General features: G+C 69.4%; 49 protein-coding genes and 1 tRNA gene (2 of these 50 cut by a window edge). 22 read left to right on the forward strand and 28 right to left on the reverse strand.

Going from position 1 to position 57671, the window contains the following annotated elements; translation table 11 throughout:
• Positions 1–2593: the 5' portion of a transcription-repair coupling factor gene (gene mfd, locus NGH83_RS11975; protein WP_251856475.1), read on the reverse strand. The gene continues 977 nt to the left of window position 1, outside the view; 2593 of the gene's 3570 nt are visible here — the first part of the coding sequence; the start codon lies at positions 2591–2593; its stop codon lies beyond the left edge, outside the window.
• A gap of 123 nt (positions 2594–2716) precedes the next feature.
• Here mfd and NGH83_RS11980 point away from each other — a divergent pair, with 123 nt between their 5' ends.
• Positions 2717–3739 carry an NADPH:quinone reductase gene (locus NGH83_RS11980; protein ID WP_251856476.1) on the forward strand — a complete coding sequence of 341 codons (1023 nt, stop codon included), beginning with the start codon at positions 2717–2719 and terminating at the stop codon, positions 3737–3739.
• A gap of 465 nt (positions 3740–4204) precedes the next feature.
• On the opposite strand, the gene pth is transcribed toward NGH83_RS11980, so the two are convergent.
• The 5 genes from pth to NGH83_RS12005 form a co-directional block, all read right to left on the reverse strand.
• On the reverse strand, positions 4205–4789 hold the full coding sequence (gene pth, locus NGH83_RS11985; protein WP_251856477.1) for an aminoacyl-tRNA hydrolase: 585 nt from the start codon (positions 4787–4789) through the stop codon (positions 4205–4207).
• Between the two features lie 94 nt (positions 4790–4883).
• A complete protein-coding gene (locus NGH83_RS11990; protein WP_251856478.1) occupies positions 4884–5504 on the reverse strand; it encodes a 50S ribosomal protein L25/general stress protein Ctc in 621 nt (206 codons plus the stop codon).
• Between the two features lie 297 nt (positions 5505–5801).
• A complete protein-coding gene (locus NGH83_RS11995) occupies positions 5802–6362 on the reverse strand; it encodes a hypothetical protein (RefSeq protein WP_251856479.1) in 561 nt (186 codons plus the stop codon).
• 9 nt (positions 6363–6371) lie between these two features.
• Complete coding sequence (locus NGH83_RS12000) at positions 6372–7523, reverse strand: zinc-dependent alcohol dehydrogenase (protein ID WP_251856480.1); 1152 nt, start codon at positions 7521–7523, stop codon at positions 6372–6374.
• A gap of 128 nt (positions 7524–7651) precedes the next feature.
• Positions 7652–8164 (reverse strand): gluconokinase, encoded by a 513-nt coding sequence (locus NGH83_RS12005; RefSeq protein WP_251856482.1) that lies wholly within the window; start codon positions 8162–8164, stop codon positions 7652–7654.
• A 90-nt stretch (positions 8165–8254) separates the two neighbouring features.
• Between NGH83_RS12005 and gndA the strand changes: the two genes are divergently transcribed.
• Both gndA and NGH83_RS12015 read left to right on the forward strand, forming a co-directional pair.
• Complete coding sequence (gene gndA, locus NGH83_RS12010) at positions 8255–9709, forward strand: NADP-dependent phosphogluconate dehydrogenase (protein ID WP_251856484.1); 1455 nt, start codon at positions 8255–8257, stop codon at positions 9707–9709.
• 116 nt (positions 9710–9825) lie between these two features.
• Positions 9826–10839, forward strand: a complete 1014-nt coding sequence (locus tag NGH83_RS12015) for an SDR family oxidoreductase (protein ID WP_251856485.1) — start codon at positions 9826–9828, stop codon at positions 10837–10839.
• Between the two features lie 90 nt (positions 10840–10929).
• Here the strand turns inward: NGH83_RS12015 and NGH83_RS12020 are convergent, their stop codons facing one another.
• From NGH83_RS12020 to mmsA, 3 genes are all read right to left on the reverse strand, one after another.
• The gene (locus NGH83_RS12020; RefSeq protein WP_371872673.1) at positions 10930–12021 is read right to left on the reverse strand and encodes a substrate-binding domain-containing protein; all 1092 of its coding nucleotides are present in this window, start codon (positions 12019–12021) and stop codon (positions 10930–10932) included.
• 80 nt (positions 12022–12101) lie between these two features.
• Complete coding sequence (locus NGH83_RS12025) at positions 12102–13499, reverse strand: sugar ABC transporter permease (protein WP_371872674.1); 1398 nt, start codon at positions 13497–13499, stop codon at positions 12102–12104.
• Positions 13499–15067, reverse strand: coding sequence for a multiple monosaccharide ABC transporter ATP-binding protein (gene mmsA / locus NGH83_RS12030; RefSeq protein ID WP_251856487.1), 1569 nt, complete (start codon positions 15065–15067; stop codon positions 13499–13501). Before mmsA ends, NGH83_RS12025 begins: the two co-directional genes overlap by 1 nt.
• A gap of 253 nt (positions 15068–15320) precedes the next feature.
• Here mmsA and NGH83_RS12035 point away from each other — a divergent pair, with 253 nt between their 5' ends.
• Genes NGH83_RS12035 through NGH83_RS12050 form a run of 4 tightly spaced genes read left to right on the forward strand, consistent with a single transcriptional unit; the run spans position 15321 to position 19606 of the window.
• A complete protein-coding gene (locus NGH83_RS12035; protein WP_251856488.1) occupies positions 15321–16511 on the forward strand; it encodes an ROK family transcriptional regulator in 1191 nt (396 codons plus the stop codon).
• Positions 16512–16515: 4 nt separating this feature from the next.
• Positions 16516–17559: a substrate-binding domain-containing protein gene (locus tag NGH83_RS12040; RefSeq protein WP_251856489.1), complete on the forward strand. Its 1044-nt coding sequence runs from the start codon at positions 16516–16518 to the stop codon at positions 17557–17559.
• Positions 17556–18371 carry an ATP-binding cassette domain-containing protein gene (locus NGH83_RS12045; RefSeq protein ID WP_251856490.1) on the forward strand — a complete coding sequence of 272 codons (816 nt, stop codon included), beginning with the start codon at positions 17556–17558 and terminating at the stop codon, positions 18369–18371. Before NGH83_RS12040 ends, NGH83_RS12045 begins: the two co-directional genes overlap by 4 nt.
• Positions 18368–19606, forward strand: a complete 1239-nt coding sequence (locus NGH83_RS12050; protein WP_371872675.1) for a sugar ABC transporter permease — start codon at positions 18368–18370, stop codon at positions 19604–19606. The genes NGH83_RS12045 and NGH83_RS12050 overlap by 4 nt, the downstream gene beginning before the upstream one ends.
• A gap of 490 nt (positions 19607–20096) precedes the next feature.
• Here the strand turns inward: NGH83_RS12050 and NGH83_RS12055 are convergent, their stop codons facing one another.
• Together NGH83_RS12055 and glmU are read right to left on the reverse strand one after the other, a co-directional pair.
• Positions 20097–21077 carry a ribose-phosphate diphosphokinase gene (locus tag NGH83_RS12055; protein ID WP_251856491.1) on the reverse strand — a complete coding sequence of 327 codons (981 nt, stop codon included), beginning with the start codon at positions 21075–21077 and terminating at the stop codon, positions 20097–20099.
• Positions 21074–22501, reverse strand: coding sequence for a bifunctional UDP-N-acetylglucosamine diphosphorylase/glucosamine-1-phosphate N-acetyltransferase GlmU (glmU, locus tag NGH83_RS12060; protein ID WP_251856492.1), 1428 nt, complete (start codon positions 22499–22501; stop codon positions 21074–21076). Before glmU ends, NGH83_RS12055 begins: the two co-directional genes overlap by 4 nt.
• A gap of 136 nt (positions 22502–22637) precedes the next feature.
• On the opposite strand from glmU, the gene NGH83_RS12065 reads away from it, so the two are divergent.
• The 8 genes from NGH83_RS12065 (at position 22638) to NGH83_RS12100 (ending at position 30335) form a co-directional block, all read left to right on the forward strand.
• On the forward strand, positions 22638–23429 hold the full coding sequence (locus tag NGH83_RS12065; RefSeq protein ID WP_251856493.1) for an alpha/beta fold hydrolase: 792 nt from the start codon (positions 22638–22640) through the stop codon (positions 23427–23429).
• A 140-nt stretch (positions 23430–23569) separates the two neighbouring features.
• The gene (locus NGH83_RS12070; RefSeq protein ID WP_251856494.1) at positions 23570–24232 is read left to right on the forward strand and encodes a GntR family transcriptional regulator; all 663 of its coding nucleotides are present in this window, start codon (positions 23570–23572) and stop codon (positions 24230–24232) included.
• 104 nt (positions 24233–24336) lie between these two features.
• Entirely contained in the window at positions 24337–25332 is a 996-nt protein-coding gene (locus tag NGH83_RS12075; RefSeq protein WP_251856495.1) for a phosphoglycerate dehydrogenase, read from the forward strand.
• 9 nt (positions 25333–25341) lie between these two features.
• Entirely contained in the window at positions 25342–26643 is a 1302-nt protein-coding gene (locus NGH83_RS12080; protein ID WP_251856496.1) for an ABC transporter substrate-binding protein, read from the forward strand.
• 80 nt (positions 26644–26723) lie between these two features.
• Positions 26724–27662, forward strand: coding sequence for a carbohydrate ABC transporter permease (locus NGH83_RS12085; protein WP_251856497.1), 939 nt, complete (start codon positions 26724–26726; stop codon positions 27660–27662).
• Positions 27659–28570, forward strand: a complete 912-nt coding sequence (locus NGH83_RS12090; RefSeq protein ID WP_251856499.1) for a carbohydrate ABC transporter permease — start codon at positions 27659–27661, stop codon at positions 28568–28570. The genes NGH83_RS12085 and NGH83_RS12090 overlap by 4 nt, the downstream gene beginning before the upstream one ends.
• Before the next feature lie 5 nt (positions 28571–28575).
• Entirely contained in the window at positions 28576–29496 is a 921-nt protein-coding gene (locus NGH83_RS12095; RefSeq protein ID WP_251856500.1) for a dihydrodipicolinate synthase family protein, read from the forward strand.
• Between the two features lie 83 nt (positions 29497–29579).
• Positions 29580–30335 carry a ZIP family metal transporter gene (locus tag NGH83_RS12100; protein WP_251856502.1) on the forward strand — a complete coding sequence of 252 codons (756 nt, stop codon included), beginning with the start codon at positions 29580–29582 and terminating at the stop codon, positions 30333–30335.
• Between the two features lie 170 nt (positions 30336–30505).
• On the opposite strand, the gene NGH83_RS12105 is transcribed toward NGH83_RS12100, so the two are convergent.
• Together NGH83_RS12105 and NGH83_RS12110 are read right to left on the reverse strand one after the other, a co-directional pair.
• Positions 30506–30883: a hypothetical protein gene (locus NGH83_RS12105; RefSeq protein WP_251856503.1), complete on the reverse strand. Its 378-nt coding sequence runs from the start codon at positions 30881–30883 to the stop codon at positions 30506–30508.
• A gap of 226 nt (positions 30884–31109) precedes the next feature.
• A tRNA-Gln gene (locus tag NGH83_RS12110) sits at positions 31110–31184 on the reverse strand.
• A gap of 73 nt (positions 31185–31257) precedes the next feature.
• Here NGH83_RS12110 and NGH83_RS12115 point away from each other — a divergent pair.
• A complete protein-coding gene (locus tag NGH83_RS12115) occupies positions 31258–31755 on the forward strand; it encodes a MarR family winged helix-turn-helix transcriptional regulator (protein WP_251856504.1) in 498 nt (165 codons plus the stop codon).
• 822 nt (positions 31756–32577) lie between these two features.
• On the opposite strand, the gene NGH83_RS12120 is transcribed toward NGH83_RS12115, so the two are convergent.
• On the reverse strand, positions 32578–34383 hold the full coding sequence (locus tag NGH83_RS12120) for an ABC-F family ATP-binding cassette domain-containing protein (protein ID WP_251856505.1): 1806 nt from the start codon (positions 34381–34383) through the stop codon (positions 32578–32580).
• 83 nt (positions 34384–34466) lie between these two features.
• Here NGH83_RS12120 and NGH83_RS12125 point away from each other — a divergent pair, with 83 nt between their 5' ends.
• Positions 34467–34991: a molybdenum cofactor biosysynthesis protein gene (locus NGH83_RS12125; RefSeq protein ID WP_251856506.1), complete on the forward strand. Its 525-nt coding sequence runs from the start codon at positions 34467–34469 to the stop codon at positions 34989–34991.
• Between the two features lie 6 nt (positions 34992–34997).
• Here NGH83_RS12125 and NGH83_RS12130 read toward each other — a convergent pair whose 3' ends face one another.
• Both NGH83_RS12130 and NGH83_RS12135 read right to left on the reverse strand, forming a co-directional pair.
• Positions 34998–35927 carry a 4-(cytidine 5'-diphospho)-2-C-methyl-D-erythritol kinase gene (locus NGH83_RS12130; RefSeq protein ID WP_251856507.1) on the reverse strand — a complete coding sequence of 310 codons (930 nt, stop codon included), beginning with the start codon at positions 35925–35927 and terminating at the stop codon, positions 34998–35000.
• 90 nt (positions 35928–36017) lie between these two features.
• Complete coding sequence (locus NGH83_RS12135) at positions 36018–36509, reverse strand: MarR family winged helix-turn-helix transcriptional regulator (protein ID WP_251856508.1); 492 nt, start codon at positions 36507–36509, stop codon at positions 36018–36020.
• A gap of 107 nt (positions 36510–36616) precedes the next feature.
• Between NGH83_RS12135 and NGH83_RS12140 the strand changes: the two genes are divergently transcribed.
• Complete coding sequence (locus tag NGH83_RS12140; protein WP_251856509.1) at positions 36617–37408, forward strand: SDR family NAD(P)-dependent oxidoreductase; 792 nt, start codon at positions 36617–36619, stop codon at positions 37406–37408.
• A 15-nt stretch (positions 37409–37423) separates the two neighbouring features.
• On the opposite strand, the gene rsmA is transcribed toward NGH83_RS12140, so the two are convergent.
• The 5 genes from rsmA to rsmI all read right to left on the reverse strand — a co-directional run bounded on the left by rsmA (position 37424) and on the right by rsmI (position 42848).
• Positions 37424–38287: a 16S rRNA (adenine(1518)-N(6)/adenine(1519)-N(6))-dimethyltransferase RsmA gene (gene rsmA, locus NGH83_RS12145; protein WP_251856510.1), complete on the reverse strand. Its 864-nt coding sequence runs from the start codon at positions 38285–38287 to the stop codon at positions 37424–37426.
• Complete coding sequence (locus NGH83_RS12150; RefSeq protein WP_251856511.1) at positions 38284–39243, reverse strand: TatD family hydrolase; 960 nt, start codon at positions 39241–39243, stop codon at positions 38284–38286. Before NGH83_RS12150 ends, rsmA begins: the two co-directional genes overlap by 4 nt.
• A gap of 4 nt (positions 39244–39247) precedes the next feature.
• Positions 39248–40855 (reverse strand): methionine--tRNA ligase, encoded by a 1608-nt coding sequence (gene metG / locus NGH83_RS12155; RefSeq protein WP_251856512.1) that lies wholly within the window; start codon positions 40853–40855, stop codon positions 39248–39250.
• A gap of 42 nt (positions 40856–40897) precedes the next feature.
• Positions 40898–41845, reverse strand: coding sequence for an NADP-dependent oxidoreductase (locus tag NGH83_RS12160; protein WP_251856513.1), 948 nt, complete (start codon positions 41843–41845; stop codon positions 40898–40900).
• A gap of 184 nt (positions 41846–42029) precedes the next feature.
• The gene (gene rsmI / locus NGH83_RS12165; protein WP_251856514.1) at positions 42030–42848 is read right to left on the reverse strand and encodes a 16S rRNA (cytidine(1402)-2'-O)-methyltransferase; all 819 of its coding nucleotides are present in this window, start codon (positions 42846–42848) and stop codon (positions 42030–42032) included.
• A gap of 51 nt (positions 42849–42899) precedes the next feature.
• Between rsmI and NGH83_RS12170 the strand changes: the two genes are divergently transcribed.
• Positions 42900–44570 carry a dolichyl-phosphate-mannose--protein mannosyltransferase gene (locus NGH83_RS12170; RefSeq protein WP_251856515.1) on the forward strand — a complete coding sequence of 557 codons (1671 nt, stop codon included), beginning with the start codon at positions 42900–42902 and terminating at the stop codon, positions 44568–44570.
• 6 nt (positions 44571–44576) lie between these two features.
• Here NGH83_RS12170 and NGH83_RS12175 read toward each other — a convergent pair whose 3' ends face one another.
• The 6 genes from NGH83_RS12175 to NGH83_RS12200 form a co-directional block, all read right to left on the reverse strand.
• Positions 44577–45107: a DUF3060 domain-containing protein gene (locus NGH83_RS12175; RefSeq protein WP_251856516.1), complete on the reverse strand. Its 531-nt coding sequence runs from the start codon at positions 45105–45107 to the stop codon at positions 44577–44579.
• 34 nt (positions 45108–45141) lie between these two features.
• On the reverse strand, positions 45142–45534 hold the full coding sequence (locus NGH83_RS12180) for a hypothetical protein (protein WP_251856517.1): 393 nt from the start codon (positions 45532–45534) through the stop codon (positions 45142–45144).
• A gap of 112 nt (positions 45535–45646) precedes the next feature.
• On the reverse strand, positions 45647–45985 hold the full coding sequence (locus NGH83_RS12185; protein ID WP_251856518.1) for a DUF3140 domain-containing protein: 339 nt from the start codon (positions 45983–45985) through the stop codon (positions 45647–45649).
• Between the two features lie 3 nt (positions 45986–45988).
• On the reverse strand, positions 45989–47869 hold the full coding sequence (locus NGH83_RS12190) for a thioredoxin domain-containing protein (RefSeq protein WP_251856519.1): 1881 nt from the start codon (positions 47867–47869) through the stop codon (positions 45989–45991).
• Positions 47866–48690, reverse strand: coding sequence for a sulfite exporter TauE/SafE family protein (locus NGH83_RS12195; RefSeq protein ID WP_251856520.1), 825 nt, complete (start codon positions 48688–48690; stop codon positions 47866–47868). The genes NGH83_RS12190 and NGH83_RS12195 overlap by 4 nt, the downstream gene beginning before the upstream one ends.
• 309 nt (positions 48691–48999) lie before the next feature.
• Positions 49000–49845 carry an aldo/keto reductase gene (locus tag NGH83_RS12200; RefSeq protein WP_251856521.1) on the reverse strand — a complete coding sequence of 282 codons (846 nt, stop codon included), beginning with the start codon at positions 49843–49845 and terminating at the stop codon, positions 49000–49002.
• Between the two features lie 205 nt (positions 49846–50050).
• Between NGH83_RS12200 and hrpA the strand changes: the two genes are divergently transcribed.
• Together hrpA and nagA are read left to right on the forward strand one after the other, a co-directional pair.
• Positions 50051–53932, forward strand: coding sequence for an ATP-dependent RNA helicase HrpA (gene hrpA, locus NGH83_RS12205; protein WP_251856523.1), 3882 nt, complete (start codon positions 50051–50053; stop codon positions 53930–53932).
• 20 nt (positions 53933–53952) lie between these two features.
• Positions 53953–55098, forward strand: coding sequence for an N-acetylglucosamine-6-phosphate deacetylase (gene nagA / locus NGH83_RS12210; RefSeq protein ID WP_251856525.1), 1146 nt, complete (start codon positions 53953–53955; stop codon positions 55096–55098).
• 98 nt (positions 55099–55196) lie between these two features.
• On the opposite strand, the gene NGH83_RS12215 is transcribed toward nagA, so the two are convergent.
• Positions 55197–56696 (reverse strand): MDR family MFS transporter, encoded by a 1500-nt coding sequence (locus tag NGH83_RS12215; protein ID WP_251856526.1) that lies wholly within the window; start codon positions 56694–56696, stop codon positions 55197–55199.
• A gap of 531 nt (positions 56697–57227) precedes the next feature.
• On the opposite strand from NGH83_RS12215, the gene NGH83_RS12220 reads away from it, so the two are divergent.
• On the forward strand, positions 57228–57671 hold the beginning of the coding sequence (locus NGH83_RS12220; RefSeq protein WP_251856528.1) for an MFS transporter. 765 nt of this gene lie beyond the right edge of the window; the window shows 444 of its 1209 coding nt (coding positions 1–444); it begins with the start codon at positions 57228–57230; the stop codon falls past the right edge of the window.

Raw genomic sequence — 57671 nt, forward strand, 5'->3', positions numbered from 1 at the left:
CGGCGATCTGCGCTGCGATGCGGTTGATGCTCGACACCCGGTTGTGCACGTAGAAGACCTGGCCTTCGCGCAGCAGCTCGCGGCGGATCGCAGCCCCCACCTGCTTGTCGGAGTAGGGGCCCACGAAGGTGAGGATGGGGTGCCGGTCCTCGGGCGGGGTCGCGAGGGTCGACATCTCGCGGATGCCGGTGACCGCCATCTCGAGGGTGCGCGGGATCGGCGTCGCGCTCATCGCGAGCAGGTCGACGTTGGTCTTGAGCTTCTTGAGGGCGTCCTTATGCTCGACGCCGAAACGCTGCTCCTCGTCGATGATGACGAGGCCGACGTCCTTGAACGAGATCGCATCGGTGAGGATGCGATGCGTGCCGATCACCATGTCGATGGTGCCGTCTTCTAGGCCCTTCGCGATCTCCTTCGCCTCCTTCGCGCTCTGGAACCGGCTGAGGGCGCGGACCTTCACCGGGAACCCGGCGAAGCGTTCGGTGAAGGTCTCGAGGTGCTGGCGCACCAGCAGGGTCGTGGGGACGAGCATCGCGACCTGCTTGCCGTCCTGGATCGCCTTGAACGCGGCGCGGACAGCGACCTCGGTCTTGCCGAAACCGACGTCGCCCGCGAGCAGGCGGTCCATCGGGATGGGCCGCTCCATGTCGGCCTTGACCTCGTCGATCGTCGTCAGCTGGTCGGGGGTCTCGGCGTAGGGGAACGCCTCTTCGAGTTCGCGCTGCCACGGGGTGTCGGGTGGGAACGAATGCCCCTTCGACGCCATGCGCGCCGAGTAGAGCTTGACGAGCTCGACGGCGATGTCACGGACCGCCTTGCGGGCGCGTCCCTTCGCGGCGGCCCAATCGCTGCCGCCCATCTTCGACAGCTGCGGCGCCTCGCCGCCGACGTACCTCGTGAGCAGGTCGAGCTGGTCGGTGGGCACGTAGAGCTTGTCGCCCGGGTAGCCGCGCTTACTGGGCGCGTACTCGATGAGGAGGAACTCGCGGCTCGACTTCACCGCGTTGCGGCCGCCAGAGCTCACCTCGCGTGAGACGAGCTCGACGAACCGGCCGATGCCGTGGGTCTGGTGCACGACGTAGTCGCCGGCCTTCAGTTGCAGCGGGTCGACGACGTTCTTGCGGCGGCTCGCCAGCTTCTTGACCTGGCGACCGTCGTATCCGGCGCTGCGGCCGAAGAACTCGCGTTCGCTGATGAGGGCGAGCTTCGCCTCGGGCTGCTCGAAGCCGACGTCGATCGCGCCCTTCACGAGGTAGGCGACGCCCGGCTCGGGGTCGGCGGGGAACTCGTCGACCATGCGCCCCGCGAGTTCGCGGTCGGAGAGCAGATCGCGGCTGCGTTCGACGAGGCCCTGCCCGCCCGCGGCGATCGCGAGGCTCCATCCCTGCGACAGCAGCGAAGCGACGTGCTCGAGCGCTCCGCCCTGGACGGCGGGCACCGCGTCGCCGCGCACCCGCTGGTACTCGGCCATCTCGACGGCCGACGCGTCGTCGTCGGGCATCGCCTCGAAGGTCGACAGAGTCCACCAGGCCCGGTCGCCTGCGGCGGCGCGCAGCTGGTTGACGGTCATGTAGTCGCCGCTGGCGAGGTCGATGGGGGCCGCGGCTCCGGCGGTGGCCGCACTCCACGCGGCGTCGAGGAACTCGCGGTTCGTCTCGGCGAGATCGACGGCACGGCTGGCGACCCGCTCGGGCTGCACGATCGCGACCGCGGATCCCGGCGGCAGATACGAGGTGACCGGCACGAGCCGGTCGACGAGCGCGGGGCTGAGCGACTCCATGCCCTCGACAGGGATGCCCTCGGCGATCTTCGCCAGCATGCCGGCGAGCGAGGGGAACTCGTGCTGCATCTCGGCGGCGCGCTGGCGCACCTGCTCGTCGAGCAGCAGCTCTCGGCTCGGCGGCAGCTCGACCTCGGCGACCTCGCCCTCGATGGAGCGCTGATCGGCGACCGAGAACTGCCGGATGCTGTCGACCTCGTCGCCGAAGAAGTCGACGCGCACCGGGTGCTCGGCGACGGGCGGGAAGACGTCGAGGATGCCGCCGCGCACCGCGAACTCGCCGCGGCGGGTCACCATGTCGACGCGGGCGTAGGCGAGCTTCGGCAGGGTCGAGGAGACCTCGGTCAGCGAGATCCCGCGCACACCGCTCGCCAGCACGATGGGGTCGTGGTCGACGAGACCCTGCGCGATCGGCTGCAGGGCGGCGCGGACGGAGCTCGAGACGATGAGGGGCCGCTCGCCGTTCCAGTCGCGCAGGCGTCGGAGGGCGTGGATGCGATGTCCGACGGTCTCGGCCGACGGGCTGAGACGCTCGTGCGGCAGCGTCTCCCAGGCCGGGAAGTCGAGGATCTCGGCGTCCGGCAGCAGGCAGCCGAGCGCCACTCGGAGCGCTTCGGACTCGCGTCCGGTGGGCGACACGGTGAACAGCACGGCGGGCTTGCCCGCGGCGACGCGCGCCTGGAGGAGGGCGGCCAGCAGTGGCGGTTGCAGCCCCGGCGTCGCCGAGAAGTCGGCGTCGCGCCCGATGGCGCGGGCAGCGGTGGCGAACGATTCTGCGCGCGTCAGGGCGCGCGTCATCCCCTGCAAACTCACTCGCACGAGTCTAGGCAGCACAGCCGACAGAGCCCCGCGAGTTCGCCCACAGCGGCCCGACGAGCTGCCCCTGCATCGCCTGGGAGCGGGAATGCCGCCCGCACCCGCCCGGTTCGAGCCAGCATGCGATCGATCGTCTACTCGGAACGCGGCAGTTCATCAGTCCTCGGGCTCGTGGAACGGGACATCCCCGATCCCGGCCCCGGCGAGATCCGTGTGCGCGTCGCGGTGTCGGGCGTGAACCCGACCGACTGGAAGGCGCGCGCGGGCACCACACCGATGGGGTTCCCCGAGATCACCCCGAACCAGGACGGCGCCGGCGTGGTCGACGCGGTCGGCGAGGGTGTCGACGACTTCGCTCCCGGCGACCGGGTGTGGCTCTGGCTCGCAGCGCACGAACGCCCGACGGGCACCGCGCAGGAGTACACGGTCGTTCCCGTGACCCGCGCCGCGAAGCTTCCCGAGGGCATCTCGTTCGAGACGGGCGCCTCGCTCGGCGTGCCGGCGATGACGGCGCACCGAGCACTGACCGTCCACGAGAACGGGCCCGCGCATCTCTCGCCCGGATCCCTCGACGGGCGGGTCGTGCTCGTCGCCGGAGGTGCGGGAGCGGTCGGGCACGCCGCGATCCAGCTCGCCGCGTGGGCGGGCGCCACCGTCATCGCGACGGTCAGCAGCGACGAGAAGGCGGCGCTCGCCGCGGCGGCCGGCGCCCACCACACGGTCAACTACCGCGACGCCGATGCCGCTGACCAAATCCGGCGGATCGCCCCGAACGGCGTCGACCAGATCGTGGAGGTGTCGATCGCGGCGAACGCCGAGCTCGATGCGGCCGTCGTCGCCAACCACGCCTCGATCGGGTACTACGCCGATGACGGCGGCGACACCTTCTCGATGCCGATCCGGCCCGCCTTCGCGAACAACGTCCGCGTGCAGGGCCTGCTGCTCTACACCGTCGGCGCGGCACCGCTGCGTGCGGCGGCGGAGGACATCACGGCGGCGCTCCGGGACGGCGCGCTCCCGGTGGGCGAGAGCGCAGGTCTGCCCCTGGTGTGGTTCGACCTCGAGGACACGGCGGCCGCCCACGACGCGGTCGAGCAGTCGACGGTCGGCAAGGTCCTGATCCGCGTCGCCGACCTCGGCTGACTCCGCTCCGCCGACTGGCCCCGGCGCTGACTGACCGAATCAAGGAAAAACCGGGGTCGAGTCACACGTTCACGCGGATCCGGGCCCGTTGACGCCGAAATCTCCTTGATTTCGTCAGTCGCCCGTGCCTCCCAGCCCGGGTGCCTGACCAAATGCAGGAGAAACTGCATGCGACGCCTCGAAAACGGCCCTCTGACCGCCTCTGCGGCCAGAATCTCCTGCATTCGGTCAGCAGCGCGCGGGTGGACTGACCGAATCAAGGAGAAAGCAGGGTCGAGTCACACGTTCATGCGGATCCGAGCCCGTTGACCTCGAGATCTCCTTGATTTGGGAAGGACGGACCGGCTCACCGCCGGTGGCTCCGACCGAATGCAGGAAAAACTGACACGCGCGCGTCGAATGACGGCGTTTCGGGACTGTTCCGGCCGAAATCTCCTGCATTCGGTGAGGAAGGCGGAGGGAGGGTCAGTCCTTCGGGGAGTGGAAGCGCTGTTGGGCGGCTTCGAGGCCTTGGGTGATCACCAGTTCGACCGCGTCGGCGGAGTCTTCGAGGAGGTTCGGCAGCGCCTCGCGCTCCGTCGAAGCGAAGTCGCGGAGCACGAAATCGGCGGCCTGCATCCGGCCCGGCGGGCGGCCGATGCCCACCCGCACGCGCACGAAGTCGCCGCTCCCAGCCGCGGCGGCGATGTCCCGGATGCCGTTGTGTCCGCCATGCCCGCCCCCGCGTTTCAGCTTCACGGTGTCGAACGGGATGTCGAGTTCGTCGTGCACCACGATCAGCCGGTCGACATCGAGTCCGTAGAACGCGAGCAGCTGCGAGGTCGGGCCGCCGGAGAGGTTCATGAACGAGTTCGGCTTCGCGAGCACGAGCCTCGGCCCGCCCGGCGCGGTGCGTCCTTCGGCGACGCTCGAGTTCGTCTTGTGGCTCTTGAACCGTGCACCGATGCGGTCCGCGAGCACGTCGAGGGCCATCTGCCCGACGTTGTGCCGGTTGCCCGCGTACTGCTGCCCGGGGTTGCCGAGCCCGACGACGAGCCACGGATCATCCATTGCCACGTTTCGTTCCTCTTTCCGCCGAGCGCTCTCAGCATGCACGAACGGCCGCGCTCCCAGCGGGATGCGCGGCCGTCCGTGTGACGCGGTCTTACTCGGCCGACTCGTCGGTGGCCTCGGCCTCGGCCTCGGCGGGCGTCTCGCCCTCGGCGGCCTCTTCGGCCTCCTCGGACTCTTCGGCCGGGGTCGTCATGACGCCGACGATGAGCAGCTCCGGGTCGCTCGCGAGAGCGGCGCCCTCGGGCAGGGTGACGTCGGCGGCGGTGATCTGCGCGCCTTCCTCGAGGCCCTCGACGCTGACGACGACGCTCTGCGGGATGTGCGTCGCCTCGACGAGCAGCGAGATGGTGGTCGCGTCGAGGTTCGCGATGGTGCCGGCGGCGGGCTCGCCCTCGACGTGCACGGGCACCTCGACGGCGACCTTCTCACCGCGGCGGATGATGACGAGGTCGATGTGCTCGATGATCTGGCGCACCGGGTCCTTCTGCACGTCCTTGACGAGCACCAGCTGCGACTTGCCGGCGATGTCGAGGTCGAGCACCGCGTTCGCGCGGCGCAGGATCAGGGCGACCTCGTGGCCGGGCAGCGTGACGTGCTGCGGCTCGGTGCCGTGGCCGTAGATGACGGCGGGGATCTTATTCGCGGCGCGGATCTTGCGCGCCGCGCCCTTGCCGAACGATTCGCGCAGTTCTGCGGTGATCTTGTCAGCCATGTCGGCCTCTTCCCGCGGGACGACCCAAAGGCGTCCCGACTTGTCTGGCGGACCGTGCGGCCCGACGTGTTCTGTTCAACTCGAACGGCGGTGCCGGTGGGCACCCGCGCGTGAGGAAGAGCCGTAGCCATCCACCGCGTCGATCACGGACGCACCGGAGCGCGTCCCTCGCCGAAGTTCAGTGCAACAGCCTACTCGACGCCGAGCGCCTCCGCGACTTCCCGCCCGAGTGCGCTCACCCCGGAACGCGCTCGACGGACGGCCCGACGGACGGACGGACGGCCGACCGTGGCGACCCTAGCCGCGGGCGCGGACTGCGCGCACGATCCGGACGAGGCCCCATCCGGCGAGCACGTACGGCGCCACGAAGAGCACCGGGTCGAGCCACGAGTGCCGCACGTCGACACGGCCGGCGCGCGAGCGGATGCCGTGACGTCTGCCTTCGCTCAGCACACCGGTCTCGGTCAGCGGGTTGTCCGGACGTCCACGCAGCAGCGCGAGGGAGTGCGACTCCACCACGTCGACGCGGTCGGCGGCGATCAGGAGCAGCCAATGCGCCGCGCGGCCCTCGCTGAAGCGCGCGTAGGCGAAGCGCCGGATCGCACCCGACGCTCCGCGCAGGGGTTGCGCGGTTCCGAAGACCGGAGTGAGCTCGGCGTGCTCGTTGCTGCGCTCTCGGCCGGCACGATTCGGCTGGTCGGGCGGCAGCTCCCAGTGCGCGCCGGACTCGAGGTCGCGGCGCTCACGCGGGAACGACGGGCGGTCTTCGGGATCGAGGTCGGCACCCCACCCGGGGATGCGCGCCCGGAGCTCGTCGGCGCTCGGCGCCGGTGTCTGCTTCTCTGCGGGATAGGCCATCTGCGTCTCCTAAGCGGCGCTCTCGGGGATGACGACGGTCTTGATGCAGCCGTCGAGCTTGGACGAGAACATGTGGTACCCCTCGGCGATGTGCTCGAGAGGGATGCGGTGGGTGATCATGTCACTCGGTTTGATGTAGCCGTTCCTGATGTGCTCGAACAGGCGCGGCCACTGGCGCTTCACCGGCGCCTGATTCATCCGCAGCGTGAGCCCCTTGTTCACGGCGTCGCCGAACTTGACGAGGCTGAAGATGGGCCCGTATGCGCCCATGACGGACACGGTGCCGCCCTTGCGGACACCGTCGATCGCCCAGTTCAGCGCGATCGGGGATCCGCCCTGCAGCTTCAGCTTCGCGCCGGTGATGTGCTGCAGCAGGTTGCCGTCGGCCTCGGCGCCGACCGCATCGATCGCCACGTCGGCGCCGAGGTTGTCGGTCTGCTTCTTCAGCTCGACGATGATGTCGTCGTACTCGGTGAAGTTCAGCGTCTCGGCGTGCGCCATGGTGCGCGCCTTCTCGAGCCGGTAGTCCAGGTGGTCGACGACGATGACGCGGCCCGCGCCCATCAACCATGCCGACGAGGCGGCGGCGAGACCGACGGGTCCGGCACCGAACACGACGACGGTGTCCCCCTCGACGATGTCGCCGAGCTGCGCACCGAAGTACCCGGTCGAGAACGCGTCGGTGAGCATCAACGCGTCCTCGTCATCGAGCCAGTCGGGGATGATCGAGGGCCCGACGTCGGCGAACGGCACCCGGACGTACTCGGCCTGGCCGCCGTCGAACCCGCCCGCGGTGTGGGAGTAGCCGTAGATGCCGCCGACCGCCGTCGCGTTCGCGTTGACGTTGTGGCAGTTCGAGTAGAGGCCGCGGGCGCAGAAGAAGCAGGAGCCGCAGTAGATGTTGAACGGCACCATCACCTTGTCGCCGCGCTTCAGGTTCTGCACGCTGCTGCCGACCTGCTCGACCACTCCGATGAACTCGTGTCCGAACGTGTGGCCGACGCGGAGGTCGGTCATCAGCCCGTGATAGAGGTGCAGGTCGGAGCCGCAGATCGCCGCCCGGGTGACCCTGACGATGGCATCGTTCGGATGCTCGATGCGCGGCATGTCCTTCTCTTCGACTCGCACCCGGAAGGGGCCTCGATAGGTCATCGCTCGCACAGGTCGCTCCGTTCCCGCCGACGTCCGGCGACCGCATCAGAGTGCGACGCCCGACTGGGCGTAACCTGCCGTCGACGTGGGCGGCGGCTGGCGTGGCGCTGGGAAAGATCGGTGCGGACGACGCGGGGTCAGCCGGCCGGATGCAGAGCGGCCGCAGCGGAGGCGGCGAGCGCCGCCGCGTCGTCGGCGATGTCGAGCGTGATGCCGTCCTCGCCCTCCTGGAGGCGCTCGAGGGTGCCGAGCTGCGAGTCGAGCAGCGACGACGGCATGAAGTGGCCCGTGCGGTCGGCGAGCCGTCGTTCGAGCAGTTCGCGCTCGCCGTCGAGGTGCACGAAGAAGACCGGCCCGTCGGCCGCCGAGCGCAGGGCGTCGCGGTACGCGCGCCGCAGCGCCGAGCAGGCCACGACGACGCCGCGCCCCGCCTCCGTCTCGGCCTTCATCGCCTCGCCCACGCGCGCGAGCCACGGCCAGCGGTCGTCGTCGGTCAAAGGGATTCCGGATCCCATCTTCGTCTTGCTCGCGTCGCTGTGCAGGTCGTCGGCGTCGATGAAGTCGACCTGCAGGTCACGGGCCAGCAGCTCGCCGACCGTCGACTTGCCGCTGCCGGAGACACCCATCACTACCACCGCGCCAGCACTCATCGCTCCAGGCTATCGATCCCGCCGATGGAAGCGTCGGGGCGGGCGGCGCTAGATTCCTTGGAGGACCGACTGCGAGTGAGGACGAACGGCATGGCTGAAGAAGCGGCGAAGGCGAACATCGGCGTGGTGGGACTGGCGGTGATGGGATCGAATCTCGCCCGCAACCTCGCCAGCCGGGAGGGCAACACGGTCGCCGTGTTCAACCGCTCGCCCGAGAAGACGGACACTCTTCTCGAGGAGCACCCCGAGGCGGAGTTCATCGGCACCAAGAGCTACGAGGAGTTCGCGGCGTCGCTCAGCACGCCGCGCACCGCGATCATCATGGTGAAGGCGGGGCGCGGTACCGACGCGGTCATCGACGAGCTGGTGAGCGTCTTCGAGCCGGGCGACATCATCGTCGACGGCGGCAACGCGCTCTTCACCGACACCATCCGCCGCGAGAAGGCGGTGCGCGAGACGGGCATCAACTTCGTCGGCGCCGGCATCTCGGGCGGCGAGGAGGGCGCCCTCAAGGGGCCGTCGATCATGCCCGGCGGCTCCGCCGAGGCGTGGGAGACGCTGGGCCCGATCCTCAAGTCGATCGCCGCGGTCGCCGAGGGCGAGCCCTGCGTCACCCACGTGGGCACCGACGGCGCCGGCCACTTCGTCAAGATGATCCACAACGGCATCGAGTACGCCGACATGCAGCTCATCGCCGAGGCGTACGACCTGATCCGCCGCGGCACCGGCAAGACGCCCGCCGAGATCGCCGACATCTTCGCCGAGTGGAACACGGGCGAGCTCGAGAGCTACCTCATCGAGATCACCGCCGAGGTGCTGCGCCAGGTGGATGCCGAGACGGGCAAGCCCCTCGTCGACGTGATCGTCGACCAGGCCGGAGCCAAGGGCACGGGAGCGTGGACGGTGCAGACCGCACTCGACCTCGGCATCCCCGTCTCGGGCATCGCCGAGGCGGTCTTCGCCCGGTCGCTGTCGTCGAAGCCCGCCCAGCGCGCCGCGTCGTCCGACCTGCCGGGTCCCGCCGAGGCGTGGACCGTCGACGACACCGACGGCTTCATCGAGGATGTCCGCCTCGCCCTCTACGCGTCGAAGATCATCGCCTACTCGCAGGGCTTCGACGAGATCGTCGCCGGCGCCGAGCAGTACGGCTGGGACATCCAGAAGGGCGAGATCGCGAAGATCTGGCGCGGCGGCTGCATCATCCGCGCCCAGTTCCTCAACCGCATCACCGAGGCGTACGCCGACCAGCCGGGCCTCGTCGCCCTGCTGACGGCGCCGTACTTCCGGGACGCGCTCACGCAGGCCGAGCAGGCTTGGCGCCGCGTCGTCATCGCCGCGGTGCAGGGCGGAATCCCCTCCCCCGCGTTCTCGTCCTCGCTCGCCTACTACGACGGCCTCCGCGCCGACCGGCTGCCGGCCGCGCTCGTGCAGGGACAGCGCGACTTCTTCGGCGCGCACACCTACAAGCGCATCGACAAGGAGGGCACCTTCCACACGCTGTGGAGCGGTGACCGCACCGAGATCGAGGCCGTCGACACCCACTGACGCCTGACTCGCCCACTTCACCCCGTATCCGGCCGCCGGGACGGGGTGAAGTGGGCGAGTCGGTCTCCCAGTCGTAGGACAGGATTCGCGCAGACCGCGTCGATAGCGTTCCCGGAATGAGCGCAGCGCGAGTAGCAGTCGTCACAGGAGGCAGCGCGGGTCTCGGCCGCGCGATCGTGCGGGAGTTCGCCGACCGCGGCTGGGATGTCGCCGTCCTCGCCCGCGGCGAGGACGGGCTCGCCGCCACTGTCGCTGAAGTGAAGGCGAAGGGCCGCCGCACCATCGGGATCCCCACCGACGTCGCCGACCCGGCCGCGGTCGAGGCGGCCGCCGCCGAGATCGAAGCCGAGCTCGGCCCCATCGACGCCTGGGTGAACAACGCCATGACGTCGGTCTTCGCCGAGTTCCTCGACGTCGAGCCCGCCGACTTCGAGCGGGCGGTGCAGGTCGACTTCTTCGGGTACGTGAACGGCACCCGCGCCGCCCTGAAGCGCATGAAGCCGCGGGATGCGGGAACGATCGTGCAGATCGGATCCGCGCTCGCCCACCGAGGGATCCCGCTGCAGTCGGCGTATTGCGCCTCAAAGCACGCGATCACCGGCTTCAGCGAGAGCGTCGTCACCGAGCTGCTGCACGCGAAGTCCAAGGTCACCGTCTCGCAGGTGGACATGCCGGCCATGAACACACCGCAGTTCGGCTGGGTGAAGACGGACCTCGGCGACCACCCTCAGCCGGTGCCGCCCATCTACCAGCCGGAGCTCTGCGCCGCGGTCGTCGTCGACGTCGCCGAGAAGCCCCGCCGTCGCACCTGGGTCGGCGAGTCGAGCGTCTTCACCATCCTCGGCAACCGTTTCGGCAGCCGCATCGCCGACTGGCGTCTCGGCAACACGGGAGTCGACGGGCAGCAGGCGCCCGATGTGGATGCGCCGATGGATCCGCCGAACCTGCACTCCCCCGTGGCCGGTGACCACGGTGCGCACGGCGTCTTCGACGACCGGGCCCGCACCTGGTCGCCGCAGATCTGGGCGATCCGCAATCGCCCGATCGCCTACGCGGGAGCCGCCGTGACCGCCGTCGCCGGTATCGCCGCGACGGTCGCGCACTTCGCGTACCACTCGAAGCGGCGCTGACCGCGGTCCTGCGCGCGCGTACGCGGCGCGCAGACATGCAGAAGGGCCCGGCCGCCGAAGCGACCGGGCCCTTCCGTCGAGCTGCTCGGATTACTTGGTGAGCGGCGCGAGCTTGTCGTTGTCCGCGTAGACCTCGACGGCGTTCGCGGCGGTGACGACCACCGGGTCGAGGTAGAACGTGGGGACCTCGGTGGAGCCGTTGTCCTCGTCCGCGTTCGTCTCGGGCGTCTCGCCGGCGGCGAGGGCCTTGATCATGTCGACCGTCTGCGCGATGAGCTTGCGCGTGTCCTTGTAGATGGTCATGTACTGCTCACCCGACATGATGAGCGGGATCGACGCGGCCTCGGAGTCCTGACCGGTGACGACGATCGGGCCCTTCTTCGCGTCGGTGACCGACTGCAGCGCCGCGCGGGCGAGGGTGTCGTTCGGGGAGAGCACGCCGTTGATGTTCGTGTCGCCCTGGTAGAAGCCCTGGAGCACGGTGTCCATGCGGGACTGGGCGTTCGCCGGGTCCCACTTGTCGGTCTGGACCTGCTCGAAGGTGGTCTGACCCGAGACGACGTTCAGGGTGCCGTCGTCGATCTTCGGCTGCAGGATGTCCATCGCGCCGTCGAAGAAGACGGTGGCGTTGGGGTCGGTCGCGGCACCGGCGATCAGCTCGATGTTCCACGAGGTCTGGTCGGGGTAGCGCTCGGCGAGGCCGTCGAGCAGCGCCTGGCCCTGGTCCTGGCCCACCTTGAAGTTGTTGAACGCGACGTAGTAGTCGACGTTGTCCGTGTCCGAGATGAGGCGGTCGTAGGCGATGATCGTGACGCCCTGCTCGCGCGCCTCGGCGACCTGCGCGCCGAGCTGCTTGGCGTCGTTGGCACCGATGACGATGACCTTCGCGCCGTCCTGGATCATGGTGCTGATCTGCGACTGCTGGTCGGGCACCGGCGAGGTGGAGCCCGCGTACTGCACGTTGGGCTCGTAGCCGGCCTCGGTCAGCGAGTCGGTGAAGATCTCACCGGCGATGGTCCAGTTCTCACTGGTCTTGTCGGGCAGGGCGACACCGATGACGGAGCCTTCCTCGAATCCGGCTGCGGCGTCGCCTCCGGCGTCGCCTCCACGGCCACCGCTGTCGCTGGAGCAGCCGGCGAGGGCGAACACGGCGGCGGCGGCGATCGCCGTTCCCGTGATCATGAATTTGCGCATCGTTGCATCTCTTTCGTTATCTCTGGTGAGGGATAGGTGGGACTTAGCGCCCCAGGGCCAAGCCGGACTCAGGGAGTCGGCTCGGTGCTCGCGGGCCGAGACGACGCCTCGGCGGAGTTGCCGGCGGGCGCCACATCGGGGCGATCGTCGACGGACGGGGCCAGGTCGCCGCCGGGACGGCGGAACCGGGCGATGAGGGAGAGACCGCCGGAGCGCTTGCTCAGCACGTCGAGGGCGACGGCGATCAGCAGGACGAGGCCCTTGATGATCTGCACCTGGTCGCTCGACACGCTCATCAGCTGCAGACCGTTGTTGAGGACCGCGATGACGAGACCACCGATGATCGACCCGATGACGGTTCCGATACCGCCCGAGACCGCGGCGCCACCGATGAACACGGCCGCGATCGCGTCGAGCTCCCACCCGGTTCCGTCACCGGGGCCGGTGGCCAGGGAGCGGGAGACGAAGATGACACCGGCGAGAGCGGCCAGCACCGACATGTTCATCATGACGAAGAAGTTGGTGCGGCGGATGTTCACGCCGGACAGCTCGGCCGCGTGCCAGTTGCCACCCACGGAGTAGATGTGGCGACCGGTGACGGTGTTGTTCGTGATGAACGAGTACAGCAGCACCAGGATCACCAGGATGATGCCGGGAATCGGGAAGCTGGTGCCCGGACGGCCGGTGCCGAACAGGTAGGTGGCGTAGGCGATGACGGCGACGAGCAGCACGATCTTCGTGATGCTGACCCACTGCGGCGCCATGACGGCGTTCATCTCGCGCTGACGGCGGCGCAGGCGCAGCTCGTTCCAGATGACCGCGACGGCGGCGATGATGCCGAGGATGACGGTGCCGTTGCTGAAGGGCAGGTATGGCGGGAAGTCGGGGATGTAGCCGCCACCGATGTAGTTCAGGTAATCGGGCACGGTCTGCGGGGTCGAGCGGCCGACGAACTGGTTCGCTCCGCGGAAGATGAGCATGCCGGCCAGGGTCACGATGAACGCCGGTACCCCGACGTAGGCGACCCAGAACCCTTGCCACGCACCGACCAGCGCTCCGATCGCGAGGGCGATGACGATCGCGAGCAGCGACATGATCACGCCCTTGGTGATCTCCTCGCCTTCGCCTGCGACCACCCATCCGGCGTCGATCTGCTTGATCGCCATCACGGTGACGATGTTCGAGAACGCGGCCACCGATCCGACGGAGAGGTCGATGTGACCGGCGACGATCACCATGACCATGCCGATGGCGAGGATCAGGACGTACGCGTTGGCGCGCACGATGTTGATCACGTTGCCGGGGTCGAGCGTCTTGCCGCCCGTGAGGATCTGGAAGATCACGATGATCAGCACCAGGGCGCCGAGGATGCCGAACTGGCGCAGCCCGGAGGTGCTGCCTCCGAACATCTTGCCGAGGTCGCGGATGCCCCCCGACTTCTTCTCGGTGGTGGTCGTGTCGGTCATCAGGCGACGTCCTTCTTCCGGTTCGAGGTCATGCTCTTCATGAGGGTTTCGGGATCGGCCTGGCCGACCGGCAGTTCATCGGTGATCTGCCCCTCGAAGATCGTGTAGATGCGGTCGGCGACGCCGAGCAGCTCGGGCAGCTCGGATGAGATGAGGATCACGCCGGCGCCGCTCTCGGCGAGCTTGCGGATGATCTGGTAGATCTCGGTCTTCGCACCGACGTCGATGCCGCGGGTGGGCTCGTCGAGGATCAGCAGGCGCGGGTCGGTGAACATCCACTTCGCCAGCACGACCTTCTGCTGGTTGCCGCCCGAGAGCTTGCCGACGCCCTCGTCGACGGTCGGGGTCTTGATGCGCAGCGACTGCCGGTACTCGTCGGCGACCGCGTGCTCCTTGAAGGGGTTGATGCTGCCGAGGCGCTTGGTGGCGATCTTCGACAGCTTCGCCGAGACGATGCTCGTCTTGATGTCGTCGAGGAGGTTCAGGCCGAGCGCCTTGCGGTCCTCGCTGACGTACGCGATGCGGTTCTTGATCGCGTCCTGGACGTTCTTGATGTCGACCACCTGGCCGTCGATCAGGATCTCGCCCGACACCTTCGTGCCGTAGGACTGGCCGAAGATGCTCATCGCGAGCTCGGTGCGCCCGGCACCCATGAGTCCGGCGAACCCGACGACCTCGCCGGCGCGGACGGTGAAGTTGGAGTGCTTGGCGACGAGACGCTCGGCGACGAGCGGGTGGCGCACGGTCCAGTCGCGGACCTCGAAGAACACGTCTCCGATCGAGGAGCCGTCGTGCTCGGGGAAGCGGTTCTCGAGCACGCGACCGACCATGCCGCGGATGATGCGGTCCTCGTCGACGCCGCCGCCCGCCACGTCGAGCGTCTCGATGGTGTGCCCGTCGCGGATAATCGTGATCGAGTCGGCGATCGCCTCAATCTCGTTGAGCTTGTGGCTGATCATGATCGAGGTGATGCCGCGACCCTTGAGTCCGCGCAGCAGGTCGAGCAGGTGCTGCGAGTCGCCCTCGTTGAGCGCGGCGGTCGGCTCATCGAGGATGAGCAGCTTCACGTTCTTGTTGAGGGCCTTGGCAATCTCGACGAGCTGCTGCTTGCCGACGCCGATGCTCTTGATCTTCGTGTCGGGGTCGTCGGTGAGGCCGACACGGGCGAGGAGCTCGACGGCGCGTTCGTGCGCGGTGCGCCAATCGATCGATCCGCGGCCGTTCCGACCCTTGCGCGGCTCGTTGCCGAGGAAGATGTTCTCGGTGATCGACAGCTCGGGGATGAGCGCGAGCTCCTGGTGGATGATCACGATGCCGTCGGCTTCGCTCTGCTTGATGCCGCTGAACTGCACGGTGTCGCCGTTGTAGACGATGTCGCCCTCGTAGGTGCCGAACGGGTAGACCCCGGAGAGCACCTTCATCAGCGTCGACTTGCCCGCACCGTTCTCGCCGCAGATCGCGTGGATCTCGCCCCGCTTGACGACGAGGTTGACCTGGTCGAGCGCGATGACGCCGGGGAAGCGCTTGGTGATGTCTCGCATCTCGAGGATTGCGGGCGCGTCTGCCATCGAGACCTCCTTGTCGCGGGTGTTACGGGCGGTGCGAGTCGTGAATCCACGACCGATGAGACGGTAGTTGGCCGACCCCTTGGCGTCAAGTCTTGAACTCAAGGGGGTGCGTTGAGTGACGTTACGCCCTCTTAGGCCCCATTTTGGCGTCAACTAATCAATCCAGAATAACGATCCGATCACGCCCCCGACAGACGGGCCGGATCGCCCCTCCGACGGGCGCGGAAGGGGCCCGCGACGGTATGCTCCTCGCGTGACGAGTCGACGGCCGACCCCCGGGTCTCAGACGTCACTGCGCGAAGCGAACCGCGCGCGCATCGTCGACTCGCTGAAGCTGCACGGCCGACTAACCCAGGTCGAACTCGCCGGCGTCACCGGCCTCTCCCCCGCCACGGTGTCGAACATCGTGAAGGAGCTCTCGGGTTCCGGGGTGCTCGCGACCTCGGCCGCATCGCGCAGCGGTCGGCGGGCCGTCGAGGTCTCGCTCGCCCGTCAGCTCGGCCTCGTCGTCGGACTGCACTTCTCCTCCCGTCATCTGCGGATCGCGGTCGCCGACGTCGCCCGCACGGTCGTCGCCGAGAACACGGTGCCGCTGGCGCTCGAGCACCGCTACGACCGCGAGCTCGACCGGTCGGCGCTGCTCCTCAGCGACATGCTCGACACCGTCGGCGCGTCGACCTCCGACATCCTCGCCGTCGGCCTCGCGCTGCCCGCCCCCATCGACCAGGAGACCGGCACCGTCTCGGCGCCTGGAACCCTCCGCGGCTGGGAGAACGCCCGCATCCGCGAAGAGCTCGAATCACGTCTGCAGCGGCCCGTGCACGTCGACAGCGACGCGAACACCGGGGCACTCGCCGAGTACCGCTTCGGTGCCGGCGTCGGTGCGCGCGGTATGGCGTACCTGCGCGTCGGCCACACCATCAGCGGCGCCCTCGTCATCGGCGGCGAGATCTTCCGCGGCACCACCGGCAAGGCCGGTCAGATCGGCCACGTCAGCATCGACGAGAACGGCCCCATCTGCCGATGCGGCTCGCGCGGCTGCCTCGAGACCCTCGCGGGCGGCCCGGCTCTGCTCGAACTGTTCCGGGGCGACCCCGGCATGCAGCGCCTCCGCGACCTGCTCGCGCGCGCCGAGGCCGGCGATGCGAGCTCGCGTCGCGTGATCGCCGATGCCGGCCGACACATCGGCATCGCCGCCGCCAACCTCGCGAACCTCGTCGACCCCGACGTCATCGTCATCGGAGGCGAGCTCGCGGGGGCGGGCGAGACCCTGATCGCGCCGCTGCGGCACGCCCTCGAGCGCTCGGCGCTCACCGGCCTCGACGAGGGGCCCAACATCGTCCAAGGCACGCTCGGTGAGAGGGCGGAGCTGCTCGGCGCGCTCGCGCTCGCCATCGACAACGTCGGCGTCGGAGAGCCCCTGGTCTCGACCCTGGGTGCGTGATCCGATGTCGACTCCCCTGGGGCGCACGGCGCTCGTACTCGTCCTCGCCCTTCTCGCGACCCTCACCGGCTGCGCGCCGGCCGACACGCGCACGACCATCGCGCTGCTGCTGCCCGAGTCGAAGACGACGAGATACGAGGCCGTCGACCGACCGGTGTTCGAGTCGCGGCTGCAGGAGCTCGGCGACTACAAGGTGCTGTACTCCAACGCCGACCAGGACGCCGCGAAGCAGCAGTCGCAGGCCGAGGCGGCGCTCGCGTCCGGCGCGGCGGTCCTGGTGCTCGACCCCGTCGACGCCGAGGCGGCGCGCAGCATCGTCGCAGCCGCGAACGCGCAGGATGTTCCGGTGATCGCCTACGACCGACTGCCCTCCGGCGGCGGCCTCGCCTACTACGTCTCGTTCGACAACGAACGCATCGGCGAGCTGCAGGGGTCCGCCTTCGCCGACGTCGTCGGATCCACTCCGGGCGACAGCGGCATCCTGATGGTCAACGGCTCCCCCACCGACCCCAACGCGCGCGAGTTCGAGACGGGTGCGCTGCGCGAGATCGAGGAGGCCGGCCTCACGGTGCTCGCCTCCTTCGACACCCCCGATTGGAGTCCCGATCAGGCGCAGAACTGGACCGCAGGTCAGATCACCCGCTTCGGTTCGCGCATCGTCGGCGTCTACGCGGCGAACGACGGCACCGCCGGTGGCGCGATCGCCGCGCTGCGGGCCGCGAACGTGTCCCCGATGCCGGTGGTCTCGGGGCAGGACGCCGAACTGGCCGGCCTGCAGCGCATCGTGACCGGCGACCAGTACCTCACCATCTACAAGGCGATGCGCACGCAGGCGCGGCTCGCCGCCGAGGCCGCCGTCGCGTTGGCGAACGGCGAGGAGGTGGACGCCGAGACGACCGTCGACGGCACTCCGGCCACGATCCTGCCCGCGAGCGTCGTGACGGTCGACACGATCATGAGCACCGTCGTCGAGGACGGCGTGTACACGATCGACCAGATCTGCACGAGCGACTACGCGGCCGCCTGCGCCGCCGCGGGGCTCCAATGACCCGGGGCGGCGAGACCTCGGCGCGGCCGTTCACGGTCGCGGAGCCGGGCCAGCATCCCGATCGCATCCTGTCGCTGCGGGGCATCACGAAGCGCTTCGGCGCCGTCCGCGCGCTCGCGGGCGTCGACCTCGACGTGCACGCCGGCGAAGTCGTCGCCATCGTCGGTGACAACGGCGCCGGCAAGTCGACCCTCGTCAAGATCCTCGCGGGCGTCTACCCACCCGATGCGGGCACCATCCGCTTCTTCGGATCGCTCACCGACATCGCCTCCCCCACCGAGTCGCTCGACCTCGGCATCGCGACCGTCTTCCAGGACCTCGCCCTGAGCGACAGCCTCGACGTCGTCTCGAACCTGTGGCTCGGACGCGAGCTGACCCGCGGCGTCGGGCTCGACGAGGTCGAGATGGAGAAGCGGTCGTGGGAGCTGCTGCGCGAGCTGCACGCCCGCATCACCGACGTGCGGATGCCGGTCGCCTCCCTATCGGGCGGTCAGCGGCAGACCGTCGCCATCGCCCGGGCCCTCATCGGCGACCCGCACGTCGTCGTGCTCGACGAGCCCACCGCGGCGCTCGGCGTCTCGCAGACCGCCGAGGTGCTGAACCTGATCGAGCGACTGCGTGACCGGGGGCTCGGAATCATCCTCGTCAGTCACAACATCACCGACGTGCTCGCGGTCGCCGACCGCGTCGCCGTGCTGCGGCTCGGGCGCAACAACGGCGACTTCCGCGCCGCATCGACCACGAGCGACCTGCTGATCGCCGCGATCACGGGCGCCGTCGACCACTCCCGACGGTCCGGAGACGACGAGTGAGCATCGGACCCCACCGTCTCGTCGACGCCGCGGAGCCGCCCCGTCGCACCGTCCGCGAATTCGTCGACTCCGGCGTGCAACGCGTTCGCGCCGGCGACCTCGGCTTCGCCCCCGTCCTGCTGGGACTGGCGATCATCTGGGCCGTCTTCGCGATCCTGAACCCGGTGTTCCTCAGCCCGACGAACCTGGTGAACCTCACCATGCAGGCCGCCCCCACCGGCGTCATCGCGATCGGCATCGTGCTCCTGCTCCTCATCGGCGAGATCGACCTGTCCGTCGGATCGGTCAGCGGACTGGCCGGAGCGATCCTCGCGGTGGGCAGTGTGCAACTGGCTTTGCCACTGCCGCTGGTGATCCTCGCGGCGCTCGCCTGCGGACCGATCGTCGGCCTCGTCTACGGGTTCATCTACACCCGCTTCGGCGTGCCCGGATTCGTGCTCACCCTGGCGGGGCTGCTCGCCGCGCTCGGAGTTCAGTTGCGGGTGCTCGGCACCGCCGGCTCGGTCACCATCCCGTTCGACTCGGTCATCGTGCAGTTCGGGCAGCAGATGTTCGTGCCCGCGCCGGTCATGTACGCGCTCGACGCGGTCGTGATCGCCGCGGTCGCGTGGCGGCTGATCTCCGAGTCGCGCCGCCGCGCCCAGGCGGGCCTGTCGACGCGGTCGCCGCTGTCGATCGGGCTGCGGGTGGGCGCGCTCGCCGCGATCCTGCTGCTGTGCACCTGGTATCTCGGTTCCGGGGCGGGGCGCGGTGTCGGCGCGATGGTGCTGCTGTTCGTCGCCCTGGTCGCGGGTACCCACGTCCTGCTCACCCGGACCCGTTTCGGTCGGGCAGTGTACGCGGTCGGCGGCAGCGTCGAGGGGGCCCGTCGGGCGGGCATCCGCGTCGCTCGGGTGCAGATCACCCTGTTCGTGATGTGTTCGACGTTCGCGGCGCTCGGCGGCATCCTCGCGGCCGCCCGGCTCGCGGGGGCGAATCAGTCGAGTGGCGGCGGCGACGTGTTCTTGAACGCGATCGCGGCGGCGGTCATCGGCGGCACCAGCCTGTTCGGCGGTCGCGGTTCCGCGTTCGCGGCGCTGCTCGGGGTGCTGGTGCTGACGTCGATCTCGGTGGGGTTGACGCTGCTCTCGCTCGACTCGTCGGTGCGGTACATGGTGACGGGCGCGGTGCTGGTGCTCGCGGTGGTGATCGACTCGATCTCGCGCCGCTCCCGCGCCGCCGCCGGCAAGGCCTAGCGTCGCCGGTCGCTGAGGAGGCCCGCCAGGGCCGTCGCGATGCGACACGAGCCCCGGGTTCGCCGCTGTGAGCGCGTCATTTCGCGACGAACTTCGTCCTCCTCAATGACCAGGAGAGCCGGCCGCTCGTTGAGCGAAGCGATACGAAGGCGACGCGCAGAACCCCTGCGTGTCGCTGCGCTCAACGGGCGGACCCGGTCGCTGAGGAGGCCCGCCAGGGCCGTCGCGATGCGACACGGGCCGCAGATTCGCCGCTGTGAGCGCGTCATATCGCGACGGACTTCGTCCTCCTCAATGACCAGGAGAGCCGGCCGCTCGTTGAGCGAAGCGATACGAAGGCACCTCGGAGAACCCCCTTCGTATCGCTTCGCTCAACGGGCGGGCCTGGTCGCTGAGGAGGCCCGCCAGGGCCGTCGCGATGCGACACGAGTCCCAGATTCGCCGCTGCCAGCGACGCGGGAGTCACGTCATGTCGCGACGGACTTCGTCCTCAGGCGGCGCCGTCGAACATCGAGGTCACCGAGCCGTCGCCGAAGACCTCCTTGATGGCCCGGCCGATCAGCGGGGCGATCGGCAGGATCGTCAGCTTGTCCCACCGCTTCTCCGCCGGCAGCGGAAGCGTGTCGGTGACGATCACCCGGTCGATATCGGGCGACTGCAGCAACTCCACGGCCGGGTCGGAGAACACGGCGTGCGTCGCGGCGACGATCACGCCGATGGCGCCGTTCGCCTTCAACGCGGCGGCCGCCTTGGCGATCGTGCGTCCGGTGTCGATCAGGTCGTCGACGAGCAGACACACGCGCCCGTCGACCTCGCCGACGATCTCGTGCACCGAAACCTGATTCGCGACCTTCGGGTCGCGGCGCTTGTGGATGATCGCGAGCGGAGCACCGAGCTTGTCGCTCCAGATGTCCGCCACCCGCACGCGACCCATGTCGGGCGAGACGACGGTGAGCTTGTCCCGGTTCTCGGTGGTCTTCGCGATGTGGTCGAGCAGCACCGGCATGGCGAACAGGTGGTCGACGGGGCCGTCGAAGAAACCCTGGATCTGCGCGGCGTGCAGGTCGACCGACATGATGCGGTCGGCGCCCGCCGCGGCGTACAGGTCGGCGACGAGACGGGCCGAGATCGGCTCGCGTCCGCGCCCCTTCTTGTCCTGACGGCCGTACGGGTAGAACGGCGAGACCACGGTGATGCGCTTCGCGGACGCCCGCTTCAGCGCGTCGACCATGATGAGCTGCTCCATGAGCCACTCGTTGATGGGCGCCGTGTGCGACTGGATGACGAACGCGTCAGCACCGCGGACGCTCTCGTCGTACCGGGCGTACAGCTCACCGTTCGCGAAGGTGCGCGCGTCGGTGGGCACGACCGTCGTGTCGAGTTCGGCGGCGATCTGTGCGGCGAGCTCCGGATGCGCGCGCCCGCTCACGATGACGAGGCGCTTCTCTCCGGTGGTCTTGATGCCGGTCAACTGCTCCCGCTCTCCGCCGCGGCTCTGGCGGCATCGGTGCCAGGCCGATTGACGGCGACCCAACCTTCGATATTGCGTTGTGGGGCGACGTTGAGGGCGAGGGCCCCCGATGGCACGTCCTTGCGGACGACGGTTCCGGCCCCTGTATACGCTCCGTCTCCGATTGTAACCGGGGCGACGAACACGTTGTGCGAGCCGGTGCGCACGAACGATCCGACGGTGGTGCGGTGCTTGTTCACGCCGTCGTAGTTCGCGGTGATGGTGCCGGCGCCGACGTTCGCCCCCTCACCCACCTCGGTGTCGCCGATGTAGGAGAGGTGCGGCACCTTCGAACCGGCGCCGATCGTGGCGTTCTTCGTCTCGACGAAGGTGCCGATCTTGCCGTCGGCGGCGAGGACGGTGCCGGGACGCAGATACGAGAACGGTCCGACGCTCGCTCCGGCGCCGATGACCGCGAGGGTGCCGTCGGTGCGCTTCACGGTCGCTCCCTCGCCGATCTCGCAGTCGACCAGGGTGGTGTCGGGTCCGACGATCGCGCCGGTGGCGACGGTGGTCGCGCCCTTCAGCTGCGTGCCGGGCAGGATGGTGACATCGGGCGCGAGCGTGACCTTGATGTCGATCCACGTGGTCGCGGGGTCCTGCACGGTGACACCGGCGAGCTGCCATCCGCGCACGATCAGCGCGTTCAGGCGGGCGGCCGCGGCGGAGAGCTGGGCGCGGTCGTTGATGCCCTCGACGATCCACGACTCGTTGACGGGAACGGCGCTGACCTCGCTTCCCGCGGATCGCAGCACCGCGACCATGTCGGTGAGGTACTTCTCGCCCTGCGCGTTGTCGAGCGACAGGGAGGCGAGGTGGTCGCGGAGCTCGTTCACGCCGAAGACGTAGACGCCGGCGTTGATCTCGGGGATGGCGAGGACGTCGTCGTCGGCGTCCTTCTGCTCGACGATGCGGTCGACTCCCCCGTCGGCGGTGCGCACGATGCGGCCGTACCCGGTCGGGTCGGGCAGGACCGCGGTGAGGATGGTGGTCGTCGCGGTGTGGTCGCGGTGGCGGGCGAGCAGCGACGCGAGGGTGCCCGCGTTGAGCAGCGGCACATCGCCGTTGAGGATGAGGACGTCGCCGTCGAAGTCGGCGGGCAACGCGGCGACCGCCTGCTCCACCGCGCGGCCGGTGCCGGGCACCTCGTCCTGGTCGACGATGATCGCCTCGGGCAGTTCGGCCGAGATCACCTCGACGAGCCGGTCCCGCTCGTGCCGCACCACGGCGACGATGTGCTCGGCGCCGAGCGCGCGGGCGGTGGCGAGGACGTGTCCGACGATCGGCGCCCCGGCGAGCGGGTGCAGCAACTTGGGCGTCGCGGACTTCATCCGCGTGCCCTGCCCTGCGGCGAGGATGACGACGGCGAGACGGGGATCGGTCACGAACGGCTCCCTGAGAACGAGAAGAGGACGGCACCGGTCCGATGCCCTCCTCAGCGTAGCGAAGCGTGCGTCCGCGCTCCCGAGACTGCGCATTCCCGAGACTGCGCCGTCGCCGAAGCGACTAGCGTCGACGGCGATGGATCTTCTGCCGCCGCGCCCCGAGCCGGTGTTCGTTGTGTCGGGCGACCGCCTCAAGCTGGCGAGCTACGACCACGGCGGCGACCCCGATGCTCCCGTCGTGCTCGCGGTCCACGGGTTCGCTTCCAACGCGTACTCGAACTGGGTGGTCACCGGATGGGTGCGCGAGCTGCAGCGCGCCGGGTACCGGGTGATCTCGTTCGACCAGCGCGGACACGGCAGCAGCGACAAGCCGCACGACCCGCGCTCCTACTCGATGCCTCTCCTCGTCGCCGACGCCCTGTCGGTGATCGACACCTACCTCCTCGACGAGGTGATCTGGGTCGGCTACTCGCTCGGCGCCCGCGTCGGCTGGCACGCCGCCCTCGAGCTCCCCCACCTCGTGAGCGCTGGAGTGCTCGGCGGCATCCCGGACGGCGATCCGCTCACGCGGTTCGATGTGGCGCAGGCGAAGGACAACATCGAGAACGGCGCCGAGGTGACGGATCGTCTGACCGCCGGCTATCTCACGATGGCGAGCGGCTTCAAGGGCAACGACCTCCGCGCGCTCGTGGCACTCGTCGAGGGCATGCGCGGGGGCCCGCAGCCCGACCGCGCGAATCCGCCCGCTCAGCCGCTGCTGTTCGCGACCGGTTCGAAGGACCGCATCCTCGATGCGTCGCGCGAACTCGCGGAAGCGACTCCACGCGGAGAGTTCTTCGAGATCCCCGGCCGCAACCACTTCAACGCGCCCACCGCGTCCGCGTTCCGGTCCAACGCTCTCGAGTTCCTCGGCCGCCTCCCGCGGTGACCCGCGCCCCACTTTCACCGATTCGGTCGGGTGGGGGTTGACTCCGTCGGATCGCTCGCTATGTTTTCTGTTAACAGTTTTCAGTCGACATCGACAGTGAGCGGAACAACGTGGTTTCTCCCATTCCCCCCGTACGTGCAGTGGCCCTCGGCGAGCAGGTCGCCCGCCAGCTCCGCGTCGCCATCATCACGGGCCAGCTGACGAGCGGGCAGCACCTCGCCGAGGAAGAGCTCGCCGCCCAGTACCAGGTCAGCCGTGGCCCGGTGCGCGATGCGCTCAAGATCCTCGTCAAAGAAGGCCTCGTCGAGCAGCAGCGCACCCGCCTCTACGCCCGCGGGTTCACCCTGCAGGACATCGACGAGCTCTACGGCATCCGCGAGCTGATCGAGGTCGCCGCCGCCAAGGCTGCTTTGCAGCGCGCGGGCACCCGCGATTGGGAGAGCGGCTTCGCGATCATCGACGAGATGCGCGCCGCCGCCGACGCCGGCGACGAGGCGCGGTTCACCGCCGCGGACACGGCGTTCCACCAGCTGTTCTACACACTGTCCGGCAACCGCCGGCTCGCCGAGGTCTGGCATCAGTTCGAGGGCACCTTCGAGGTGCTCTTCGAACTGTCGAACACCTTCGATCTCGGTGCCGCCGTCGACGACCACCGGCACATCCTCGAGCTGTTCGCCTCCGGCGACGGCGATGCCGCTCTCAAAGAGGTGCACAACCACCTCCAGCGAGCCAGGGCTCACATCCGCGACGTGGTCAGATCGGCCGCCAGCGATGAGGCGCTCGCCGTCGACGACGTCGGCTGACCCGCTCTCCTCCTTCCTCTTTCTCCCTCTTTCTTGACTCTTCGAGCCGAACGCGAGCTACTGCTATGCCCATTTCTTCCGGAAACACTGTCGCTGGAAGGACCGTGCTCATCGGTCCCGCCGACTACGCCGCCTACTGCCCTCAGGGGCGGGCGATGCTGCTCGAGGCGGGTTGCCGGCTCATCGAGAACCCCCACGACCGCCCCTACACACCCGAGGAACTGCTCGCCCTCGTCCCCGAGATCGACGCGGCCGTGGTCGGCGTCGAGGTGTGGGATGACGAGCTCATCTCGGCGGCGCCGGGTCTGAAGGTGCTGACCAAGCTCGGCGTCGGTGTCGACAACATCGATCAGGCCGCTGCGACTGCGAACGGAGTGGCCGTCTGCAACGCCCCCGGCGGCAACGCCAACGCGGTCGCAGAACTCACCATCGGCCTCATCATCTCGGGCTTCCGCCGCATCCCCACCATGGACGCCGTCGTGCGGTCCGGCAGCTGGATGCGCGTCGTCGGCCCCGAGATCCGCGGCAAGCGGGTCGGCGTGATCGGCTTCGGCATGATCGGCCAGCTCGTCGCCTCGAAGCTGCGCGGGTTCGACTGCGAGGTCGTCGCGTACGATCCGTTCCCGCTCGAGGGCCGCGACGCGCAGTTCGGAGCCCGATACATCGGCCTCGACGAACTGCTCGCCACCTCCGACGTGCTGAGCCTGCACCTGCCGAGCCTCCCGTCGACGCGGCACTTCGTGAACGACGACCTCCTCGGTCGCGTGAAGCCCGGAGCGTTCTTCGTCAACACCGCCCGCGGCGCCCTCGTCGACGAGACCGCGCTCGTACGGGCGCTGCAGTCCGGCCGCCTCTCGGCCGCCGCGCTCGACGTGTTCGAGCAGGAGCCCGTCGACCCGGCGAACCCGCTCCTCACCCTTCCCAACGTCGTGGTCACCACCCATGCCGCCGCCGACACCTTCGAGGCCTACGAGGCCATCGGAGTGACCAACGCGAACGACATCATCGACGCCTTGAACGGCGTCGTCCCCCGCAACCGCCTGAATTCCATTCCCACCCCCGAGCAGGGCGCCGTCCTGCTCAGCACCACCGAAAGGTAAGCAATCGAAATGAAGTACACGCGTAACAGGGTCGTTCGCGCAGGGCTCGCACTGAGCGCCGCCGGTATCCTCGCCGTCACCGCAGCAGGCTGCGCCAGCGACAACGGCGGCGACGAGGGCCCCGTCACCCTCAACATCGTCGCCGCGAACAACCCGTGGCTCGTCTCGATCAAGGACCACCTGTCCGAGTTCGAAGAGGAGTCCGGCATCACGGTCAACATCGAGGAGTTCGGCAACGAGCAGCTGTCGGACCAGACCCAGGTGAAGCTCAACGCGAAGTCGACCGACCTCGACGTGCTCATCCTCCGCCCGCTGCAGGAGCTGCGCCTCTACGCCGACAACGGCTGGCTCGAGGACATCACCGACCGTGTCGAGGACAGCGGCGACTGGAACTGGGATGACTTCCAGGAGTCGCCCCGCGAGACCGTCACCGTCGACGACTCGGTGTGGGCCGTGCCGCTCATGACCGAGCGCGAGATCGTCTACTACAACGAGGACCTTCTCGCTGCGAAGGGCCTCGAGATCCCCACCACCCTCGAGGAGCTGGAGACCGCGGCCGCCGCGATCAACGACCCGGCGAACGGCACCTACGGCGTCGCCCTCCGCGGTGCGCTCAACGCCGCCGTCACCTCGTTCTCGGGCTTCCTCTACAGCTACGGGGCCGACTGGCAGGACGAGGACGGCGCGTCGGGCATCGGCTCCGACGAGGCCGTCGAGGCTTACGAGTACTACGGCAACCTGATCCGCTCCTACGGCCCTCCCGGGCCCACCACCATGGGGTGGCCCGAGGCTTCGGCGATCTTCGCCCAGGGCAAGGCCGGCTTCTACATCGACGCCGATTCGCAGGCCTACGTCTTCCAGGCCCCGTCCTCCAGCCAGGTCGTCGAGCAGGTGGGCTACGCACCCTTCCCGGAGGGCCCCGACGGAGCCCGCCCCTACAACGACGTCCCGTGGGGCGCCGCGGTGAGCTCGTTCTCGGAGCATAAGGACGAGGCGTGGGAGTTCATCCAGTGGGCCACCACCACCGCCTCGTTCGACACCGCGATGATCGAGCAGTCGAGCCCCTCGCCTCGCGCCAGCTCGTGGGAGAACGACGAGGCGACCAGCGCCTTCCCCGCTGAGCTGATCGACATCGTCGACCTCTACGGCGAGATCGGCGTCGGCTACGACCGCCCCCGCAACATCCAGGTCGGTCTCGCCCGCGACATCGTCGGCAAGCCCATCGTGACCTCGATCGAAGGCGGTGACGTCGCCGCGGCCGCCGAGGCGGCGAGCGCCGAGTACGACGAGTTCCTCGAAACCGACAACTGATCGAATCAACCTCCGATGCGGGGCCGGCGCCCGTTCCGGCTCCGGCCCCGCATCCCACACCTCACACAAGGGAGGCTCGGGTGTCCGCACTCAGCACCACGCAGCGCGCCCCGGGGCGGCCTGCGAACCGGAGCGTCAGCCGCTTCGTCGACCGCCACCTCAAGCAGATCTTCATCCTGCCTTCGGTGATCTTCGTCTTCGGGATGATCATCTTCCCGCTGCTGTACACGGTGAACCTGTCGCTGACCGACGCTCGCCGTAGCACCAGCCGCCCCAACGACTACATCGGCGTCGAGAACTACCTCACGCTGCTGACCGACACCGAGCGCTTCTGGCCCGCCGTCGGCCGGACCTTCGGATTCACCCTCTCGGCCCTGCTCATCGAGGCGATCCTCGGACTCGCGATCGCCCTGCTGCTGCGCAAGCCGTTCAAGGGTCAGGGCCTCGTCCGCGTCATCATCCTGCTGCCGCTCGTCGCCACCCCCGTCGCGGTCGGCATGATGTGGAAGCTGATGTTCGAGCCGACCATCGGCTTCGCGAACACCTTCGTCGGCTGGTTCGGCATCCCCGCACAGGGATGGCTGTCCGATCCGTCGCAGACGCTCGGCACGCTGATCTTCATCGACGTGTGGCAGTGGACTCCGATGATCGCGCTCATCTGCCTCGCCGGCCTGTCGACCCTCCCCGAGGAGCCCGACGAGGCCGCCCGTGTCGACGGCGCATCCACCTGGCAGCGGTTCCGCTTCATCACCCTGCCGCTGCTCATGCCGACGCTGATCTCGGCGATCACGCTACGCGCCATCGATGCCCTCAAGACCTTCGACATCATCTACGCGACCATGGGCCGCGGCGGCGGGTCGAGTCACGAAGCCGAGACGCTCAACATCCTGGCCTACAGCTACAGCTTCGACTACACCGAGTACGGCCTCTCGGCCGCGGTGCTCGTGCTCTTCCTCGTCCTCATCTGCTCCGTCATCGCGGCGCTCGTGCTGCTGCGCAACACCCGGAGGGTCTCATGACCGCAACCGTTCCCCCGCCCGCCGCTCCCCCGATCGCGCCGGCACCGCCGCGTTCGGGCACGCCGACGCACCGTCCGGCGCGGATGTCGGCGAAGGGCCGCCGCACCCTCGGGTCGGTCGCCCGCTTCGTCACCATCGGCATCGTGGCGCTGCTGTTCCTGTTCCCGATCTTCTGGATGATCCTCGCGTCGCTGAAGAACAACATCGACATCGTCGACCCGAGTCGCACCTTCGACTTCGTGCCCACCTTCGAGAACTTCATCAACGTGTTCACGGTCGCCGATTTCGGGCGGTTCACCTTCAACAGCTTCGTCATCGCGTTCGCCGCGACCGCGATCTCGCTGGTGCTCGGTCTACCCGCGGCCTACGCCATCGCGCGCTACACGGTGCGCTCGGCGACGGCGTTCATCCTGCTCGCCCGCGTCATCCCCGGCGTCAGCCTGCTGATCCCCTGGTACTACCTCTTCGCACAGGTCGGCATCGTCGGCACCTTCCAGGTCATGATCCTCAGCCACATCTTCGTGTCGCTGCCGATCATCGTCGCGATCATGGCGAGCTTCTTCGAGGGCATGTCCATCGAGCTGGAAGAGGCGGCGCAGATCGACGGGCTCAGCCTGCTCGGCGCGTTCCTGCGCATCACCCTGCCGCTGTCGGTTCCCGGCATCGCGACGGCGTCGATCCTGTCGTTCATCTTCTCGTGGAACAACTTCCTGTTCGCCCTCGTGCTCTCGGGCAATGACACGAAGACGCTCCCCGTGGCGATCTTCAACTTCATCGCCTACGCAAGCGTCGACTGGGGCGGCCTCATGGCCGCGTCGGTCGTCATCACCGTGCCGGTCATGCTGGTGGCGCTGTTCGTGCAGCGCTACATCGTGAGCGGCCTCACCGCCGGCGCGACGAAGGGATAGCCAACGTGACCGACCTTGCAGAACACCCCACCCTCGACCAGGCCGACGGAGGCGCGACGACGCGGCGCGACATCCTCACGGCGGTGCCGACGGCGTTCGACGCCGACGGAGCGCTCGACCTCGACGGCAGCCGGAAGATCCTCCGCTACGTCGGCGAGTCCGGCAACGAGGGCGCCTTCGTGCTGGGCACCACCGGCGAGTTCCCGGCGATGACCCGCGACGAGCGCAAGGCCGTCGCCGACCTCGCTCTCGAGGAGCTCGGCGACCGGATGCGCGTCGTCGTCCACGCCGGAGGTGTCAGCACCTCCGAGGCGCTCGAGTACGTGCGACACGCACGCGACTCCGGTGCCCGTGAGCTCGCGGCGCTGACGCCGTACTACCTGCCGACGACCGACGCGGGGTTGCTCGACTACTTCAGTCGCATCTCGGATGAGGCGGGCGACCTCGATGTCTACCTCTACATCTACAAGTTCCGCAGCGGCAACTTCGTGAACCCCGAACTCATCGCGAAGCTCGCCGAGCTGCCGAACGTCGTCGGCGCCAAGGTGAGCGAGGAGCCGTTCGAGACCCTCGACGCCTACCGCGCCGTTGTTCCTGCGGAGTTCCGGCTCTACACCGGCGCCGACCGCGATCTGGCCTTCGCCGCCGACCACGGCGCCCAGGGCGTGGTCTCGGGAGTCTCGTCGGTGCTGCCGAAGCCATTCCGGGAGCTCGCCGCCGCGGCCGACTCCGGCGACGCGGACCGGCTCACCGCCGCGCAGGCGGCGGTCGACGACGTGGTCTCCGTCATCGGCGGCAACATGGCGCGGATGAAGGCCGCGTACCGCACACTCGACGTCGTCGACACGCACGTCCGCATGGCGATCGACGCGCCGGACGCCGCCGCGCTCGCTGAGATCGATCGGGTAATCGCGCAGTACCGCTGACCCGGTGCGACGAAGGGCCCGGTGCGTTCGCGCGCCGGGCCCTTCGTCGCGCCTACGCTGAGCCCTATGGGTGATCGGGTCGCATGAGTGATTGGCTGCTCGCCGGCGTCAGCGGGCTGATCGGCGCGAGCACACTGCTGCTCGGTGCCGCCATCGCGTACTTCGTGCACGTGCCCCGATCGGTCGTCGCCGGGGTGATGGCGTTCGGCGCCGGCGTTCTCATCTCAGCGCTCGCCTACGAGCTGGTCGAGGAGGCGAACGACGTCGGCGGTCTGCTTCCGACTGTGACCGGCTTCCTCGCCGGCGCGGTGCTCTTCGTCGTCGCCGACTGGCTCGTCTCGCGCCGAGGAGGCCGCGGTCGCAAGAACGCCGGCGGGACGCGAGCGGGCGACGGGAACGATTCGGGTGGCAGCGGATCGGCGATCGCGGTCGGCGCGCTCATCGACGGCATCCCCGAGTCGATCGTGCTGGGGCTCAGCGTCGCGGGCGGCGGTGGACTCAGCGTGCCGATCATCGCCGCGATTGCCATCTCGAACATCCCGGAAGGGCTGTCGAGCACCGCGGGCATGAAGGCCGACGGCCGGCGGGCGGGTTACGTCTTCGGCGTGTGGGGCGGCATCGCCGGCGCTTCCACCCTCGCCGCGTTGCTCGGCTACCTCTTCTTCGGCGGCGCCGGCGCGAACACCGTCGCGTTCGTGACGACGATCGCGGCGGGCGGCATCCTCGCGATGCTGTCGAACACGATGATCCCCGAGGCGTTTCAGCGCGACAAAGTGCTCACCGGGCTGTTCGCGACGGCGGGCTTCCTCACCGCCTTCACGCTGCACGAGCTCGGCTGAGTCGCCGCCCCTCCGCCGCCGTCATGTCGGGATCGCGATCGGCGTCCCTCGGCGCTCGCAGTCGAAGTTGTCGCACACCCAACGGTCGGCCCCGTCAGCGGTGAGCGGACGGGCGCACGCCTCGCAGTGCGGGACGGCGTCGTCCATGAGTCCGCGATCCTGTCCCACGGTCAGTCGAAGTTCTCGATCGGCTCGGCAGCGCGAGGCCAGACGCCGCCAGTGACGAGCGCCGCGGCGAGCCCGAACAGAATCACGAGATCCATCAGGGTGAGGCCGGTCGGGGCGGCGCCGCCGAGCTGGTCGTCGGCCATCCCGAGGAGCCCGGCCAGGGTGAGTGCCGCCGCCACGAGGAGCGAGCCCCCGCGCACGACGAGCGCGCTGACGGGGACGAAGCCGACGAAGAGCAGGATCGCGGCGGAGACGAGGTAGAGCACGTCGAGCGCGATGTCGACATTGAAGATCAGCATGTGCTGGCCTTCGATGAAGAGCCCGATGAGGCCGTGCGACCCCATAATGACGCCCACCATGATCGCGATCGCCTTCGCCATTACCGCCTCCGTTCCGTCGCCGCCGTTCGCCGACCGCATCGACGCTAGAAAGCGCAACGGAGCAAACCCTGGGCGATGCGGGCGGGACGCCTGAGTACGAGTCGGGAATGTGCCCGGAGCGGCCGCGGTGGCGGAGTCGAGGTGCCCACTTCTGCGAGTGTTCGGCGCCCGAGACCCGCAGAACTGGGCATCTCGACCGTAGGAGCATGCGCGAGACGGCCGGTGGTGGCTCCGCCCCCAGGATTCGAACCTGGTCCTAACAGCTCCAAAGGCTGTCGTGCTGCCGTTACACCAGGGCGGACCGTCCGGCACGCCGGATCGCAGCAATTCTGCCAGAGCGGAAGGCTCAGGCCGACGGCCACGATAATGAGGGAATGCCGGAGAACGACGAGGTCGATCGCATCGTCGACGCATGGCAGGCTGTGCGGCCCGATCTCGACTTCGCGCCCCTGCAGGTGCTGTCGAGGGTGAAGCGGCTCGCCCTGCACCTCGAGCGCGCCCGCCGCACCTCGTTCGCGCACGCCGGCATCGACTCCTGGGAGTTCGACGTGCTGTCGGCCCTGCGTCGCGCCGGTGACCCGTCGGAGCTGAGCCCGAAGGCGTTGCTCGCGCAGAACCGGGTGTCGTCGGGCACCATGACGAACCGGATCGACCGGCTCGAGCAGCGCGGACTCGTCGAACGCCGTAGCGACCCAGGTGACGGGCGCGGCGTGCTCGTCGCCCTCACCGCCGAGGGGCGCACCCGCGTCGACGAGGCGATCAGTCGGCTGCTCGACGCGGAGAACGACCTACTGGGCGACCTTTCCCCCACGGACCTCGACGAACTCGGCGCCCTGCTCCGCCGCCTGAGCATCGCCTTCGACATCATCTGACCCGGCGCTGCGCTCTTTCACCGGTCGTTGAGTAGCGACGAAGGAGCGTATCGAGACCACCGCTGGCACGTCCGGAACTGCGCTCTCGATGCGCTCCTTCGTCGCTTACTCGAGCCGTCTCGATACGGCGCTGGCGCGCCTACTCGACGACCGAACTCCCGGTCGCCCGGTAGCGACGAAGGAGCGTATCGAAACGGGTCGAGTAAGCGAAGCGCACCGAGACCACCGCCGGGACGTCCGAAACTGCGCTCTCGATGCGCTCCTTCGTCGCTCACTCGAGCCTGGGCCCACCGCGCACGCTTGCGCGGGGGACTCGATACGGGCCTGGCGGCCCTACTCGACGACCGGGCGTGGACTCGCACCCTTCGTATCGCTTCGCTCAACGAGCGGCCCCTGACCCGGTCGTTGAGTAGCGACGAAGGAGCGTATCGAAACGGGTCGAGTAAGCGAAGCGCACCGAGACCATGGCGCCAACCTTCCGAACTGCGCTCTCGATGCGCTCCTTCGTCGCTTACTCGAGCCGTCTCGATACGGGCCTGGCGGCCCTACTCGACGACCGGAATTGCGAACCGCGCCCTCCGTATCGCTTCGCTCAACGAGCGGGCCATACCCCCGGTCGTCGAGTAGCGACGAAGGAGCGTATCGAGACGGGTCGAGTAAGCGAAGCGCATCGAGACCACCGCATCAACGTCCGGAACTTCGCTCTCGTTGCGCTCGTTCCTCGCTACTCGAGCCTCGGCCCACCGCGCACGCTTGCGCGGGGGACTCGATACGGCGCTGGCGCGCCTACTCGACGACCGGGATGCAGCGCGCGCCGCCGCCTCAGGACTCGAGGTGTTCCGAGAGTTCCAGCCAGCGGGTCTCAAAGTCGACGATGCGGGCATCCACGTCGGCGAGGCGCTGCTGCAGCGCCGCCAGTCCCTCGTAGTCGGACTGGTCGTGCGTCGCGAACGCGTCGTGCAGCTGTTGCTTCTCGGCCGTCGCCTTCTCGATGCGGCGATCGAGCGACGCGACCTCCTTCTCCGCCGCACGCCGATCGGCGCCCGACAGGGCGGGAGCCGCCGCCGTAGCGACAGGCGCAGCCACAGCCGCCGTCCCCGCCGCCGCCCGCTCCTGCGCGCGCCGCAGCTCGAGGTACTCCTCCACGCCACGGGGCAGATGCTGGAGGTGTCCGCCGATCACCGCGTACTGCTGATCGGTGACCCGCTCCATCAAGTATCGGTCGTGCGAGACGACCACGAGGGTGCCCGGCCACGAGTCGAGCAGGTCCTCCATCGCGGCGAGCATGTCGGTGTCGAGGTCGTTTGTGGGCTCGTCGAGGATCAGCACGTTCGGCTCGTCGAGCAGGATCAGCAGCAGCTGCAGCCGACGCTTCTGCCCACCCGACAGATCCTTCACGGGGGTCGACAGCTGCGCCGACGAGAACCCGAGCCGCTCGAGCAGCTGCCCCGGTGTCAGCTCGACGGCGCTCGACCCGGTGCCGCTCACGTAGCTGGTGCGGAGCCGACCGACTACGGCGCTGACCCGTTCGTCGGCGACCTCGTCGAGCCCCTCGAGCTGCTGCGTGAGGGTCGCCACCTTGATCGTCTTCCCGTGCTTGACCCGCCCGGAGGTCGGTTGCAACGCGCCGGTGACGAGCCCGAGCAGCGTGCTCTTGCCTGCCCCGTTCGCCCCGAGGATGCCGGTGCGCTCACCCGGCGCGATCCGCCATTCGATGCCGCCCAGCACGGGACGGTCGCCGTACGCGAACGAGACGTCGAGCAGGTCGACGACGTCCTTGCCGAGCCGCGCGGTCGCCATGCGGGTGAGCGACACGGTGTCGCGCACCGGCGGTACGTCCTCGATGAGCTGGTTGGCGGCCTCGATCCGGAACTTGGGCTTCGCGGTACGCGCCGGAGCCCCGCGGCGCAGCCACGCCAGCTCCTTCTTCATCAGGTTCTGCCGCTTCGCCTCGGTCGCCGCCGCCATCCGGTCGCGCTCGACGCGCTGCAGGATGTACGCCGCGTAGCCGCCTTCGAACGGTTCGACGATGCGGTCGTGCACCTCCCACGTGGTGTTGCACACCTCGTCGAGGAACCAGCGGTCGTGGGTGACGACGACGAGCGCCGACGAGGTGGCCGACCAGCGGCGCTTCAGATGCTCGGCGAGCCAGGCGATGCCTTCGACGTCGAGATGGTTGGTGGGCTCGTCGAGCATGAGGACGTCCCAGTCGCCGACGAGCAGCGCGGCGAGGGAGACCCGGCGGCGCTGGCCGCCCGACAGCGACTCGAGCGGGGCGTGCCAGTCGAGGTCGGTGACGAGTCCGGCGATCACGTCGCGGATGCGAGCGTCACCCGCCCACTCGTGCTCGGGGGTGCTGCCGACGATGGCCTCCGACACGGTGGACGCGGAGCCGAACGCGTCGCGCTGGGTGAGCACGCCGATCCGGACGCCGCTACGTCTGGTCACCTGGCCCGAGTCGGGTTCGAGGTCGCCGGCGAGCATGCGCATGAGCGACGACTTGCCGTCGCCGTTGCGGCCGACGATGCCGATGCGGTCACCGTCCCCGACGCCGACGGTGACCGATTCGAAAACGACCTTGGTGGGGAACTCGAGACCGAGACGCTCGGCGCCGAGGAGATGTGCCATGCCTGAAAGCGTAGGCGGCGCGGCGAGGCGCCTCGCACCCGGGAAGCGGCGGGCGCCGGCTCCTCGGGCGTTAGGCTTCGCGGATGCCCGAGTTCAGCGACCGACACGACGTCGAGATCGTGCTCCTGCTCGCGGCGCCCACTCACCGCTACGAGGGACGCCCCGCCGATGGCCCGGCACCTGCGACTCCGGTTGAGGTGCGCACGCGGATCGAGCTCAAGGCGGGACTCGGGGTGGTCGGCGACCGCCACTTCAACCGGCCTGCCCACCGCCGCGCGTCCGCCACCGTCATGGCGGTCGAGAAGGTCGAGGCTCTGGTGCCCGCGCTCGGCCTCGACGCCGTGCCCGACTTCGCCGCCACCCGCCGCAACATCATGCTGCGCGGAGCGGACGTGGACGCGTTGAAGGGCCGCCGCTTCGTGCTCGACAGCGGCGACGGACCCGTGGAGTTCCAGGGGCACCGGCCCGCGAACCCGTGCGCGTGGATGGACGTGATGCTCGCGCCGGGCGCCTTCAAGGCCCTCCGTGGCGGCGGCGGCATCCGCTGCGAACCGCTCACCAACGGCGTGCTGACCAAGGGCCCTGCGACTCTGACGATCCTCGACTGAGGTCGATCAGTCGTGCAGGACGCGAGCGCCTTGCACCGGTCCGGTGACGCGGGTGACGTTGAGCCGCGCGGCGGAGAGTGCGATCTGCAGCGAGATGGCCGAGTCGAGGTCCGCGGCGAGGAAGGCGATCGTCGGCCCGGAACCGGAGACGATGCCCGCGAGGGCGCCGTTGCGCTCGCCGAGCTCGAGCACGCCAGCGAGCGCCGGCGCCAGGTGGAGCGACGCCGCTTGCAGGTCGTTGTGCAGGCTCTCGGCGAGCATGTGCGGGTCGCCGGCGCGCAGCGCCTGTAACACGTCGGCGTCGACCTGCGGCGCGACGACCGCGGGTGAGAGATCGGCGGCGTTGCGCTCGCGGTGCTGGTCGAGCTCCCGGTACACCCGCGGTGTGCTGAGGCCGTAATCGGCGAGCACGAGCACCCAGTGGAAGCTGCCCTTCGCGAGAGCGGGGCTCAGCTCGTCGCCGCGACCGGTGCCGACTGCGGTACCGCCCATCAGTGCGAACGGCACGTCGGCGCCGAGGCGAGCGGCGATGGCGTGCAGGTCCTCGCGGCTGAGGCCGAGGCCCCAGAGCGCGTCGCAGGCCACAAGGGTGGCGGCCGCATCAGCGGACCCGCCGCCCATGCCTCCTGCAATCGGGACGCGCTTGGTGATCTCGAGCCGCACGCCGCCTCGGTAGTCGACGGTGCGCGCGAGCAGGCGAGCCGCCTTGATGGCGATGTTCGAGCCGTCGAGTTCGAGCCCGTTGACGTCGATCGGGCCCTCGAAGCTGACCGAGAAGTCGCTCGCCGGCGACGCCTTCACCTCTTCGCAGAGGGAGACCGCCTGGTAGGCGGTGGCGACGTCGTGGTAGCCGTCCTCCTGGAGCTGACCCACACGCATGAACACGTTCAGCTTGCCGGGTGCCTTCACCAGCACCGGTTTTCCCGCCGCGCCCATGCTTCCAACCTAACGGGTCCGTAGAGGTGCTTGAGAACGGCGGCGTCGCGAGACGCGCGAACTGTCTACCGCGGCTGTCCGCGACGTCGATCAGGAAGCCGAGGGTCGCCATCCTTCGTCATCCCGTATGCCGCTCAACAGTCGACTAGTGATCTCGCGGAGCTGTCGCTTCTGCTGCTTCGTGAGTCGATCGAGCACCACGCGATGCACGAGTTCGACGTGACCGGGACTCGCTTCGGCGAACTTCGCCCGTCCTGACTCCGTCAACATCGCAAGCGTGAATCGCCCGTCGGCCGGGTCGGTGGCGCGCTGCACCCACCCTCGAGCTTCGAGTCGGGTCGCAGCCCGCGAGAGGCGGGACAGCGAACTGTTCGCGAAACCCGCGAGCACGCTCATCCGAAGCGTGGCTTCGGGCGCATTCGCCAGAGCGTAAAGGATGCCGTACTCGAAGTGGGTCACCTGCGCGTCGCGCTGCAGCTGCTCGTCGAGAGCCGCAGGCAGCCACTCGAGCACCGTCGCGAGCGCCGACCAGGTTTCGAGGTCATCCCCATCCAGACGGCGGGTCGTTCGGTCTTCGATCACCGCTCCAGCCTAGCGGTTTGACTTGATCAGGAAAGTGATAAACGATGGGCATGACTTGATCAAGCAAGTGAATCGGTCGCGCTCGCGGCGGTTCGGATGGGAAAGACATGGATCTCCGATTGCAGGGAAAGCGGGCCTTCGTCAGCGGTTCGACGCGGGGCATCGGCTTCGCGATCGCACGTGCGCTACTGTCCGAGGGCGCCGCCGTGATCATCAACGGCCGCGACCCGGAACGGGTGAATGGTGCCGTCGCCTCGCTGCGGGTCTCGGTGCCCGGAGCCTCGGTCGACGGGATCGCGGCCGACTTCGCCCACCCCGTCGAGGTCGCCGCTCTCGTGGAGAGCCTCGAAGACGTGGACATCGTGGTGGCCAATGTCGGGATCTTCGGTTTGGCCCCGTTCGAGGAGGTCGACGACGCCGAGTGGCAGAGGTATTTCGAGGTCGATCTGTTGAGCGCGGTCCGCTTGTCGCGCGGCCTGATCGACCCGATGCTCGCCCGCGGCTGGGGGCGCATCATCCTCATCAGCAGCGAATCGGGGATCGACGTCCCCGCCGACATGATCCACTACGGCGTGATGAAGGCGGGCCTGCTGGCGCTCGGCAACGGTCTCGCGAAGTTGACGCGCGGCACGGAGGTCACCGTGAACACGGTGGTCGGCGGGCCCACCTACTCGGACGGGGTCGCAGGCGTGGTCGAGCAGATCTCGCGTGCGCAAGAGATCGATGCGGACGAGCTCAAGGCCACCCTCGCCGCCGGCAACCGCACTTCGCTCCTGCAGCGCTTCATCGAGCCGAACGAGATCGCCGACCTCGTCGCCTACCTGGCGAGCCCGCGGTCCTCCGCCACCAATGGCGCCGCGGTCCGAGCCGACGGCGGTGTGCTCACCGGGATGCTGTGACCGACGTCGGCGGTGTCAGGACGCGGCGGCCTCGTCGGCGCGCGCGATGGCGAGGAAGTCGTCGATCGTGAGCCGCTCTCCGCGCGCGGTCGGATCGACCCCGGCGGCCTCGAGCACGGCGATCGCCCGGTCGCTCGAACCGAGCGGTGCCGACAGCGCCTGGCGCAGCATCTTGCGTCGCTGACCGAACGCGGCGTCGACCAGGCCGAACACGCTCCGACGCAGGGCCTCGTCGCCCGGCTGTTCGTCGTCGCGGGTGAAACCGACGAGCACCGAGTCGACGTTCGGCACCGGCCAGAAGATCTGGCGTCCGACCCGCCCTGCGATGGTGAAGTCCCCGTACCAGGCGGCCTTGACGCTCGGAGAGCCGTAGACCTTGGAGCCGGGGGCCGCGGCGATGCGCTCCCCCACCTCCGACTGCACCATCACGACGCCCGATCGGATGCTCGGGAAGTGCTCCAGGAAGTGCAGCAGCACGGGCACCGACACGTTGTAGGGCAGGTTCGCGACGAACCGCGCGGGGTCGGGCAGTGCGGTGACCTTCAGCGCATCCGATTCGATGACGGTGAGGCGGGCGGCGCCCTCGTCGCCCGCGAACGCGGTCACCGTCGCCGGCAGTTCGGCCGCCAAGCGCGGGTCGATCTCCACCGCGACCACCTCCGCGCCCGCCTCGAGGATGCCGAGGGTGAGCGACCCGAGACCAGGACCCACCTCGACCACCCTGTCGCCCGGCCGTACGCCCGCGAGGCGGACGATGCGCCGCACCGTGTTCGCGTCGATGACGAAGTTCTGGCCCAGCTTCTTCGTGGGCGTCACGTCGAGCCGCGCCGCGAGCTCGCGGACCTCGGCTGGCCCGAGCAGCGACGGGGTCGCGCTCATGCCAGGTCGGCGGGTGCCGGGTCCGGCTCGACGACCCCGGCGGTGCCGAGGTCGGGCTCGGGCGGCTCGGCGTCCCACGACCCGTAGACCAGCTCGGTGTTCGACGAGATCTGCGCGGCGAGCATCGACGCCTCGGTGCCGAGGTAGTCGGCCATGAACCGCAGCGTGTACGGCAGCAGGTAAGGGGCGTTGGGGCGGCCGCGCAGCGGGGTCGGCGTCAGGTAGGGGGCGTCTGTCTCGAGCAGCAGCTGCGAGCGCGGGAGGAACTCGAGCGCGTCACGCAGGTTCTGCGCGTTCTTGAACGTGACCGTGCCCGCGAACGAGGCGTACCAGCCGTTGTCGGCGATGGTCCGGGCGAGTTCGATGTCGCCGGAGAAGCAGTGGAAGACCGTCTTCTCGGGGGCACCGACCCGCTCGAGCGTGTCGATCACGTCGTCGTGGGCGTCGCGGTCGTGAATCTGCAGCGCGAGGCCGTACGCCTTCGCGATCTCGATGTGCGCCTCGAAGCTCTCGAACTGCGCCGCACGGCCGTCTTCGCCGGTGCGGAAGAAGTCGAGCCCGGTCTCGCCGATGGCGCGCACCCGGGGTCGCCCCGCGAGTTCCTCGATCTCGGCGAGTGCGTCGTGCAGCGCGCCACGGGCGGCGAGGTCGGGCGCTTCGTTGGGGTGCAGTGCCACGGCCGCCAGCATCCGCGGCTCGTTGGCCGCGATCTCGGCCGACCAGCGGCTCGTCTCGAGGTCGGTTCCGACCTGCACGACGCCACGCACGCCGACCGCGGAAGCGCGATCCAGGTGCTCGCGATAGTCGAGCGAGTTCGCGCCGTCAGAGATTTCGAGGTGGGTGTGGTTGTCGTACACCGGCACGGTCAGCGCTTCGGGCAGAGGCGGGTACTCGAGCTCGGCCCGGTCGCCGCCGTCACGGCCGCGCAGGTGCATGGGAGGAAGGGAGCTGCTCATCCGATCACGCCGCCGGCGTCGGGGCGGCGGCGTCCTCGACTTCCTGCTCGATGCGCGGGAAGAGCGCTTCGAGCTTCGTGACGGTCGATCCGGCGGGCAGGACACCCCACCGTCCGGCCTCGCGGAGACGCTGGTCGGCGAGCGCACCGACGCTCTGCTCGGCTCCGAGCGACGTCCACAGCTTCGCGGTCGCCTTCGGGATCACCGGCGAGAGCAGCACGGCGAGCGCGCGCAGCCCCTCGGCCGCCGTGTACAGCACGGTGGACAACCGGTCGCGGTTCGCGGGATTCTTCGCGAGCACCCACGGTTCCTGCTCGGTGATGTAGCCGTTCAGCTCGTCGACGATCGTCCAGACGGCCGCGATGGCCTCGTGGATCGCGAAACGCTCGATCGCGGCGTCGGAGTCGGCGACCGCCTTCTCGACGGTGCGACGCACCACGAGGTCGGCGTCGGTCGGCAGGGCTTCGGCCGGGACGACGCCGTCGCAGTACCTCGTGATCATCGCGGTGACGCGGGAGGCGAGATTGCCGAAACCGTTCGCGAGCTCGGCCTGGTAGCGGGCCGACAGGTCCTCCCAGCTGAACGAGCCGTCCTGACCGAAGGTGATCGCGCGCATGAAGTAGTAGCGGAACGCATCCGAGCCGAACACGTCGGTGATCTGCTCGGGGGCGATGCCGGTGAGCTTCGACTTCGACATCTTCTCGCCGCCGACGAGCAACCAGCCGTGCGCGAAGACGTGCTTCGGCACTTCCAGGCCCGCGGCCATCAGCATCGCGGGCCAGATGACGGCGTGGAAGCGGAGGATGTCCTTGCCGACGAGTTGCACCCCGGGCCAGCGGCGCTCGAAGTTCTTCTCGTCGACGCCGTAGCCGACGGCGGTCGCGTAGTTCAGCAGGGCGTCGAACCAGACGTAGAGGATGTGGTCCGAGTCCCACGGGATCGGGATGCCCCAGTCGAAGCTCGACCGCGAGATCGACAGGTCGGCGAGTCCCTGCTTCACGAACGAGACGACCTCGTTGCGGGCGCTCTCGGGCTGCACGAAGTCGGGCCGGGCCTCGTAGAGGGCGAGCAGCTTCTCCTGGAAGTCGCTCATGCGGAAGAAGTAGTTGCGCTCCTGAAGAAGCTCGACCGGCTTCGAGTGGATGGCGCACACCAGCTGCCCTTCGAAGGGTCCGGTGCCCTCGACGAGCTCGCTCTGCTGCTTGTACTCCTCGCAGCCGACGCAGTAGTAGCCCTCGTACTCGCCGGTGTAGATGTAGCCGTCGTCGTGCAGCTTCGACACGAACGCCTGCACCCCGCTTTCGTGGCGGGGCTGCGTGGTGCGGATGAAGTCGTCGTTGGCGATGTCGAGAGTCTTCAGCAGCGGGATCCAGGATTCGGCGACGAGACGATCGGCCCACTCGCCGGGCGTCATGCCCCCGGCCGCGGCGGTGCGCAGCATCTTCTGGCCGTGCTCGTCGGTGCCGGTGAGCAGCCACGTGTCGTCGCCCGCCTGCCGGTGCCAGCGCGCGAGCACGTCAGCGGCGACCTCGGTGTACCCGTGGCCGATGTGCGGGACGTCGCTCGGGTAGAAGATCGGCGTCGTGATGTAGAAGGAGTCGCCGGAAGACATGGCTGACATCCTACTTTCGTAGCGGCGTGCCGCCGTGCGCGGTTACGCGACCCTCCTGGGCGCGAGGGGGCGGATGTCGATCACGACCTTGCCGAGCCCGTGCCCCTTCGCGACCTGCTCGTAGGCGTCGCGGACGCGCTCGAGCGGGAAGCTGGCATACACGGGCAGCTCCACCTGCCGGCTGGCGAGGAGCCGAGCGAGCTCCCTGAGCACCGGGGCGGGCTCGACCGAGTCCTGACCTTTCGTCGACGCGCCGGTGCGCTCCGCCGCGTCGAAGTCGATGATCGTGTTGATCCGCGACGTCGCGACTCCGAGCTCCACCGCCAGATCGACGTATCCCCCGCCGTGCGCGTCGATCATCGCGTCGACCCCACGGGGTGCTGCACGTCGGATGCGGTCGGCCAGTCCGTCGCCGTAGACGACGGGCACCGCGCCGAGCCCTCGGAGGTAGTCGTGACGCGCCTCGCTCGCGGCGGCGATCACGGTGGCGCCGCGCCCGATGGCGAGTTGAGTGGCGAGGACCCCGACGCCGCCCGCCGCTCCCGCGACGACGACCGTGTCGCCCTCCTTCGCGTCGACGGCGTCGACGCAGGCCCACGCGGTGGTGCCGACGACGTAGAGCGAGCCCGCGGTGTGCCAGTCGAGCCCTTCGGGCTTCGCGATCAGCCGGTCGGCGGCCACGGTGACGAACTCGGCCTGGGCGTTGCGTCCGTCGCTGAAACCGATGACCTCGTCACCGGCCGAGAAGCCGGTCACGTCGGAGCCGACCGCGGCGACGAGACCCGCGAAGTCGCTGCCCTGCCCCTCGGGGAACCGCGCCGGATAGAGCTCGGCCATGGCGCCCTCGCGGATGCCGATCTCGCCCGGGTTCGCGCCGGCCGCGACGACGGCCACCTTCACCTCGCCGGGCCCAGGAGCCGGGTCGTCGACCTGCACGAGCTCGAGCACATCGGGACCGCCGTACGCGCTGAATCGGACCGCTGTCGACATCGTTCCTCCATCTCGCCATCGGATCTTCACCTGAGCAAGTGTCGGAATCGAAACTGGGATGAGCGGCGGAATCCAGGGTTCTCTCATGCCGCTCGCCGCATCTTGCCCGCGTTCGCCGGGCGGATGTCGAGCCAAAGGGCGATTCCTGATGCCGCGCCGAGCTTCAGCCGAACGGAATGGGAGGTCAGCGTCGAGCGGCGAGAGCGGCCTCGTACAGGTCGCGACGGGACAGCCCGGTCTCGGCCCCGACCTCGGACGCCGCCTCCTTGAGCCGGGCACCCGATGCGACGAGCGCGAGCACCTGGCGCACCCCGTCCTCGAGCGACACGACGGCGGCGGCCGCGCCCTCCACCACGACGCAGATCTCGCCGCGCGCTCCATCGACGAACCGCTCGGCGAGGTCGGCGGCGGTGCCGCGCACGACCTCTTCGTGCAGCTTCGTCAGCTCGCGACAGACGACGACACGACGGTCGGCGCCGAACGTCTCCGACAGGTCGGCGAGGAAATCGCCGAGCCGCTGCGGCGACTCGAAGAAGACGAGGGTGCGCGATTCGCGAGCCAGCGACGCGAGAAGCGCGCGACGTTCGCCCTGCTTCCTCGGTGGGAACCCCTCGAATGCGAACCGGTCGGTCGGCAGGCCGGACACGGCGAGCGCGGTCGGCACCGCGGAGGCACCGGGCAACGCCGTAACCGCGACGCCGGCGTCGACGGCCGCCGCGACCAGCCGGTACCCGGGATCGGACACCGTCGGCATGCCCGCGTCGCTCACGACCAGCACGTCGGCATCCGCGGCGAGCGCGACGAGTTCGCCGATGCGTTCGCGTTCGTTGTGATCGTTCAGCGAGATGAGCCGAGGACGGGACTCGACACCGAGTCCGCGCATCAGCCGCTGCACCACACGGGTGTCCTCGGCGGCGATGACGGTGGCCGTCTTCAACGTCTCGACGAGTCGGCCGGTCGCGTCGCCGAGGTTGCCGATCGGCGTTGCGGCGAGCACGAGCACTCCCCCAGTGTCCCACGCGGCGCAGCGCCCGTCGGCGTCTAGGGTGGGCGGGTGAGCGCCGCCCCCACTCTCCGCGAGAAGACCGCGGGCCGAGGCCGGTGGGCGGTCGTCGCGGCGTCACCGTGGTGGCGCTGGGGTGGGCCGATCGGCGTCACGATCCTCGCCGCCGTCCTGCGCCTGCAGAGCCTGGGGCACCCGGCGACGCTGATGTTCGACGAGACCTTCTACGTGAAGGACGCGTGGACGATCCTCAACCTCGGTTACGAGGGCTCCTGGCCCGATGGAGCCGACGAGTCGTTCAACTCGGGCGACGTCGACGTCTTCCGGACGACGGCCTCCTATCCCGCGCATCCGCCGCTCGGCAAGTGGCTGATCGCGCTCGGCATCGCCGCACTCGGGCCGACCGACCCGACCGGGTGGCGGCTCTCCGTCGCGGTCGCGGGCATCCTCGGCGTCGTCCTGCTGATGCTGATCGCCCAGCGGATGTGGCGCAACACGACACTCACGGTGCTGGCCGGCGGTCTGTTCGCGATCGACGGGCACGCCATCGCGCTGTCACGGGTCGGCCTGCTCGACAACTTCGTCATGCTGTTCGGACTCCTCGGCTTCGGCGCGGTGCTGCTCGACCGCCTGGGCGCCGACCGGCGTCTCGACCGGTGGCTCGACAAGGGAGCCGGTGCGGCGGCGTCGCGCTGGGGTCCCGCGCTGTGGAACCGGCCCTGGCTCATCGCCGCAGGCGCCGCGTTCGGGCTGATGACCGCGGTCAAGTGGTCGGGGCTCTACTTCCTGGCCTTCTTCGCGCTCTACACCGTGGCCGCGGATGCGCTGCAGCGCCGCCGGGCGGGCATCCCCCTGTGGGCCTGGGGGACGCTGCTGAAGCAGGCGCCGGTCACGTTCGTGCTGATGGTCCCGATCGCACTGGTGGCGTATCTCGCGAGCTGGTCGGGGTGGTTCCTCACGAGCGGCGGCTACGACCGCAACTGGATCGCCGACGGCGGCGAACGCTGGACCGGTGCTCTGGCCTGGGTGCCCGACGTCCTGCAGAACCTATGGCACTGGCACGCCGGCATCTATGCGTTCCACAACGGGCTGAGCGCGAGCCACCCCTACGCGACGCCCGCCATCCTCTGGCCGCTGCTCGCGCGTCCGACGCAGATCTACTACCAGGGCAGCGCGAACGGCGAGAACGGCTGCGGCTTCGACTACTGCTCCGAGATCGTCTGGTCGATCGCGAACCCGATCCTCTGGTGGGCGGCATGCGCCGCCGCGCTCTACCTGCTGTACCGCTTCATCCGTCACCGGGAGTGGCTGTCGGGTCTGGTACTGACCGGGATCGCCGCCGGGTATCTGCCGTGGCTGCTCTACCCGACCCGCACGATGTTCCAGTTCTACGCCATCGCGTTCGAGCCCTCCCTGCTGCTCTGCCTGGTGGCGACGCTGGGGATCGTGCTCGGGATCCTTCCCGCGGGCCCGCACTCGCGTCCAGCCGCTTCCTCCGTCGACGGAGGTGACTCTCCTCCGAGCGCGTGGACGTCGGCGATGGCCAGGATGCGCGCCATCGTTCCAGCGTCATGGAGCGAACTCGCGGTCCGGCGACGCTTCGTCGTGGTGTTCCTCGCGCTCGTCGTCGCGGTCAGTGCCTTCTTTTATCCGCTGTGGACGGGGATGCAGACGCCGTTCTGGTTCTGGACGCTGCACGTCTGGCTGCCCAGCTGGGTCTGATGCCACTCAGCCGACCCGGTTGCGGTCGCCTTCGTCAGTGACCGCCCCGACCTCGTCGGCGTCGATCTCGTTGTCGTTGCCGCGGATCGTGAGCTCTGCGATGACGGTGTCGACGTCGATCTCGTTGCGATCGCCGTTGAGGAAGAGCGAGCCGAGCTCGTCGGTGTCGGCATCGTTGTCGTTGCCGCTCACAGTGAGGGTGCCGACGGAGGTGAGGTCGACCTCGTTGCGATCGCCGACGATCTCGAAGACCTCGACTCTCCGAGCATCGACATCGATGTCGTTGCCCGCGATCGCGATGCTCGCACAGTCGTCGAAGCGGTACTCGCCGGGTGCGGTGATGCGCGCCTCGCCGTCGACGCAACGCCCGTCCGGCGCCGCCTCCGATGCGGAAGGGATCGGGGTCGACGAATCGCGGTCTCGACCGTCTCCCTCCCGCGAGCCCGCGTCGCGGGGTCCGAACGGGATCGGAACGCAGGCGGTCAGCAGAAGGGCCGCCGCGGCGATCGTGACGGCGGACTGCAGGGGTCGTCTCATCCGACGAGAATGTCCGACCGACCTGGAGGCGGGCTCAGCTGCCCGACAGCCCCGCGCGCAGCGAGTGGTCGACGCGCGCGGCCGCCGCACGTGCGGCGGGACTCCCTTCGCAGCCGATCCACGCGTGGAAGCTGCACGGCTTCTCGGCGGCGTCCTCGGGCATCCACTCGTCGAGCCACGCGTCCGCCGCGCGGGCGACGCCCTCGCCGACCGTGATGTCTCCGAACGCATCGGACACCGGCGGCACACGACGCACCTGGACGCGACGGGGCAGATCGAGCAGCGGCAGCTCGTCCGTGGATTCGATGACGACCTGACCGTAGGTGCACATCGGCATCGTCGCGAGCATCGCCTCGATCGTCACGAGATCGTCGGGCACACCGCCGAGGAAGACGTGTACTGAGGGATCCGGAACGGTGCGTGCCACGTCGGCATCTTAGGCACGCCTAACCTGACTCGCCAAACGATCGGGGGCGTCGCCGACGCCGACTCAGCGGTTGCTCAGCCGCGCCCGGCCCCGTCAGTCCTTCGTGAGCGGGTCACTTCTTGAGAGGGTCATTGCCCCAGTTCATGAGCGAGTACCGCCACGCGGTGTGCTCGATGTCACCGCTCGGCTTCTGCGCGCTGTGGCGGTGGACGTAGCCGACGACCTTCTTCATCCACTTCACGTCGTCGTCGCTCAGATCGGCCTTCTTCGTCTGAAGCAGGTCGATGATGCGCCGGCCCGACTTGTGGCCGGTCGACTCGCCGCCGCCGGACTTGTCGCCGACCTCTTTCGACTCGTCGGTGTCGAGCCACTTCGTCAGCTCGGACGGCGTCATGTTGACGCTCTTCTTCCAGTCGTCCCAGACCTCGTCGAGTCCCTGTGCCTCTGCCATGGCTCAGAGCGTGGTCGGCGAAGCTGAAGAGCCGCCGGGCGAGCGCTGAACGAGAAGTGCAGCGAGGTCGGCGGGCGCCGACACCGGGAGCCGGCAGACGAGGTCCTCGCACAGGTAGGCGACATCGCGGTCGTGGCGGGGCACCCGACCCGCGAAGAGATCGAATCCCGCCTCCGCGAAAGCGGCGGCCTGTGCCCGCGACACGATGGTGACGAGAGTGGTGCCCGCCGCGTCGAGCGCGAGACGCGCGAGCGGACCGTCGGCCTCCTCGGTCACGACGAGCAGCTCGCGAGACGGCGCCCGCAGGTCGGCGAGGACGCTGAGCGTGCCACCCATCGAGATCGGACGCGACGCCGCGAGCCCCGCCACCGGCGCGAGAGTCTTCTCGGCCACGCGACGGTATCGGCGGTCCCCGGTCAGCTCGTACAGGGTGAGCGATGCCGACGCGATCTGCGACAGCCCCGACGGGTAGGCGCCCTCGCTCGGGTCGAGCGGCAGACCGAGGCCGTGCGAGGCGAGAGTCGGGTCGCCTCCCCCGGGAAGCGCGATCCCGTCCCCGTCGGTCACCCGGTCGATGAGGTCCCGCGCGGCGACCGCATAACCGGCCTCGCCGCTCGCGAGTGCGAGGTCGAGCAGTCCACGGGCCAGCATCCCGTAATCCTCGAGGGCCGCCGCAGCGTCGGATTCACGGCCGTCGAGGCTCGCGCGGACGAACCGATCGGGGCGGACGTGGGCCTCGAGGAGCCGGTCGGCGGCCTCGGCGGCGAGCGCCACCCAGTCCGGGCGTCCGGCACGGCGGCCGGCGACCGCGAGCGCGCCGATCGCGAGGCCGTTCCATCCCGTGAGAACCTTGCCGTCGACCGCGGGGCGCGGCTGCCCCGTGCGCTGCCCTGCCGACAGCCCGTAGTAGCCGCCCTCGCTGCGGACGCCGTCGACGAGGCTCTCCGAGTCCTGCGCCGACCCGAACGCGCCGCCGTCCCGGCGGAGGACGTCGCGCAGGAACCCGACGATGCCCTCCGCGGTGACGTCGTCGCCCTCCTCCGCGTACGCCCGCAGCAACAGCGCGTTGTCGTAGAGCATCCGCTCGTAGTGCGGCTCGCTCCAGTCGCGGCGGGTGCCGTAACGGAAGAAGCCGCCCTCGACCGGGTCGCGCAGCGGCGACTGCGCCATCGCCTCGAGCATGCGCCGCGCGAGCCCCGCGGCCGCGGCGCGCGGCTCGGGCTCGAGCAGCGGGCAGTCGCCCACACGTTGCAGCATCAGCACCACCGGTGCGACGGGGAACTTGGGTGCGCCCCCGAATCCGCCGTACTGGACGTCCTCGTACTCCGCGAGCTCCGAGACCACGCGGGCGAAGTCGACCTCGCTCGCGTCGCCCGGCGGCGCGGCCGCGGAGGTCACGATGGCGGCGGCGAGCCCGTTCGAGATGTCGTCGACCTGCGCCCGCCGCTGCGTCCACGCCTCCCACACCGCGTCGAGCACCTGGCGGAACGAGGGGTGCCCGGCGACGGGCTCCGGCGGGCAGTACGTGGTGGCGAAGAACGTGCGCCCCTCGGGCGTTGCGAAGACGGTCAGCGGCCAGCCGAGGTTCTGCGTGAACGCACCCGCGGCGGTGAGGTAGCTGGCATCCACGTCGGGATGCTCCTCGCGGTCGACCTTGATCGAGACGAATCGCTCGCGGAGGAGTTCGGCGACGCCCGCGTCGCTGAAGCTCTCGCGCGCCATCACGTGGCACCAATGGCAGGTGGCGTAGCCGATGGAGATGAAGACCGGCACATCGCGTTCGCGCGCCTCGGCGAAGGGCTCGGGCCCCCACCGCCACCAATCGACGGGATTGTCCGCATGCGAGCGGAGGTAGGGGCTGACGGCATCGCCGAGTCGGTTCATGCGGGGTCGGGATCCTCTCGTCGGCGCAATGCGCGAGCCGCGAGATGACCGCGCACGGTGCGCTGGGTGAGTTGGGCTGCCGAGACCAGCAGCAGGACGGCGAACAGGATCGCCGACACCTGCGGCGACATGACGAGGGCGAGCAGCACCCCGAGGTACGACGTCGCGGTGGCGGCGACCCCGACGAGGAGCCCGGCGCGCAGATCCACGGTGCCGGCGCGAAGGTTGGATGCGCTGCCGACGACGCTCGAGGCGATCATCATGACGAGGGAGGTGCCCTTCGCGACGAGGTCGCCGGCGCCGAAGCCGACGATGAGCACGGGAACGGCGATCACTCCCCCGCCGACGCCGAACAGGCCCGATGCGATGCCGACGAGCAGGCCGACGCCGACGAGGATGAGCAGCACCCACCAGGGTCGATCGATGTCGTCGCCGCGCTGCACCTCGCCGACGAGCATCCGGATGGCGACCACGATCATCAGGGCGATGAAGAGCCAGCGCAGCACGACCACGTTGATGCGGCGCAGCAGCCAGGTGCCGATGAGCGAGCCGGGCACGGCGCCGACGGCGAGAGCGGCGGCGGCGAGGAGGTCGACCTCGCCTTCGAGCAGGTAGCCGATGGATCCGACGATCGAGGCGGGCACGATCGCGGCGAGCGACGTGGCCGATGCGGCCTTCTGGTCCATGCGGGCGAGCCAGACGAGCAGCGGCACCATGACGATGCCGCCACCCACGCCGAACGCTCCGGAGAGCACTCCGCCGATCGCACCGACCACCAGCAGCAACGCCCAGGGCCGCCGCGTCTTCACCTCTTCACCCACCCCGGCAACGCTACGCCGGGTAGGGCGTTCCGGGCGAAAGCGCACGTTCCCACCCCGCCGCAGGATCCGATTGGGCCCCACGCGGCACGCTTGCCGCGAGGGATGCGGGCACAAACGCACGTTCCGGACCGCACATAACGCCGGAACGTGCGTTCTCGCTGTCTCGCCCTTCGACGCACGTCGGGCGCGGCGACGCGAGGGCGCATCCGATTCGGTCGCCGAAGCGCCGGCGAGAACGCACGTTCCGGGCGACACGCCACGCCGGAACGTGCGGACAAGCCCGCAATATCGGATCTCGCGGGGGTTAGCTCAGCGGAAGTCGGCGGTGGCGGGGTCGGCGCCGATGCGGCCGTCCGCACCCTTGTCCAACGCGTCGAAGACCTGCAGCTCCTCCGTGGTCAGCTCGAAGTCAAGGATGTCGAAGTTCTCGCGCTGACGCTCGGCGTTGTTCGACTTCGGGAAGATGATGCGGCCCTCATCGAGGTGCCAGCGCAGCGTCACCTGCGCGACCGTCTTGCCGTACTTCTCAGCGATCGCCTTCACGTCATCGCGATCGGACAGCTTGCCCGACGCGATCGGCGACCACGCCTCGATCTCGATGCCGTGCTGCAGCGAGAACTGCACCAGCTCGCGCTGCTGGAACTCGGGGTGCAGCTCGATCTGGTTCACCGACGGCACCGTCTCGGTCTCGTCGAACAGGCGCTGCAGGTGCTCGGGCAGGAAGTTCGAGACGCCGATGCTGCGCGCCTTGCCGCTCGCCTTGATCTCTTCGAGCGTCTTCCACGCCTCGACGTAGTCGTCGAACATCGGCAGCGGCCAGTGGATGAGGTAGAGGTCGACGTAGTCGAGACCGAGGTGGGCGAGGCTCCTGTCGATCGCCGCGAGGGCGTCGTCGCGCTTGTGATCCGCGTTCCACAGCTTCGTCGTGATGAACAGCTCGTCACGCGGGATGCCCGCCTGCTTGAGAGCGTGTCCGACGCCCTCCTCGTTGCGGTACGCGGCGGCGGTGTCGATGTGACGGTATCCCGCCTCGAGCGCGCTCTCGACGACGCGGCTGGTCTTGTCGGGCTCCACCTGGAAGACGCCGAAGCCGAGCTGGGGGATGTCGGTGCCGTCGTTGAGTCGGACGGTGGGCACAGAGGAAGTCGAAGTCATGACATCCACCTTTCCACCGATCCGCTGAGCACGAGTCGAAAGCCCCCTGAACGCCACCTCAACACTCCGCTCGGACCGCATCACCCCGGCGAGCTGGGCCCCACGCGCGTTAAGCGCGAGGGAGGTGTGTTGCGACGAGCGCGCCCGCCTAAACACCCGCGCTCGGAGCAACACACCGCCCTCGCGGGGGAGAATGGGGGTTCCTATGGCCGAACTCCGTATCTCGTATCCGCCCGAGCTGCCGGTCAGCGGGATGCGCGGAGAGATCGCCGACGCGATCCGCGACAACCAGGTCGTCATCGTCGCCGGCGCGACCGGTTCGGGTAAGACGACGCAGCTGCCGAAGATCCTCCTCGAACTCGGCCGCACCTCCATCGCGCACACCCAGCCCCGGCGGCTCGCCGCGCGCACCATCGCCGAACGCATCGCCGACGAACTCGACGTCGAGATGGGGGGCCTCGTCGGCTACCAGGTGCGCTTCACCGACCGCGCGAGCGACGCGACCCGCATCAAACTGATGACCGACGGGATCCTGCTCAACGAGCTCACCCGCGACCGCGACCTGAAGCGCTACGACGCGATCATCATCGACGAGGCCCACGAGCGCAGCCTCACCATCGACTTCCTGCTCGGCTACCTGAAGCGTCTCCTCCCCCGCCGCCCCGACCTGAAGGTCGTCATCACGAGCGCGACGATCGACCCCGAGAGCTTCGCCCGGCACTTCGCCGACGCGAACGGCGACCCGGCGCCCATCATCGAGGTCAGCGGCCGCACCTACCCGGTCGAGATCCGCTACCGCCCCCTCGTCGCAGAGTCGAGCGGGGACGACGATGAAGGCGCGAGCGCAGAAGACCTCGACCTGCTGAGCGGCATCCGAGCAGGTCTCACCGAGCTCGAACGCGAGGCGCCGGGCGACGTGCTCGTCTTCCTCTCGGGCGAGAACGAGATCCGCGATGCGCAGGATGCTCTGAAAGGTCTGCCGGCGACCGAGGTACTGCCCCTCTACGGCCGACTCTCCTCCGCCGACCAGCACCGCGTCTTCGAACGGAGCACCACGCCGGCGATCCGCCGCCGCGTGATCCTCGCCACGAACGTGGCCGAGACGAGCCTCACGGTGCCCGGCATCAAGTACGTCATCGACGCCGGAACCGCCCGCATCTCCCGCTACGGCGCCCGCAGCAAGGTGCAGCGTCTGCCGATCGAGGCGATCTCGCAGGCCTCCGCCAATCAACGCTCCGGCCGCGCCGGCCGAACGAGCGACGGCATCGCCATCCGCCTCTACTCCGAGGACGACTTCGACAAGCGTCCCGCCTTCACCGACCCCGAGATCCTGCGCACCAGCCTTGCGGCCGTCATCCTGCAGATGCTCACCCTCGGGCTCGGTGAGATCACCGAGTTCCCGTTCCTGCAGCCGCCCGACGCCCGCGGAGTCAAGGACGGTCTCGACCTGCTGCGCGAGCTCGGCGCGGTGCGCGCCGACGGCAGCGTCACCCGCATCGGCCGCGACATGTCGCGCCTCCCCGTCGATCCACGCTTCGCCCGGATGCTGATCGAGTCGAAGAAGCACGGTGTGACCCGCGAGGTGCTCGCGATCGTCGCCGGGATGAGCATCCAGGATCCCCGCGAGCGCCCCCTCGAACGGCGCGCTCAGGCCGGCGAGGCGCACGCCCGCTTCGCCGACCCGACGAGCGACTTCCTCACCCTCCTCGCACTGTGGAACCACCTGGAGCAGAAGCAGCGCGAACTGTCCTCGAGCGCGTTCCGGCGACTCTGCAAGTCCGAGTACCTCAACTACCTGCGGGTGCGCGAGTGGGCCGACGTGTCGTCGCAGCTGCGCCGCCTAGCGAAACCGCTCGGCCTGACGATCGGCGAGCCGAGGGCCGACCCCGACGGGGTGCACCGCTCGATCCTCGCCGGGCTGCTCTCGCAGATCGGTGTCCTCGACGAGCGCACCGCCCCGCCGACCGGACGAGCAGCCGGCGGCGAGCGCCGCGGCAAGGACGCGAGATCTGCGGAGTACATCGGCGCCCGGCAGGTGCGCTTCGCGATCTTCCCCGGATCCTCCCTCGGCAAGAAGCGCCCCACCGCGGTGATGGCGGCGGAGCTCGTCGAGACCTCCCGTCTCTTCGCCCGCTCGGCGGCTGCCATCGATCCCGCCTGGGCCGAACAGCTGGCCGGCGACCTGGTCAAGCGCTCGCACAGCGAGCCGCACTGGGAGGCGAAGCAGGGGGCAGCGGTCGGCTGGGAGCGGGTGACGCTCTTCGGGGTTCCCCTCGTCGCCCGCCGCCGTATCCAGTGGGCGCGTATCGACTCGGGGCTCGCACGCGAGCTGTTCATCCGGCACGCCCTCGTCGGCGGCGAGTGGCCGCCGCACCTCGACCGATCGCGCGACCGCGCCTTCGACTTCGACCGGGCCAACGCCCGACTGCGCCGCGAACTCGAGGCCGCAGAGGAGCGCACCCGCCGCCGCGACATCCTCGTCGATGACGAAGCCGTCGTCGACTTCTACGACGACCGTATCCCGGCCGACGTGGTCTCGGTGCGCACGTTCGAGACCTGGTGGAGCGCCGAGCGCAGGACCCGCCCCGACCTCCTCACCCTGCGCCGCTCCGATCTGCTCGACGAGGAGGACGCGAGTCCGACCGACGAGGCCGCCTATCCCCCGCGATTCCGTCAGGGCGATCAGTCGCTGCGGCTGCGCTACCGATTCGAGCCCGGCGCCGACGACGACGGGGTGACGGTGCAGATCCCGCTCGCCCTGCTCCCCCGTCTCACGCCGGACGGCTTCGACTGGCTGGTACCCGGATTCCGTCACGAGCTCGTGACCGCGCTCATCAAGACACTGCCGAAGGCGATCCGCCGCACCGTGGTGCCCGCCGCCGACTGGGCGTCGAAGCTGATGGCCGAGCTGCCGGACGACGGGGTGGGGTCGTTGACGACGCTGCTGGCCGACCGCATCCGGCGAGCGACGGGCGCCTCCGCGACCGCCGACGACTTCGACACGGAGCGGCTGCCCGCCCACCTGCGGATGGGGTTCGCCGTGCTCGACGAGAACGGTCGACGCCTCGGTTCCGGCAAGAGTCTCGAGGCGCTGCAGCATCGCTTCGCCGATCAGGCCCGAGACTCGGTCGCGCGGGTGTTCGCCTCGGCTCGCGACGGCCTGGAGCGCCGCCGCGGCGCTCCGGCCCCCGGCTCACCCGCGCCGAAGGAGACGGTGTCGATCGAGCGCTCCGGCATCACCGTGTGGGACTTCGAGGAGCTTCCCCGCTCGCTCGAGGTGCGACGGGGCGGCGGCAGCGTGCGCGCTTACCCTGCGCTCGTCGACGAACGGGATTCCGTCGCGATCCGTCTCTTCAGCACTGCGGAGGAGCAGGCCGCCGCCCACCGCCTCGGCGTGCTGCGTCTGCTGCAGCTGGCCACCCCGTCGCCGGCGTCGTACCTCAACGATCACCTCACCGGGGCCGAGAAGCTGAGCCTCGCGACGAGTCCTTACCGCGACACCAAGACCCTCTTCGCCGACGCGATGACCGCCGTGCTCGATCAGGCGGTGCGCCGCCGCGCCCCCGACGGCCTGCTGTGGTCGAAGTCCGAGTTCGAGGCGACGCGCGACGCGGTCGCCGGCACCGTGATCGACGACCTCTTCACCGCGGTCGCCCTCGTGGCGCGCACCCTCGCCGCGGCCCGGGAGGCCGAGGTGGCGGTGAAGGATGCCACCACGCTCGCCCTGCTACCGGCCCTCACCGACATCCGCGCGCAGATCGCCGCGCTCGTCTTCCCAGGCTTCGTCTCGTCGACGGGCATCGCGCGCCTCGCCCGACTCCCCGTCTACCTGACCGGCGCCGCACACCGCGTCGCCAAGCTGCGTGAGAACCCGAACCGCGACCGGGTCTGGATGAACGAGGTGCAGACCGCGACGGAGCGATACCTCGCCGCCGGCGGAACGCTGCCGCTCGAGGCCGTTGCACCCGCCCACCTCGCCGAGGCCCGGTGGATGCTCGAAGAGCTCCGACTCAGCCTCTTCGCACAGCAACTCGGGGCAGCGGGTCCCGTGTCGATCCAACGCATCACGAAGGTGCTCGCGGGTTGACCCGCCCTACGATGTCAGCCATGCAGCCCGACGCGACCGTCTTCAGCGGCGCCCGGGTGGTCGACGCGGCAGGAATCCGGGACGACGGCTGGGTCGAGGTCCGCGGCGAGCGGATCACCGCGGTCGGGTCCGGACCCGCGCCCACCGACGGCGCCCACGTGGTGGATACGGGAGGCGCCTGGCTCACGCCCGGCTTCATCGACCTGCACGGCCACGGCGGAGGCGGGCATGCGTTCGACGCCGAGGCCGACGACATCCGTGCCGCACTCGGGACGCATCGACGGCACGGCACGACCCGGTCGATCATCAGCCTCGTCTCGGCCCCGACGGTCGATCTGGAGCGGCGCCTCTCGACGGTCGCCGGGATCGCCGAATCCGATCCGCTGGTGCTCGGTTCCCACCTCGAAGGCCCCTTCCTCGCACCGGCGCGCAAAGGCGCGCACCGGGAATCGGACCTCATCGCTCCCACCGCCGACCTCCTCGAGCGACTGCTCGATGCGAGCGCCGGAACCGTGCGCCAGCTGACCCTCGCCCCGGAGCTGCCCGGTGGGCTCGATGCCATCGAGTTCCTCCGCACCCGCGGAGTCGTGACGGCCGTCGGGCACACCGACGCCGACCACGCTCTCACCCGGGAGGCCTTCGCCCGCGGAGCACGCCTCCTCACCCATGCGTTCAACGCGATGCCCGGCATCGGGCACCGCGCTCCGGGCCCGGTCATCGCGGCGATCGAAGACCCCAGGGTCGTGCTCGAACTCGTCCTCGACACGCATCACGTGCACCCGAGCGTCGCGGCCCTGCTCTTCGCCGCCGCCCCCGGCCGTGTGGCCCTCGTGACCGACGCCATGGCGGCAGCGGGCGTCGGCGACGGCGCCTACCGGCTCGGAACGCTCGACGTCGACGTGCGCGACGGGGTGGCTCGGCTGCGAGGCGACGGGACCCTCGCGGGATCGACCCTCACCCAGGATGTCGCCCTGCGCCTCGCCGTCGACGTCGCCGGCATCGACCTGCCGACCGCCGTCGCCGCGCTCACCGCCATCCCGGCCGAGGTGCTGGGGCGCAGCGACGAGCTGGGCCTCATCGCGCCGGGATACCTCGCCGACCTCGTCGTTCTCGAGCCCGACTTCTCCGTGCGCCAGGTGTGGGCGGCCGGATCCCGCCTCGCCTGATCCGGCGATCGCTCCTCACCGGGCCGCAGCGCAGACGGCGGACGGGCCCGGCCACCGGAGTGACCGAGCCCGCCTCAGGGGTCTGAACCGTCAGGCGTTCAGTGCGCGTGCACGGCGCCGGCCGGAGCGTCCGCCGGCTTCTTCACGAACAGCCCCGCCACGATGAGGGCGACCGACAGGATCCCACCGATGAGGAAGGCCGAGCGGACGCCGACGAGGATCGCCTCGGGGTCGGTCGCGACGAGCGCGCCGTCTGCGGCCGCGGAGGCGGCGCCGACCGACATCACGGTGATGAACAGCGCCGTTCCGGCCGCCGCGGCGACCTGCTGAAAGGTGCTGAGCACCGCGCTGCCGTGCGAGTACAGGTGTCGGTTGAGCGACCCCAGGCCCGACGTCATGACGGGCGTGAAGGTCGCCGACAGGCCGACGCTCATCAGGATGTTCGAGATGATCAGGTACCAGATCGGGGTGTCGAGGCCCACCATGGTCAGCATCCACAGCGCGATGCTGACGAGGATCGTGCCCGGCAGGATCAGCGTGCGCGGGCCGCGCTTGTCGTAGATGCGGCCGATGAACGGCGACGCGATGCCCATCAGCAGACCACCCGGCAGCGTGATGAGACCGGTGGCGAGCGGATCGAGACCGAGCACCGACTGGGCGTAGTACGGGATCAGGATGATGACCCCGAACATCGTCAGGGTGCCGAGCAGCATCGCGGCCATCGACACCGAGAAGATGGGCGACCGGAACACGCGAAGGTCGAGCAGCGCCCGCTCGGCGCGCTGCAGCTGCAGCTGGCGCAGCAGGAACAGGGCGAGCGACACGACGCCGATGGTGAAGAACGCCCACACCGGCATGAACGGCTCGGCCTCTGCCGACTCGCCAATGCTCGCGAGGCCGTAGACCAGACCGCCGAAGCCGAGCGCGGCGAGCGGGATGGAGACGAGGTCGAGGCGGGCGTGGCCGGTCTCGGAGACCGAGCGGATCCACTTCGCGCCGAGCGCGAGGCTCACGAGAGCGATCGGCAGCACGAACCCGAAGATCCAGCGCCACCCGAAGTGGTCGAGGATGAAGCCCGACACGGTGGGGCCGAGCGCCGGGGCGACCGAGATGACGATGGAGATGTTGCCCATCATCTGGCCGCGGCGGGCCGGCGGCACCAGGGTCAGCACCGTCGTCATGAGCAGGGGCATCATGATCGCCGTGCCCGACGCCTGCACGACGCGGGCGAGCAGCAGGATGCCGAAGCCGGGCGCAAGGAACGCGAGCAGGGTGCCCGCGCTGAACAGCGACATGGCGATGATGAACAGCACCCGGGTCGGGATGCGCTGGATCAGGTACCCGGTGGTCGGGATGATCACGGCCATCGTCAGCATGAACGCGGTGGTCAGCCACTGTCCGACGCTCGGGTCGACGCCGAGGTCGCGCTGCAGCACCGGCAGGGCGACGCTCATGACGGTCTCGTTGAGGATCACGACGAACGCGGCGACAAGGAGCAGCGCGATCACGTTGCGGTGCTCGCGGGGAAGTCGGTCGGAGCCGGTGGCGCGCGTCGAGGCGGCGTCCCGGGAGGTGGTGGATTCAGCGCTGGAGGTCACGCGTATCGTCCGTTCGATAGAAGAGCGGTGAGGGAAGGGCGGAGAGCGGGAGGCCGTGGCCCACCCTAGTGGACACCGTGAACATCCACTGCTATCGACGAGTGCAACTCTCGACGCCCCCTCCCTCATTCCCGATTCACGCGAAGTTCATGATCGGAAACAAGCGACGCCCGAGCGGACACTGAAGCAGACTCGACCGGGCGCGCCGGGCATGGCATGCGACAGTCGCATCGGCACGCCACAATGGAGGCCGGAAGACGAGCGCGACGGCTCGTCTCCGGACCTCGGGCCACCCGAAGGCCGAGGTCCGGAGAACGATTCCGTACGGCTGAACGACCGGCTCGCCAAGCCACCCGAAGACTGGCGAACCACTCGGTATATCAGCCGAGCATCACTATATATGGGGTCGAATACTGAGCAACAACCCCAGATATTGCGGCGTGTCGTACACAGTGTGTGCATAACCAGCCGTACTTATCCACACGTTAGAGCCGACCCCAGACATTCACTGAGGTCTAGACTGGAGAACCTGTGAGTAGTTATGTGAGCTTGCTGCGGACCCCCGGTGTCGGCCGCATCATGAGCGCTCAACTTCTCGCGAGATTTCCGAGCGGGATGCTCTCTCTGGGGTTCCTGCTGCACATCGAACGCACCACCGGGTCCTACGGGGCCGCGGGCCTGGTGCTCGCCGCGCTGAGCATCGGCCAGGCCGTCTCCGGTCCGCTGACGAGCCGTCTGATGGGCGTACTCGGGATGCGTCCCGTGATCATCGTGACGACCGCGGCGTGCAGCATCGCGATCACCGAGATCGCCCTGGTCGAGCAGAGCGTTCCCGTCTCGATGGTCGTCGCGCTGCTCGCCGGGCTCACCTACCCGCCGGTGCAGCCCGCGGTGCGCACCATCTACCCCAAGATGGTCAACTCGCGGCAGCTGACCCCGCTGTTCTCGCTCGACGCGTCGGCGCAGGAGCTCATC

Source organism: Herbiconiux sp. L3-i23 (assembly GCF_023734115.1).
In the GTDB taxonomy this organism is placed as follows: domain Bacteria; phylum Actinomycetota; class Actinomycetes; order Actinomycetales; family Microbacteriaceae; genus Naasia.

Coding starts and splice junctions, on each gene's coding strand:
- NGH83_RS12025 (WP_371872674.1), bottom strand. CDS start 13,499: ATGACCGACACGACCACCACCGAGAAGAAGTCGGGGGGCATCCGCGAC.
- NGH83_RS12185 (WP_251856518.1), bottom strand. CDS start 45,985: ATGGCAGAGGCACAGGGACTCGACGAGGTCTGGGACGACTGGAAGAAG.
- NGH83_RS12065 (WP_251856493.1), top strand. CDS start 22,638: ATGGATCTTCTGCCGCCGCGCCCCGAGCCGGTGTTCGTTGTGTCGGGC.
- gndA (WP_251856484.1), top strand. CDS start 8,255: ATGGCTGAAGAAGCGGCGAAGGCGAACATCGGCGTGGTGGGACTGGCG.
- NGH83_RS12115 (WP_251856504.1), top strand. CDS start 31,258: ATGCCGGAGAACGACGAGGTCGATCGCATCGTCGACGCATGGCAGGCT.
- NGH83_RS11995 (WP_251856479.1), bottom strand. CDS start 6,362: ATGGCCTATCCCGCAGAGAAGCAGACACCGGCGCCGAGCGCCGACGAG.
- NGH83_RS12130 (WP_251856507.1), bottom strand. CDS start 35,927: ATGGGCGCGGCGGGAAAACCGGTGCTGGTGAAGGCACCCGGCAAGCTG.
- NGH83_RS12120 (WP_251856505.1), bottom strand. CDS start 34,383: ATGGCACATCTCCTCGGCGCCGAGCGTCTCGGTCTCGAGTTCCCCACC.
- nagA (WP_251856525.1), top strand. CDS start 53,953: ATGCAGCCCGACGCGACCGTCTTCAGCGGCGCCCGGGTGGTCGACGCG.
- NGH83_RS12100 (WP_251856502.1), top strand. CDS start 29,580: ATGAGTGATTGGCTGCTCGCCGGCGTCAGCGGGCTGATCGGCGCGAGC.
- hrpA (WP_251856523.1), top strand. CDS start 50,051: ATGGCCGAACTCCGTATCTCGTATCCGCCCGAGCTGCCGGTCAGCGGG.
- NGH83_RS12020 (WP_371872673.1), bottom strand. CDS start 12,021: ATGATCACGGGAACGGCGATCGCCGCCGCCGCCGTGTTCGCCCTCGCC.
- rsmA (WP_251856510.1), bottom strand. CDS start 38,287: ATGAGCGCGACCCCGTCGCTGCTCGGGCCAGCCGAGGTCCGCGAGCTC.
- metG (WP_251856512.1), bottom strand. CDS start 40,855: ATGTCTTCCGGCGACTCCTTCTACATCACGACGCCGATCTTCTACCCG.
- NGH83_RS12140 (WP_251856509.1), top strand. CDS start 36,617: ATGGATCTCCGATTGCAGGGAAAGCGGGCCTTCGTCAGCGGTTCGACG.
- NGH83_RS11980 (WP_251856476.1), top strand. CDS start 2,717: ATGCGATCGATCGTCTACTCGGAACGCGGCAGTTCATCAGTCCTCGGG.
- NGH83_RS11990 (WP_251856478.1), bottom strand. CDS start 5,504: ATGGCTGACAAGATCACCGCAGAACTGCGCGAATCGTTCGGCAAGGGC.
- NGH83_RS12150 (WP_251856511.1), bottom strand. CDS start 39,243: ATGAGCAGCTCCCTTCCTCCCATGCACCTGCGCGGCCGTGACGGCGGC.
- NGH83_RS12105 (WP_251856503.1), bottom strand. CDS start 30,883: ATGGCGAAGGCGATCGCGATCATGGTGGGCGTCATTATGGGGTCGCAC.
- NGH83_RS12005 (WP_251856482.1), bottom strand. CDS start 8,164: ATGAGTGCTGGCGCGGTGGTAGTGATGGGTGTCTCCGGCAGCGGCAAG.
- NGH83_RS12080 (WP_251856496.1), top strand. CDS start 25,342: ATGAAGTACACGCGTAACAGGGTCGTTCGCGCAGGGCTCGCACTGAGC.
- NGH83_RS12045 (WP_251856490.1), top strand. CDS start 17,556: ATGACCCGGGGCGGCGAGACCTCGGCGCGGCCGTTCACGGTCGCGGAG.
- NGH83_RS12015 (WP_251856485.1), top strand. CDS start 9,826: ATGAGCGCAGCGCGAGTAGCAGTCGTCACAGGAGGCAGCGCGGGTCTC.
- pth (WP_251856477.1), bottom strand. CDS start 4,789: ATGGATGATCCGTGGCTCGTCGTCGGGCTCGGCAACCCCGGGCAGCAG.
- NGH83_RS12160 (WP_251856513.1), bottom strand. CDS start 41,845: ATGTCGACAGCGGTCCGATTCAGCGCGTACGGCGGTCCCGATGTGCTC.
- mmsA (WP_251856487.1), bottom strand. CDS start 15,067: ATGGCAGACGCGCCCGCAATCCTCGAGATGCGAGACATCACCAAGCGC.
- NGH83_RS12200 (WP_251856521.1), bottom strand. CDS start 49,845: ATGACTTCGACTTCCTCTGTGCCCACCGTCCGACTCAACGACGGCACC.
- NGH83_RS12090 (WP_251856499.1), top strand. CDS start 27,659: ATGACCGCAACCGTTCCCCCGCCCGCCGCTCCCCCGATCGCGCCGGCA.
- NGH83_RS12040 (WP_251856489.1), top strand. CDS start 16,516: ATGTCGACTCCCCTGGGGCGCACGGCGCTCGTACTCGTCCTCGCCCTT.
- NGH83_RS12190 (WP_251856519.1), bottom strand. CDS start 47,869: ATGAACCGACTCGGCGATGCCGTCAGCCCCTACCTCCGCTCGCATGCG.
- NGH83_RS12175 (WP_251856516.1), bottom strand. CDS start 45,107: ATGAGACGACCCCTGCAGTCCGCCGTCACGATCGCCGCGGCGGCCCTT.
- NGH83_RS12125 (WP_251856506.1), top strand. CDS start 34,467: ATGCCCGAGTTCAGCGACCGACACGACGTCGAGATCGTGCTCCTGCTC.